The sequence below is a fragment of the Streptomyces sp. NPDC043812 genome (genome assembly GCF_056436245.1).
On the sequence record NZ_JBWKCY010000017.1, the window covers coordinates 109,685 to 164,847 of the forward strand.

The window sequence follows — 55,163 nt, forward strand, 5'->3', positions numbered from 1 at the left end:
GAAGCCATGACAGATGTGACTTCTGCGAAGACTGCCCGCCGACCGCACCACTGGCGACGGGACCTTGTCGAACTGGCCGCCCTGTTCACGGCAGTCGCGGTCGCCGACGCCCTCGCCAATCTGATCGGTCACGGCCCCGACGGCCCGTTCCTGCTCGTCTTCTCGGCCGTGGCACTGATCGCCACCGCCGCGTTCCACACATGGTGGGCACGACGCCACAGTCATGCGCCGCCGCCGACCACTGCGGCAGGGCCGGAACCCGGTACGAGCGCCGGGGAAAGCCCCGGCCTTCCCGCCGCGACCGGTGCGGAGATCCCCGGCAGCGCCGCCCCGCGGGAGACGGTCCTGTGGCGGATGCGGACGACGGTCAAGGACGCGCCGGGCAGTCTGGCCGCCCTCTGCGCCACGCTCGCCCGGCTGGACGTGGACATCCTGACCCTGCAGACGCACCCGCTGGGCGACGGCACGGTGGACGAGTTCCTGCTCCGCGCCCCCGCCTCGCTCCAGGCGACCCAGCTCGCCCGGGAGATCGCCGCCGCGGGCGGCACGGACACCTGGACCGAGCGCGCCGACGCGCACGATCTGGTGGACACCCCGACCCGGGTGCTCGGCCTCGCCACCCGTACCGCTCTCGACGCCGCAGAACTTCCCCTCGCACTGCGTCAGTTGCTCGGCCGCTGCACCATCCGTTCCCGTCCCGCCCTCTCCCTGAACGGCCGGCCGACCGGCCAGTTGCCGCCCGTGGAGGGTGCGCTGGAGGAGACGGTGATGCATCTGCGCGACCCGAACGGCGGTGCCATCACGATCGAGCGGCCCTACCTGCCGTTCACCCCCACCGAGTTCGCCCGGGCCCGCGCCCTCGTCGAACTCGATGCCCGGCTCGGACCGCGCGTCCCGCGGAGCCAGGACGTGCTCACGCTCCCCGAGGGCAACGAGATCACCGTCCGCCGCGCGGACCAGAGCGATGTCGAGGCCGCGCTCGCCATGCACGAGCGGTGCTCGCAGCGCACGCTCGGCCTGCGCTACCACGGGCCGGTCGGCGACGCGGACCGCTACCTCAACCACCTGCTCAGCCCCCGGTTCGGGCGCACCCTCGCCGTACAGACGGCGTCCGGCCGACTGGTCGCCCTCGGCCATCTGCTGTGGGACGGGGACGAGACAGAGGTCGCCCTGCTGGTCGAGGACGACTGGCAGCGCCGCGGTATCGGCTCCGAGCTGCTCGGACGCCTGGTGGCCATGGCCGTCGAGGCCGGCTGCGACAGCGTGTACGCCGTCACCCAGGCGTCCAACACCGCGATGGTCGCCGCGATGCGCGCGCTCGGCATGCCGCTGGACTACCAGATCGAGGAGGGAACGCTGGTGATCACCGCACGACTCGATAGTGCTCCCGTGCTTCCGACGACGACCCGTTACGAGCAGGCCGAGCGCTGAGGGCATCGGATGGACCCGCGCTGAGCGCCTCGGTCAGGTCACGCCACAGGTCCTCGACGTCCTCAAGACCGACGGACATCCGCAGCAGCCGGTCGCTGACCCCGGCCGAGCGCCGGTCTCCCTCGGCCACGATCCGGTGGCTGATGGAGGCCGGATGCTGGATGAGGGTGTCCACGCTGCCGAGGCTCACCGCCGGGGTGATCAGCCGGACGCCGGCGATCACCCTGTGCGGGTCCCCGTACACCTCGAAGGAGACCATCGCACCGCCGATGCTCGGGTAGTGGACCCGGGCGACCCGGGGGTCCGCGGCGAGCCTGCGGGCCAGGTCGGCGGCGGTCGTCGAGGCGGCACGGACCCGCACGGGGAGGGTCGACAGTCCTCGCAGCAGCAGATAGCCCGCGAGCGGGTGCAGCACGCCCCCGGTCGCGAACCGCACCTGGCGCAGCTTGCGGGCGAACTCCTCGTCGCAGGCGACGACGCCGCCCATCACATCCCCGTGACCGCCCAGGTACTTGGTCGCACTGTGCAGCACGAGCCGGGCGCCGTCCTCGGCGGGGCGCTGGAGAACCGGGGTGGCGAAGGTGTTGTCGACGAGCAGCGGCACCGAGCCGCAGGCGTGCCGCACGGCGCGCAGGTCGACCTCGGCGAGGGTCGGGTTGGCGGGGGTCTCCACCATCACCAGACCGGTGTCCGGGCGCAGTGCGTCGGCGATACCCGCCGGGTCGGTCCAGGTGACCTCGGTGCCCAGAAGGCCGGCGTTCAGCAGATGGTCGCTGCAGCCGTACAACGGCCGGACGGCGACGACGTGCTTCAGCCCGGCGCCGGCCCGTACCAGCAGCACGGCGGTGAGTGCCGCCATGCCGCTGGCGAAGGCGACCGCGGCCTCTGTTCCCTCGAGAGTGGCGAGGGCGGTCTCGAACCGGGCTGTGGTGGGGTTGTCCAGCCTGGCGTAGACGGGCGGGCCGTCCAGCCGCGCCCCGGTCTGCGCGAACGCGTCGATGCGTGCGGCCTCGGCGGCGGCGTCGTACGAGGGGTAGGTGGTGGAAAGATCGAGCGGCGGGGCGTGCAGGCCCAGGCCGGCGAGATCCTCGCGTCCGGCGTGCACGGCGTCGGTGGCCAGGGCCCGGGGTGCGGGCGCGGCCGAGGCTGCGTTCTCCATGGCGGCACTGTGAACAGCTACCGGGAAGTAGCGTTTCTGCTCCGTGTTACGTTCGACAAATGGCTGAATCCGTCGCACTGGACCCGGTGGACCTCCAGATACTCCGCCTGCTGCAGAACGACGCCCGGACCACTTACCGCGATCTCGCGGCGGAGGTCGGCGTGGCTCCCTCGACCTGTCTGGACCGGGTCACGAGGCTGCGCCGCTCGGGCGTGATCCTCGGCCACCGGCTGGCCCTGGACCCCGCCCGGCTGGGACGTGGCCTGCAGGCTCTGCTCTCCGTCCAGGTGCGCCCGCACCGGCGCGAACTGATCGGTCCCTTCGTGGAGCGCATCCGGGCCCTGCCCGAGTCGCTCGCCCTGTTCCATCTCACCGGCCCGGACGACTACCTGGTGCACGTGGCCGTTACCGACATGGCCGATCTGCAGCGTCTTGTCCTGGACGAATTCACCTCGCAGCGCGAAGTCGCGCGGGTGGAGACCCGGTTGATCTTCCAGCAGTGGGACTGCGGACCACTGCTGCCTCCGCCTACGGGACGTCAGGCGCCCGACGTCGGATGATGGTGACGCGGAGGGGCCTCGCGTACGAGGATGTCCGCATGCCAGACACTTCCAGCAGTGCGCTGCCCCGCCAGGTCGCCGACGCCTTCGTCGACGCCGTCGTCGAACTCGATCCGGTCACCGGAACCTACCTGGGAATCAAGAAGAGTTCCGGACTGCTCCCCGACTACTCACCGGCGGGGCGGGAAGAGCTCGCCGTACTCGCCCGAGAGACCCTTGTCCGGCTGGACGAGGCCGAGAAACTGCCCGGCGCCGACACCGACGCGGAACGGCGCTGCGCCCGGCTGCTGCGCGAACGCCTGACGGCCGAACTGGCCGTGCACGAGGCGGACGAGGCGCTGCGGACGGTGAGCAATCTGCACTCCCCCGCGCACGAGGTCCGTGAGGTGTTCACGCTCACGCCGACGGAGACCACGGAGGACTGGGCCGCGGTCGCCGAACGGCTGCGCGCCGTGCCGCAGGCGCTGGAGGGCTACCGGGCCTCGCTCGCAGTCGGCCTCGACCGGAAGTTGTTCGGAGGCCCCCGGGCGACCCGGACGTTCGTCGCGCAGATGACGGAGTGGATCGGCAAGGGCCGCAGCTGGTTCGAGGACTTCGTGTCGGACGGTCCGGCATCGTTGCGCGTCGAACTGGACGTGGCCGCCGGCACCGCGACGGAGTCGCTGGTGGCGCTGCGCGACTGGGTGCGCGACGTGTACGCCCCGGCTGTCGCCGACGCACCGGACACCGTCGGCCGCGAGCGCTACGCCCGCTGGTCGCGATACTTCAACGGTACCGACCTGGACCTGGACGAGGCGTATGCGTACGGCTGGTCCGAGTACCACCGGCTGCTGGCCGAGATGAGGACCGAGGCGGACAAGATCCTGCCCGGGGCGGGCCCTTGGGAGGCGCTGGCCCACCTCGACGTGCACGGTGAGCACATCGAGGGCGAGGAGGAGGTCCGCGTCTGGCTGCAGCGGCTGATGGACGACGCGATCGAGGCGCTGGACGGCACCCACTTCGAACTCGCCGAGCGGGTACGGAAGGTGGAGTCCCGCATCGCCCCGCCGGGCGGGGCAGCCGCGCCGTACTACACAAGTCCCTCCGAGGACTTCTCGCGTCCCGGCCGGACCTGGTTGCCGACGATGGGCGAGACCCGGTTCCCGGTGTACGACCTGGTGTCCACCTGGTACCACGAAGGCGTGCCCGGCCACCATCTGCAGCTCGCGCAGTGGGTGCATGTCGCGGACCGGCTCTCCCGCTACCAGGCGACGATCGGCATGGTCAGCGCCAATGCCGAGGGCTGGGCGCTCTACGCGGAGCGGCTGATGGACGAGCTGGGCTTCCTTCCGGACCCGGAGCGCCGGCTGGGGTATCTGGACGCGCAGATGATGCGGGCCTGCCGCGTGATCGTCGACATCGGCATGCATCTGGAGCTGGAGATCCCGGCGGATTCGCCGTTCCATCCGGGCGAGCGGTGGACGCCGGAGCTGGCACAGGAGTTCTTCGGGGCGCACAGCGGCCGGCCGGCGGACTTCGTGGAGAGCGAGCTGACGCGCTATCTGTCGATGCCCGCCCAGGCGATCGGCTACAAGCTGGGCGAGCGGGCGTGGCTGCTGGGCCGCGAGAACGCCCGTCGTGCGCACGGGGACGCGTTCGACGCGAAGGCGTGGCACATGACGGCGCTGTCGCAGGGGCCGCTGGGACTCGACGACCTGGTCGAGGAGTTGTCGAAGCTGTGACTGCGCGGGCGGTGCCGGGCGTCGTTCCGGCACCGCCCCGTTCGGTGCCCAGGCACCGTGTGCGGGGAATTCGTTTCCGCAGGAGCCGCATGTGACGCATGCTGTCGTCCCATGCGCACGCTTCATCTCTCCCCCAGGCTCACCGCGACCGGCACCGCCCTCGCCGCCGCCGCCGTGCGGCGCGGCATGAGCGCGAAGACGCTGCACGACTGGCGTGTTCCCGAGGAGTCGAGGGGGCAGCGGGCGCCTCGCTGTACGCGGGACCCCTGTTCGCGGACGCGGTCGCGGGCGATCTGGGGCTCGGTCTGCTGGAGGCTCCCGAGAGCTGGCTCGCCTCTCTTCCCTACGAACTGACCGGCCGCGACATCCGTTTCATGGAGATGGCGGCGGCCCGCTCCCTGCGGACACCGGCGTTCATGAAGCCGCCGAACGACAAGAGCTTTCCGGCGCGGATCTACCGGGACGGCAGTGGTCTGCCCGGTCCGGACGCCGTCGACGACGACGCCCCGGTGCTGGTGAGCGACATCGTGACGTTCACGGCGGAGTACCGGCTGTTCCTGCTCGACGCAGAAGTGGTGACCGGCAGCCGTTACGCGGTACGGGGCGACCTCGATGTCGCCCCGCTCGACGACGACCCGTACGGCGTGGAGGTGCTGAACTTCGCCGCCTACCTCGCCGGCACCGGCCTGCCCAGCGCCGTCGTGGTCGATGTCGGGGCGGTCGAGGGCGGCGGCCCGGTGGTCGTCGAGGCCAACGCCGCATGGGCGAGCGGCCATTACGCGTGCGACGACGACACCGTCCTCGACGTGGTGCTGCGGGCGGCGCGTCCTCGGGACGAGGTGCTGGCGTCGGACGCGAGCTTCCTGCGGCCCACTCCGTCGGTCGTGCGCTGAGCCGTGCGGCCGGGCCGCGCCGCCGGTTCAGCAGCCGCAGTCGTCGCCGTCCACAGGTGCGGTGAGCGGGTCGGCGGCGCTTTGCGCCGGACCTTCCCATGTCTCGTACGCGAAGCCCTCCCGCGCCCAGTACTCGAAGCCGCCGAGCATCTCCTTGACCTGGAAGCCGAGTTCGGCGAAGGCGAGCGCCGCACGCGTGGCGCCGTTGCAGCCCGGCCCCCAGCAGTAGGTGACGACGGGGACGGACTTGTCGAGCAGCGTCTCGGCCTGGGCGGGGATCAGCGCGGTGGGCAGATGGACGGCCCCCGGCACGTGGCCCTGGTCCCAGGATTCGGTGGAACGGGAGTCGATGACGACGAATCCGGGGTCGCGGCCCGCCGCGAGCGCGGCGGCGACGTCGGAGACGTCCGCGTGGAAGGCGAGGCTCGCGCGGAAGTACGCGGCTGCGGCGACAGGGGCGGCAGGCGGAACGCGGAGCATGGGATTGACGGATGTCTGCGCGGCGGCGGTCTGCGTCGTGGTCATGTCCCGAAATCTATGCTCGGTGATCATTTCCCTGAAGGGGCGATCCTCGGCACATCTCTTGATCGGCCGGGGATTTCCCTGTTTCCTCTCGGGCATGACGGGATATTCACCGGACGCCACCGACTGGCGCATACTGCAGGCCCTCCAGACCAGGGGCAGGGCGAGCTTCACGGAGCTGGCCAGGGCCGTGTCCATGTCCGCGAGCGCCGTCACCGAGCGGGTCCGCAGGCTGGAGGAGGCCGGTGTCATCAAGGGCTATGCGGCCGTGGTCGACCAGGAACGGCTGGGGCTGCCGATCCTCGCGTTCGTCCGGCTGCGGTATCCCAACGGCAACTACAAGCCGTTCCACGACCTGCTCGACACGACGCCCGAGATCCTCGAGGCGCACCATGTCACGGGGGACGACTGCTTCGTGCTGAAGGTCGCCGCCCGCTCCATGCGGCACCTCGAGGAGGTCTCCGGCAAGGTCGGCGCCCTGGGCTCGGTGACGACGAGCGTGGTGTACTCGTCGCCGTTGCCGAGCCGCGCGATCAGCCGCTGAGCGTCGGGGCCGTCAGTCGGCGATGTCGCCGGCCGTGCGCAGCCGTACCGTCGAGCCGTCGCGTTCCTTGACGACCTCCAGCTGCGCGGGGATGCGCCTGCGCAGATCGCCGACATGGCTCACGATCCCGACACTGCGGTCCCGCTCGCGCAGCGAGTCGAGCACGTCGAGCACCTCGTCCAGGGTCTGCTCGTCGAGGCTCCCGAAGCCCTCGTCGATGAAGAGCGTGTCGAGCCGCATCCCGCCGGCCTCGTCGGTCACCACGTCGGCGAGGCCCAGGGCAAGGGCGAGGGAGGCGAAGAACGTCTCGCCGCCCGACAGGGTGGCCGTGTCGCGCTCCCGGCCCGTCCAGGCGTCGACGACATGCAGCCCGAGGCCCGCGCGCTTGCCACCGTTGCGGGCGTCGGAGTGCACAAGGGTGTAGCGCCCGGAGGACATCCGCTGCAGCCGTACGGTGGCGGCCGCCGCCACCTGTTCCAGCCGGGCCGCGAGGACGTACGACTCCAGGCGCATCTTGCGTTCGTTGTCCGCGGAGGTTCCGGCGGTCAGACCGGCGAGCCGCGCCACGCGGTCGTACCGCTCGCGCAGCGGGCCGAGGCGGCGGACCTCCTGCTCGGCCTGGCGGGAGAGCCGGTCCAGCTCCGTGCACCTCTCCTCGGCCGAGGCCAGCCGGGACGCGGCGTCGCGCAGGTGCCGTTCGGCGGCGGTGGCGGCGGCACGGGCCTCTTCGGGCCGCGCCGCGGGCTGCTGCGCCGCACGACGGGCGTCCTCCTCGGCCAGCCGGTCGGCGACGGCGGCGGCCTCGGTCCGCCAGGCGTCGATCCGCCGCTGCATGTCGCGCTGTGCGTCTTCGGCGACGACGGCTTCCGCGGCGGATCGCGGGGTGTCGAACCCGGCCCGGAACGCGGCGTCCGCCAGCAGGTCATCCGCCTCCTTCAGCCGCTGCTCGGCGCTGTCCAGGGCGCGTACGGCGTCCGCGGCCGCGGCGAGCAGTCCGACGCGCCGCTCCAGCATCGCGGCGCGATCGGCGACGCTCGCCGCGTCGCCGCGTGCACGCGCCAACTCGGCGTCCAGGGCCGCCAGTTCCTGATCGAGGGTCTCGCGCCGCGACGTCCGGGCGGCGACACGGCGCTCGGCCTGCTGTCCGGCGTCGACACGGTCCTGGTGCTCGCGCTCGATCCGTTCGAGCGCCTCCTGCGCGGCATGCATCCCGGACGCGGAGCGGTGCGCCACGGCGTGGTCGTGCTCCAGCGCCTCGACGGCGTTGCGGAGTTCGTCGACCGTGGGGTCGCCCTCCGCGTCACGTGGCGCGGGCACGCCGGCTGTCACGGGGCGCCGTCCGGTCCCGCCGGCGCGCGCGTCCCCGCCCTCGACCGGATCCGCGGCCGGCCGCCCGGTGGCGCCTGTGCCCGCCGACCCGCCCGGCTCTTCGGGGACGATCGCCTCGTCGACACCCGGGAGGCCCAGCTGTCCGTCGGCGGCATCGCGCGAGGCGACGGTCGACAACCGCGCCCCGCCGTCGCGCGGCACGCCGGGCTGCCCGGCCACGTCCGCCGCGCCGCGCGGCTCGCCCGCGAGGAGCAACCCGCCGGCCGGCACACGGCCCGCCGCGCCCGCAACCGGCGTCGCGCGTGCGCGAGCCGCGGCCGACACGCGGGACTCGCGGAGCACCGCCAGGTCACGCTCGGCCGCCGCCTTCGCCTCTTCGGCCCGTGCACTCGCGGCGTACGCGTCGTCCTCCGCCTCGCGGTCCACATGCCCGGCTCCCGCCTCGGCGGGCGCGGGATGCTCCGCCGAGCCGCACACGGCGCACGGTGCGCCCGCCACCAGCGCAGTCGCCAGTTCCGCAGCGATGCCGCGCAGCATGCGCTCCTTGAGGTCGAGCCAGGCGGCCTTGGCCCGGTTCGCCGCGTCGGCAAGTGTGCGCAGCCGGTCCTCGGTGCGCTCGGCGCGGGCTGCGAGTTCGTCGCGTTCGCAGGCGGCGCGCAGGCGTTCGCGGGCCGTTTCGAGGCGTCCCGCGAGGTGTTCGGCACGGGTCGCCGCCTCCTGCGCGGTCGTGACCCGGTCGCGGTGCTCGCGCCGCAGGCGCTCCCATCCCGCCAGCCAGGAGGCCGTCTCCTGCAGGACCTCGTCGTCCGCGCGCGCCTGCCGGTCGAGGCCGGTGCGCTCGCGCGTGATCTCGGCGCTGCGCGCCTCGGCACGGCGGGCCGAGTCCAGACCCCCCAGCTCCTCGCGCATCGCGTGCTCGCGGCCGACGAGTTGATCGGCACCGGCTTCGGCGAGGTCGGCCGGGAGGAGGGCCTTCGTCCGCCGACGCTCCGTGTGCGCCGCGCGGTGCTCCCGCTCTGCCTCTTCCCGCAGTCGCAGCGCGGGCCGGACCAGGTCCGCACGACGGGCCCGCTCCAGCGCGGCCTGCAGCGCCTCGCATTGCGGCCGTGCCGTCTCCCACGCCTGTGAGCGGCGCAGGGTCTCGGCGTATCGCTGCTGCAGCCGGTCCAGTTCCCGTGCGGAGTCCAGCGCGAGGCGCGCCGCGGTCTGCCTGCTGTCCGCCGCAGCCACGCCGTGCTCGGCGATGTCCTTGCGTTCGCGGGCGCCCGCGCGTGCGACCGCCGCCCACTGGACGACGGCCGACGCGAGTCCCGGGTCCCCGGGCTGCTGGTCGGGCAGGGGCAGGTCGTCGGCCGCCGCTGCCGCCGCCTGTTCCATGCGGTGGGCGAGTCCGAGCAGCCGGTCGTCCCCGGCGCGGACGTCCTGTTCGACGCCGCGCCGCAGTTCGGCGAGGCGTTCCTCGACGGCGGCGAACCGCCGGGTGTCGAAGAGCCGGCCGAGGAGTCTGCCCCGGGCCTCGGCGTCGGCGCGCAGGAAACGGGCGAAGTCGCCTTGCGGTAGCAGGACGACCTGACAGAACTGCTCGCGGCTCATCCCCAGCAGCTGGGTGATCTCCTCGCCGATCTCCTGATGGGACTTGCTGAGCGCTCGCCACTCGCCGGTGCCGGGGTCGTGCTCGCGCAGCAGGCTCTGCGCCCGTTCGGTGACGAAGCCCGTGCCGCGCGCCTTGGGACGCGGCTGGGCGGGCCTGCGGGTGACCTCCAGCCGTCGGCCGCCGGCGGTCAGTTCGAGGCGGACCTCCGTGGGTGTGCCGCTCGCCGCGTGGTCGCTGCGCAGGGTCGCGCCGGGGCTCTGGCGGGCGCCGGGCACGGCGCCGTACAGCGCGAAGCAGACGGCGTCGAGCACGGAGGTCTTGCCGGCGCCCGTCGGTCCGTGGAGGAGGAAGAGGCCCGCGGCGGACAGTTCGTCGAAGTCGATCTCCTGCGTGGATCCGAACGGCCCGAAGGCGGTGACCGTCAGCGTGTGCAGCCTCACCCGGCCACCTCGCGCACACCCGCGTCGACCCGCACGTCGTCGAACGCCCCGAACAGCACGGTGCGTTCGTCGTCGTCGGGGGCGCTGCCGCCGCGCACATGGGCCACGAAGTCCTCCGCGATCTGCTGGTCGGTGCGGCCGCTGAGCCGCTGCGCGTAGGAGGCGGTGGCGTCCTGTTCGGCGCGCACGGGTGCGAAGACGAGGCTGAGGGTGTGCGGGAACCGCTCGGTCAGGCGGGCCATCGGGTCGGCCGGACGGACGGCGTCGGTGAGGGTCGCCTCGACGAACGACTCCTCATGGCGGCCGAGGGCGGGGTCGTCGAGCAGTTCGTCGAGTGTGCCGCACAGCCGCGCGAGGGGCCGGGGCACGGGGCAGTCGACGCGCTCGGCCCTCACGCCGCCCGACGCGTCGAGATCGACGAGCCACATGGTCTTGCGGTGCGCGGCCTCGGAGAAGGAGTAGGCGAGCGGGGAGCCCGAGTAGCGCACGCGCTCGCCGATGGTCTGGCAGCCGTGCAGATGGCCGAGGGCGACGTAGTCGACGCCGTGGAAGACGGCGGCGGGGACGGCGGCGACACCGCCGACGGTGATGTCCCGTTCGCTGTCGCTCTCCTCGCCGCCGGCGACGAAGGCGTGCGCGAGGACGACGGAACGGGTGCCCGCCTCCCGAGTGGCGAGATCGTCCCGCACCCGCTGCATCGCAGCGGCGAGCACCGGTTCGTGGGCGGCCTTGTCGGCCGCGAAGTGGTCCTTGACGAGGGCCGGTTCGAGGTACGGGAGGCCGTAGCACGCGACCGGTCCGTGCTCGTCCGCGAGCAGCACGGGTGTGCCCGCACCGGCCGGGTCGGTGCGCAGATGGATACCGGCCCGCTCGATCAGCCCGGCGCCGACGCCGAGGCGGCGGGCCGAGTCGTGGTTGCCGGAGATCATCACCGTCGGCACTCCGGCAGCGGCGAGGCGGTGCAGGGCGTCGTCGAACAGCGCGACGGCGGCGAGCGGAGGCACCGCCCGGTCGTACACGTCCCCCGCGACCAGCACCGCGTCCACCTCGCGCTCGCGCGCGGTCGCGACCAGGTGGTCGAGGAACGCGGCCTGGGCCCCGAGCATGCTCACCCGGTGCAGCGACCGGCCCAGGTGCCAGTCGGACGTGTGCAGGAGTCTCATGATCCGTGAGCGTATCGGCGGGTTCGGACAATGCGGGCGGCTTCACGCATCTCCGTACGCCTCGCCCCCGAGTTCGAGTACGGCGGCACCGGCGGTGGCGTCCGCGAGCCAGGCGCGGAAGGAGTCGATGTCGGAGTCCGGCAGACCGATCTCCATGGTGACCGCCTCCGCGTAGGTGACCTCGCGCACTTCGCGGCCGGTGGCCCGCAGATCGTTCTCCAGTTTGCCCGCGCGCTGGTGGTCCACGGTGACGGTGGCGAGCCGGAACCGTTTGCGCGTGAGGGTGCCGAGCGCGTCGAGGGCTTCGCCCACGACTCCCCCGTACGCCCTGATCAGCCCGCCCGCGCCGAGTTTCACACCGCCGTAGTAGCGGGTGACGACGGCGACGACGTACCGGACCTCGCGGCGCATCAGCATCTGCAGCATGGGCACCCCCGCGGTGCCGCCCGGCTCGCCGTCGTCGCTGGCCTTCTGCACGGCGGCGTCGGCGCCGATGACGTAGGCGTAGCAGTTGTGCGTGGCGGTCGGGTGCTCCTTGCGGATGCGTGCGACGAACGCCTGTGCCTCCTCCTCGGTGGCGGCGGGTGCGAGCGCGCAGAGGAAGCGCGAGCGGTTGATCTCGCTCTCGTGGACGCCCTCGCGGGCGACCGTCCGGTACTGGTCCTGCATCCGGCCACCCTATGCGGCGCCGGCGGGGGAATTCGCCGCGAGGCCGGCCCGTTGCCTCTGGCATGTACGCAGACGCTGAGACGATCCGCAGAATCCTGACCTCGACGGGCGACACCTGGGCGGTGGTGGGTCTGTCGCACAACGAGTCGCGCGCGGCCTACGGTGTGGCGCGTGTGCTGCAGCGCTACGGCAAGCGGGTCGTGCCGGTACACCCGAAGGCCGAGACGGTGCACGGCGAACAGGGTTACGCCTCGCTGGCCGACATCCCCTTCGACGTCGACGTGGTCGACGTCTTCGTGAATTCCGGCCTCGCCGGCCGGGTCGCCGACGAGGCGGTGGAGATCGGTGCGAAGGCGGTGTGGTTCCAGCTGGGCGTGATCGACACGGAGGCGTACGCCCGCACCCGCGAGGCGGGTCTGGACATGGTGATGGACCGCTGCCCCGCGATCGAGATCCCGCTGCTGGACTGAGGCGGGTCCGAGGTCAGACGCCGAGCCCGTCGACGACCGTCGCCCCCGACAGGCCCGCGAACGCCTTGCCGGGCACGATCAGCTTGCCGCGCCTGCGGCCGCTGCCGATGAGGACCCATGCGGTGTCCACGACCGCGGAGTCGACCAGCAGCGGCCAGTCGGCGGGCAGTCCGATCGGGGTGATCCCGCCGTACTCCATGCCGCTGACCCCGGTCGCGGTGTCCATGGGCGCGAACGAGACCTTGCGAGCGCCCAGTTGCCTGCGTACGGCGCCGTTGACGTCGACACGGGTGTGGGAGAGGACGACACAGGCGGCGAGGGTGGTCTCGCCCGCCCGCTTCCCGGCGACGACGACGCAGTTCGCCGACTGCTCCAGCAGCTCGCGGCCGTAGTGCTCGACGAAGACGGCCGTGTCGGCGATCTCGGGGTCGGTGTCGACGTGAAACAGCTGGTCCGCGGGGACGGTCCCCTGCCAGTCGCGCACCGCCGCCGCGACGGGGGCGATGAGCCGGTCGATGCAGTCGGGGGCGGGGGTGGCGTCGTCGAACTTTCCGATGGGTGCGCGCATGTCCCGCACGCTAACAGCGTCGTGCGCCGCGGTGGCCGGACGTGTCAGCGGACGGGCGGCACGGAGACGGCCATGGTGAGTTCGACGGTCTTGGTGCCGTCGTTGCGGTAGGCGTGCGGGACGTTGGCCTCGAAGGCGGCCGAGGTACCGGTGGGGACGGTGTGCGGTTGCCCGTCGACGACGAGGGTCAGTTCGCCCGCGGTGACGTGCAGCAGCTCGGTGGTGCCCTCGGGGTGCGGGTCGGAGGCGCTCTCGTCGCCGGGCATGAGCTTCCAGGCCCACAGCTCCAGGGGCCCGCCCCGCTCGCTGCCGACGAGGAGGGTGGTGGAGCTGCCGGTGGAGGTGGACCACATACGGACGGCCTGCTCGGGGGGTACGAGGCGGACCTGTGAGCCCTGCTCGTAGTCGAGGAGTGTGGTGATGCTGACGCCCAGGGCGTCGGCGAGTTTGACGGTGGTGCCGACACTCGGGTTGGTGCGCGCCTGCTCGATCTGGATGATCATGCCGCGGCTCACGCCGGAGCGGGCGGCGAGCGCGTCCAGCGTCAGGCCGCGCTCGCCGCGCCAGTGCTTGAGGTTGCGGGCGAGCGACTGCGTGAGCTGGTCGAGGTCCGACACGTTCCGTCCAATATTCTGGATGACAGAGTTCAACAGACTGCACTACCGTGTGGTGCACCCCATCGTTCACTGCACTGTACTGCGAGGATCGCGATGACCGCACTGTTCGCCCTGGCCACCAGCCTGCTCTGGGGCCTGGCCGACTTCGGCGGCGGGCTGCTCACCCGCCGGACGCCGGCGTTGACCGTCGTCGTGGTCTCGCAGTCGATCGCTGTCGTCGTACTGGGCGCGATCGTGCTCGCGACCGGTGGCTTCGCCGAGGCGGAAGGCCGGCTCTGGTACGCGGTCGCTGCGGGCGTGGTCGGCCCCGTGGCGATGCTCTCGTTCTACAAGGCGCTCGCCCTCGGACCGATGGGCGTGGTCTCGCCGCTGGGCTCGCTGGGCGTCGCCGTTCCGGTGGCCGTGGGTCTCGTACTGGGCGAGCGGCCGGGGCTGCTGCAGTTCGCCGGCATCGCGGTGGCCGTCGCCGGCATCGTCCTCGCGGGCGGTCCCCAGCTGCGCGGTGCCCCGGTGCAGCGGCAGGCGATCCTGCTGACCCTTCTCGCGGCCTTCGGCTTCGGTGCCGTGATGGCACTCATCGCCGAGGCTTCGAGCACGCTCACCGGGCTCTTCCTGGCACTGTTCGTGCAGCGCGTGACGAACGTGGCGGTGGGCGGCGCCGCGCTGTACGTCTCGGTGAAGCGCGGCGGGCGGGCCCTGCCGGAGGACGGCGGGATGCGCGTCGTCCGTTCCTCGCTCCCGGCGCTCGCCTTCGTGGGCCTCGCCGATGTAGCGGCGAACGGCACGTACTCCATCGCCGCACAGACCGGCCCCGTCACCGTCGCGGCGGTCCTGGCGAACCTCTACCCCGTGGTCACGGTGCTGGCCGCCCTGATTCTGCTCAGGGAACGGATGCGGGTGGTGCAGGCGACGGGCGCGGGTCTCGCTCTGGTGGGCACGGTGCTGCTGGCCACCGGCTGACGGCGCGCACGGTCCCGCCGGCCACCGCTGACGGCAGTGCCCTCAGCCGTCCTCGAGCTCGGCCAGCGCCAACAACTGCTCCGGCGTGACCCCTTCGGGGATCGGCACCGGCGCCGGCGTCCGCAGCGGCGGGAGCCAGCCCTCGGCCGGGTCCCACCGGCGCACCACGCGCGCGGGAGCTCCCGCCACCACGGCATGGTCCGGCACCTCTCCCCGTACGACCGCCCCCGCGGCCACCACCACATTGCGGCCGAGCCGGGCGCCGGGCAGGATCACGGCGCCCGTGCCCAGCCAGCAGCCCGGCCCGATCTCGACCGGTTCGGTGCGCGGCCACTGCTTGCCGACAGGCAGGCCGGGGTCGTCGTAGCTGTGATTGGTGGAGGTGATGTAGACGTACGGGCCGCAGTACGTGTCCGAGCCGATGGTCACCCGGGTGTCGGCGATGACGTGGCTGCCGCGCCCGAGCACGACCCCGTCGCCGAGGGTGAGGATCGGATCGGTACCGAGGTCCAGATCCGGCATCATCCCGGCCGTGAGGGTCACCTGTTCGGCGATGATGCAGTGGTCGCCGAGTTCGATCCAGCGCTCGCCGAACACGGTCCCCTGCGGGAAGGCCAGCCGTGTGCCGTGGCCCAGTCGCCGGAAGCGCAGCCGGCCGGGGTGCTCGGCGGTGACCGAGCCCGTCTCCTGCACCCACTGCCAGCCCCGGTGGACGGCGCGCGCGAGAACGCGCCGACGCCAGGCGCTCAGCGACGAGAACGTGTTTCTGTTCTTGGGCACCCGCACACGGTAGTCGGAGGCACGTCACATGATCGGCGCACGGGGCTGTGACGTTCGCCCCAACGAGCGCCGGCTGCGCGCCCGCTTACCATGAGAACGCGCCCCCGCAGGCGACTTCGGGCGCAACTCCACCGTTCTGTGGACACTGCGCGTGCTCCGGCCGTTGCCGCCGCACCCGCGGCTAGCATGAGCACCGCATGCACACGCAAGATCACCGTATGTGATCCCGTCAACCCGGCGCCGCGGGCCGACGGCAGGGCACGACACCATGCCCGACGCCGCGTCCACGCCGGGATTCGACACCGGGCACGCGGACGGCGGCTGCGAGCCGCTCGGTCGGCCCCTTCCTTCATCACGTCCCGCACTCGAGCAGCGAGGGATCGCGGAATGTCAGCACCTGTCGCTCCCCCACCCCACAGGGCCCGTCCGTCACAGCCCTTGCCGCTGGTGGTGCCCGCGGCCTCGCTCGTGGCCGCCGCCGTCGTCGGCGCAGGGGTGAGCGCCGCCGCCCCGGACGCGGCAGGCGCCTGGGTCCTGTCCACCGTCTGCGCCGCCTGGCTGTGCCTTGCCGGCGTCGTCACCGCCGCGACCATGGCACTGCACAGCCGACAGAGCGCGGCGGGGGCGGCGAGGAACGAACTGCGGGCGCTGGAAACGCGATCGGCGCGGTTCGCGGCGGAGGCGGCTCACCTGGTGAACGTCACCCTCCCCGCCGCTCTCGCGCGCCTGCGCGCGGGCGAGAGCGCCGACGACGTCCTCACTGGCACACCGCCGCCGAACGACGCGCAGCTGCGCCGCGTGCTCCAGCTGCTCACGGCGGAAGTCGGTGCGGCAGAGCAGCGGGCGCGGTCCGCCGCCGTCAACGGTGCCCGGGCCGTGCGGCAGTTGGCACTCGCCGCCGACGGTCTCGACCGGCTGACCTCGCTGACGCTGCCCGCCGCTGTCGCGCAGTTGCGCCGCGGCGCTTCTGCGGAAACGGTTCTGGGCGAGCTCGAACTGCCCGCCGACGCACGGCTGCGCGCCCTCGCCGACACCTGGGTACGCGAACTGGCCGTCAGCGAACGCCGCGCGACCGCCGCGCAGGGCGCGAGCGCCAAGGCCCTCGGTCGGGTGCAGGCCATGGCCGTCAGCATGCTCGCCGACCTGCGCGAGATGCAGGACCGGCACGGCGAGGAGGTCTTCGGTGATCTGCTCCGGCTCGACCACAACACCTCCCAACTGGGCCTGATGACGGACCGTCTGGCGCTGCTGATGGGGGGCCGGCCCAGCCGGGCCTGGAACAGACCGATCGCCATCGAGAGCGTCCTTCGGGGCGCGGTCGGCCGTATCGCCGCCTACCGGCGGGTGCGGCTGCACTCCGCCGGCAGCGCGGCCGTGGCGGGTTTCGCCGCCGAGGGAGTGATGCATCTGCTGGCCGAACTGATGGACAACGCGGCCAACTTCTCGCCGCCCGTCGACGAGGTCCACGTCTATGTGGAGGAACGTACCGCCGGCCTGGTCGTCACGATCGAGGACAGCGGCCTGAAGATGCCGGACGCAGCGATGCGGCGGGCGGAGGAGGCAGTGTCCGGTCGCGCGACCGACCTCGCCGTGCTGCAGGGCACGCGGCTCGGTCTGGCCGTGGTCGGCCGGCTCGCTGCCAAGTACGGCATGAGCGTGAGTTTCCGGCCGTCCTCTCGCGGCGGCACCGGAGTCGTGGTGCTGTTCCCGCCCCACCTGCTGGACCGGCCGCACGGCGACACCACGCAGCGACGCGCGCGGCACACCCCGGCCACGGCCATGCCCGCGGAGCCGACGACCTCGGGATCGGGCGCTTCGCTGCCGGGCATCGTCCTTCCGCCGCTCGAACCGGACGCGACCCACGGAGTTCGCCCCGCCGCACCGCCCGTGAACGGCGGAGCACCCACGCCGCCGCGCGCCTCGCTGCCGGCGCAGGGCGTCCACCGGGTTGCCACCCCCGGCGGGCTGCCGGTGCGCCCGGTCGGCCGCACCATGGCCGCGGCCGACCGGGGGCGCCCCGATCCGCGACCGGAGCCGGAGCACGAGCCGTCGGGCCGGGACGCAGGTACGCGGTTCGGCGCGTTCCACCGGACCCGCGGGACGCAGGAGGACGCGACGGGCGAGGCGCAGACGCACGACGAGCTCCCCGATCCCCTGCCTCCGGTGTCCGCCGTGCACCCGACGGACCCGGCAGCCGGGCACCACGGCGGCCTGCGGGAGCTCGGACAGGACCGGGACGAACGGCCGGGTGCGCCAGCCGCGCCGTAGCCGCGCACGAAAGCTGCGGCACCGCAGAGACACCCCTGCGCCACGGACACCGCGAGACGGGAGGCACGGGCCGGCGCCCGGAGCACCGGGCAGCCCCGCCCCACGCACACCATGCAGACCACTGACAACAGCCTCAACTGGCTTCTGGAAAGCCTGCTGGAACGCACGCCCGGCACCCGGCATGCCCTGGTGCTCTCGCGCGACGGGCTGAAACTGTGCAGGAGCCGCCACCTGACGCTCGATCAGGCCGATCAGCTGGCCGCGATCTGCTCAGGAATCCAGGCCCTCGCGCAGGGCGCCTCGACGGAGTTCGGCAACGGCAGCGGCGGCGTACGGCACTCGATGACCGAGTTCCACGGCGGGCAGCTGTTCATCGTCGCGGCCGGGAACGGCGCCCATCTCGCCGTCGTGGCGGACGACGGCGCCGACCCGGGGGTCGTCGGCCACCTGATGACCGATCTCGTCGAGCAGATCGGTGACCATCTGCGGGCCGAACCACGCGTGCCGTCGCACGACACCCCGCTCGACACCCCGCTGTCATGACCCGCCGCCCTGTCGAAGTGGGTGATCCGGAGCGGCTCTACACCGTCACCGGCGGCCGCAGCCGCGCCCCGGACGATTCGCTCGACCTCGTCACGCTGGTCGTGGCCGAGTGCGCGCCCGCCGCCGGTATGCAGAAGGAGCACCTGGCGATCCTCGAGATGTGCCGCAGCCCCACAGCCGTGGTGGAGATCTCCGCCGAGCTGAGAATGCCGGTGACGGTCGTCCGCATCCTGCTCGGCGACCTGCTCGCGACCGGACGGATCACCGCGCGTCAACCGCGGGCAGCCGGCGAGGACGACACCTTCCAGCCCCGCTCCGACTTCCTGATGGAGGTGCTCCATGGGCTCCGCAACCTCTGAACTGCCCGCCCGTACGCCCCTGAACCAGGCCGCCGAGACCGGCCTGAAGATCGTCGTGGTGGGCGGGTTCGGGGTCGGCAAGACCACGCTCGTCCGGTCCGTGAGCGAGATCCGCCCGCTGAACACGGAAGAGGTGATGACGCAGGCCGGGGTCGGCGTCGACGACACCAGCGACGTCGCGGCCACCAAGGCGACCACCACCGTGGCGTTCGACTTCGGCCGCATCAGCCTCAACGAGCGCATCGTCCTGTATCTGTTCGGAGCACCCGGGCAGGAACGGTTCTGGTTCCTGTGGGACCGGCTGTTCTCGGGCACGCTCGGTGCGGTCGTGCTCGTCGACACCCGGCGGATGAGCGACTCCTGGTACGCGATCGACCGTCTGGAGCACCACCGGACACCGTTCGTGGTCGCGGTCAACCGCTTCGACGGTGATCTGGCGGCCTTCTCCCTCGCCGAGATCCGCCAGGCGCTGTCGCTCGCCGAGCACGTCCCCCTCATCGACTGCGACGCCCGGGTCCGTTCGTCCGGCAAGCACGTGCTGATCAGCCTCGTCGACCACCTCCATGAACTGGCCACGGCCCGGGAGAAGACACCATGAACGACCCCACCGCCCCACCGCATCTGCCGCCCCCGGCCGGCTGTCCCGCCCACGCGGGCGCGGTCCGGCTCAGCGGCCCCGAGTACCAGCAGGCACCGGCGGAGTGGTACCGCTCGCTGCGCGGCCGCCATGGATCCGTCGCCCCGATCCTGCTGGAGGGCGACATTCCGGCATGGCTGGTGCTGGGCTACGCCGAGGTCGGCTATGTCACCGCCCACGACGAGCTGTTCGCGCGGGACTCCCGGCGCTGGAACCAGTGGGAATCCGTCCCTGCCGACTGGCCGCTGCTGCCGTTCGTCGGCCACCAGCCGTCGGTCCTGTTCACCGAGGGCGCCGCGCACCAGCTGCGTGCGGGCGTCATCACCGAGGCGTTGGAGGTGGTGGACCAGTTCGAACTCGCCCACGGGTGCCACCGGATCGCCGATCTTCTGATCAACGCCTTCGCCGGCAGCGGACAGGCCGAGCTGATGGCCGCCTATGCACACGCACTGCCGATGCGCGCCACGGTCCAGATGTGCGGGATGCCTGCCCGCGGCGCGGACACCGAGGAGCTGGTCCGCGATCTGCGGATCTCCCTGGAAGCGGCCGACGGCGAGGATCCGGTGGCCGCGTTCGTACGGGTCCAGGAGCGGATCCAGCGCCTGGTCAAGGACAAGCGGGCACTGCCAGGACCGGATGTCACCTCCCGGATGCTGGCCCATCCGGCACGGCTCGCCGACGAGGAGGTCGTCCAGGACCTGATCGCGGTCATCGTGGGCGCACAGCAGCCCACGGCGCACTGGATCGGCAACACGCTGCGTCTGCTGCTCACCGACGACCGTTTCGCACTGAACGTCTCGGGCGGACGGCTCAGCGTGGGCCAGGCGCTCAACGAGGTGCTCTGGCTGGACACACCGAACCAGAACTTCATCGGACGCTGGGCGGTGCGCGACACCACGCTGGGCGGGCAGCAGATCCGGGCGGGCGACTGTCTCGTGCTGGGTCTCGCGGCGGCGAACACCGATCCCCAGATCTGGCCGGACGGGCACGTCGGCACCGAGAATTCCGCGCATCTGTCGTTCAGCAGCGGCGAGCACCGGTGCCCGTATCCGGCTCCGCTGCTCGCCGAAGTGATGGCCCGTACGGCCGTGGAGGCGCTCCTGGAGCGGCTGCCGGACGTGGTGCTCGCCGTGGAGCCGCCGGAGCTGACCTGGCGGCCGTCGGTCTGGATGCGGGGGCTCACCGCGCTGCCGGTGCGGTTCACGCCTGTCGTGCAGTAGGGGTGGCAGCGCGCCCCCTGACGGACGTGGCCGCCGAAGGGTCATTTACGGTTCGGGGAGACGCGAGAGCTGATCACCGAGGAGACACGGCATGGCGGAACGAGCACTGGTCGCGGGTGTGGGCGGCAAGGACCCGAAGGTCGATCCGGATGCCTTCACCGCGCCGACGTCCGTGGTGATGGGCGAGGTGACGCTCGCCGCGGGGTCGAGTGTCTGGTACCAGAGCGTGCTGCGCGCCGACGGCGGCCCGATCGTCATCGGCGCCGGGAGCAACATCCAGGACAACTGCACGGTCCACGTCGACCCCGGTTTCCCCGTCACCGTGGGTGAGCGGGTATCGGTGGGTCACAACGCGGTCCTCCACGGCTGCACGGTGGAGGACGACGTGCTGGTGGGCATGGGGGCCACGGTTCTCAACGGCGCGCACATCGGCGCGGGGTCGCTGGTCGCCGCTCAGGCTCTGGTTCCGCAGGGCATGCGTGTACCCCCGGGTTCGCTGGTCGCGGGTGTTCCGGCGAAGGTCCGCCGGGAACTGACCGACGAGGAGCGTGAGGGGATCAGGCTGAACGCGTCGGTGTACGTGGACCTGGCCAAGGAGCACCGCGCGGCGCACGGGTCCTGACGTGGCGCGGGCGCCGGGCTCTGCACCCGGCGCCCCTGGCGCACGTCCGCCGGCCCGGCGCCTCAGTCGCCGACGGGCACGGGCTCGGGCTCGGGTTCGGCCGCCGCCGACGCCTGTGCCGGGGCCTCGGCCGCCGCCTTCTTCGCCCGGTTCTTCAGGATCAGCATCGACGTCACACCGATGAGGACGGCGAGGACCAGGCCCAGCCACGAGAAGCGCTTGAGCCATGCCTCCGCCACGACGCCGACCGAGTAGATGACGGCCGTCGTGCCGCCCGCCCACAGGATTCCGCCGAAGACGTTGGCGATCAGGAACTTCCAGTACGGCATCCGCAGCACACCGGCGAGCGGCCCTGCGAAGATCCTCAGCAGGGCGACGAAGCGGCCGAAGAAGACCGCCCACATGCCCCACTTCTCGAACGACCGCTCCGCCATGGCGATCTGCGCGTCGCCGAAGTGTTTGGGGAACTTGCGGCCGAGCCAGGCCAGCAGCGGCCTGCCGCCCTTGCGGCCGATGGCGTAGCCGATCGAGTCGCCGATGATCGCCCCGGCCGTGGCGCAGGCGCCGAGGATGTACGGGTTGATGTCGCCGTGCTGCGAGGCGAGGAGCGCCGAGCTGACGAGGACGATCTCGCCCGGCAGCGGGATGCCGAGGCTTTCGAGTCCGATGACCACACCCACCAGCAGGTAGATGCTCAACGGGGGGATGGTCTCGAGCCACTCCTGGACGTGCAACGCCGGTTCCTTCCGTACCCACCGGGCCCTCGCCCGCCGTACGCCCCCGTCGGCGCACGCCGGGGCAGCCTACCTGCTCCGCGGATTCGCTCCGGGTACGCGAAAGGGCCGCCCCGTCACCTCGGGGGTGTCGGGGCGGGCCAGCTTCGTGCGCGGCCGGGGGTCAGCTGTTGGGGCGCAGCGTCCAGATGATGTCCATCTCGCCGGTCACGGCCTCGTCCTCGCGCTGGATCGCGACCTTCACGGAGAACTCGGGGCGCTCGCCGGCGTCGAGCTCCTTGACGATGTCGGCGATGGGGCGGCCGAGCGTCGCCGTCGCGACGAGGTCGCCGCGGGCGATCTTCTTGAAGGAGATCTCGGCCTTGGTGGGCAGCGGCACCGCGCGCGAGAGCTGGTCACCGAACGCGGCGAGGACGATGGCGCCGCTCGCGGACTCGGCTAGCGTGAACATGGCTCCGGCGTGCGGCCCGCCGACGTGGTTCTGGTAATCGGCCTGGTCCCGCAGGCGGAGCACCGCGCGCTCGGGGGTGGTCTCGAGGTACTCCAGACCGAGGGTGCGGACCATGGGCACCGTGGCGGCGAGCAGCTCGCCGATGTTCATCTCTTCTGCGCTCATGGCCTGGATGTTACCCACGAGTAGCCGGTGTTGGCCATCCCCTGGGGGGCAGACGTGGAACTGCTGCCGCCGCACCTCTATGGTTACTGGCCATGTGGCCAGGACAGCAGCCGCCCGGGGGCGAGCAGAACCCGCAGGACCAGAACCCGTACCAGCAGCCGGGGTACCAGCAGCCGAATCCGTATCAGCAGCCGGGCTACCAGCAGCCCAATCCGTACCAGCAGCCCACCGTGCCGCAGTACGCGATGCCGGGCCAGATGCCGGGTGCGCCCCAGCCGCCGCAGGACGACAAGAAGAAGACCACCATCGTCGCGATCGTCGCGGCGACGGCCGTGGTCGTGGCCGCGGCGGTCACCGGATACATCGTGCTGAACGACGACGACAAGGGCACGTCCGACAAGGGCGGCGGCACCACCGCGTCGAAGACGAGCAAACCGGACGCCTCGAAGGACCCGGCCACCTCGTCGCCGCCGGCGGACAACCCCCGCGGCGGTTCGAACGCCAAGCCCACGATCGAGGGCTGGAAGGTCGTCACCAACCCCAAGCACGGCACCCAGTTCGACGTCCCGGCCGAGTGGGAGGTGGCCGGGTCGAGCGTCAGCACGTTCTTCGAGGACGAGAAGAAGGGCGACGGCTCGCCGGCCGCGGTGATGGGCGCCCCCGCCAGCTACAAGAGCAAGTGGTGCACCTTCGACACCGACAAGGACGGCGACCTGGAGGAGTGGGGCCTGGCCACCACCGGCTCCAAGGGCGCCTCCGGGGCGAAGGACACCGCGGAAGCGGCCCGTGGCACCGCGTGGCAGTGGGCCTGGGCGGGCTATGCGCAGACCGAGCCCGACAAGGCGGTCAAGGTCTCGCCGGCCAAGGACTTCACGACCGCGTCCGGTCTCAAGGGCAGTGTCGCCACGGCCAGGACCTCGGGTGTGAAGAAGGAGAACAAATGCGAGACCGACGGCAAGTCGATCGCGTTCTCCTTCAAGAACTCCAAGGGTGACTTCAAGAGTTGGGTCCTCTACGCCAACACCGGCGTCAAGGAGGAGGTCGACGACGCGACCATCCAGAAGATCCTCGGCACGGTCCGGCTGGTCGAGCCCACGGAGTCGGGCTCCTGATCCACGGTCCCGGCCGCGGCGGTCCCCCGCCGCGGCCGGGTGCACCACCCGGGTGCCGGTCAGCCGATACTGAACGCGCCGTCGGGCGGCGGGGGCGAGGCCACGGCGTCCTCGTCGCGCACAGGTCGCGCGTCACCGATGAAACGGGTCAGTGACCTGCCGTGCTCCACACGCGCCGGGAAGGCGTCGGCCGCGACGAGACGGGTGAGACCGGGCACGTCGATCGGCGTCTGGGAAGCGACCAAAACCGCGTTGCCGAAGCGGCGCCCGCGCAGCACCGCGGGCTCGGCGATGAGCGCCAGCTCGGCGAACACCGCCGCGAACGTCGCCAGCTGCGAGCGCAGGAAGGCGAACGGCGCACCGTCCGCCAGGTTCGCCGCATACGTGCCTCCCACCCGCAGCACCCGCTCCGCCGCCCGTGCGTAGTCGAGCGACGTCAGGTGCGCGGGCACCCGCGCCCCGCCGAAGACATCGGCGATCACTACGTCCGCACTGCGCTCGGGTGCGGTCTCCAGCCAGGCACGGGCATCCCCGCCGTGCACGGCGATCGAACTGTCCGGCGGCAGCGGCAGATGCTCGGCGACAAGCGCGACAAGGCCCCGGTCCGCCTCCACCACGTCCTGGCGGGAGCCCGGCGCGACCGCCTCGATACGGCGGGGCAGGCTGAGCGCGCCACCACCGAGGTGCAGTACGTCGAGCGTCTCTCCCCGGCCGGCCACGTTGTCGAGGACATGGGCCAGCCTGCGGGTGTACTCGAACTCCAGGTGCGCGGGATCGTCGAGGTCGACGTACGACTGGGGTGCGCCGTCGACGGTCAGCAGCCAGGCCCGGTCCCGGTCGACGTCGGGCATGAGTTTGGCGGTGCCGCCGTCGACGTCACGGACGACGGGTATCTGCGCGTTCACCGTCCCATTGTGCCGGTCGCCGGGCACCATGAAGGGCGGCCCTCCGCCTCCGCGGAGGACCGCCCCCGTGCCGGTCAGACCACCTCGGTGACCGTTCCGGCGCCGACGGTGCGGCCGCCCTCACGGATCGCGAAGCCCAGGCCCGGCTCCAGCGGTACGGCGCGGCCGAGTTCCACGGTCATGGTGACCGTGTCGCCCGGCCTGGCCACGGCGGCTGCACCGAGGTCGATGTCACCGACGACGTCCGCCGTCCGGATGTAGAACTGCGGCCGGTAGCCCGTGGAGAGTGGTGTGGTCCGTCCCCCCTCGCGCCCCGACAGGACGTAGACCTGTGCCGTGAAGCGTCGGCTGGGCACCACACTCCCCGGGGCGGCGACCACATGACCCCGGCGGACGGCGTCCCGGGGCAGCCCGCGCAGCAGCAGCGCCACGTTGTCACCGGCCTCCGCGGACTCCATCGGCTTGCCGAACGTCTCCAGCCCGGTCACGACCGTCTCGGCGTCCGCGCCGAGCACCTGCACCCGGTCGCCGACGCGTACGGTGCCGCGCTCCACGGCTCCCGTGACGACGGTGCCACGTCCGGTGATGGTGAGCACGTTCTCCACCGGCAGCAGGAACGGCGCGTCCGTGTACCTGACGGGCATCGGCACATAGGTGTCGACGGCGTCCAGCAGTGCCTCGACAGCGGCCGTCCACCGCGGGTCGCCCTCGAGCGCCTTCAGCCCCGACACCCGCACGACGGGCGCCGCGTCGCCGCCGTACCCGTGGGCGGTGAGCAGTTCACGGATCTCCAGCTCGACGAGGTCGGTGAGCTCGTCGTCGCCCGCGTCCGCCTTGTTGATCGCGACCACGATGTGGTCGACACCCACCTGGCGGGCGAGCAGGACGTGCTCCGCCGTCTGCGGCATGACGCCGTCGAGTGCCGAGACGACGAGGATCGCGCCGTCCAGCTGGGCGGCGCCGGTGACCATGTTCTTGACGTAGTCGGCATGGCCCGGCATGTCCACATGGGCGTAGTGCCGGGTGTCGGTCTCGTACTCGACATGCGCGATGTTGATGGTGATGCCGCGCCTGGCCTCCTCCGGCGCCCGGTCGATCCGGTCGAAGGAGACGAAGGACGTGCCGCTGCCGGTGCGCTCGCTGAGCACCTTGGTGATCGCGGCGGTCAGTGTGGTCTTGCCGTGGTCGACGTGGCCCATGGTGCCGATGTTGAGGTGCGGCTTGGTCCGCACGTATGCCGTCTTGGGCATGGCTGGATGTGTTCCTTCCCGGAACGTGAAGCGTGAGGTGGACCCCTGGGCCTTGCCGACCCTCCCCCTGCGGGGTCCGCCGGACGTTCCGGGAAGGGTCAGCTTCGGGCGCCGTCGAGGACGGCTGCGGCAGCGGCCGCCGGGAATGCGGCAGCCTTCGGCGCGTCCGCGACTGCGGACGGCGCTGCGAAGAAGGCGTGCCGGAACATGCCGTTGATGATCGCGCACCCCGGAGGGGGCGTCGAACGGTTTTCGGTGCAGGGGCGGTTCAGCCCGTCACAGGTGTTTCGCCGCCTCACGTACGGACAGCGGCGAGAGCCGGTCGCGGGCGCCGTCGAGGAAGTCGCGTACCGCGCCGGGGTCGGTCCTGGCGTACTCGCGCAGCGCCCAGCCGATCGCCTTGCGGATGAAGAAGTCCGGATGGTCCGCGCGGCGCAGGCAGTAGGCGAACAGTCTCTCGGTGTCGGTCGCGTCCTTGTATCGGAGCTGGTGCAGCAGCGCCGCACGCGCGACCCAGAGGTCCTCGTCGTCGATCCATGCGTCCATGTCCGCGGTGAGCGCCGGGGCGGCGGCGACAAGCGGACCCACGAGGTGGACGGCGAGCACGTCCACCGTGTCCCACCAGGGCACGGTGGTGACCAGCCGACGGGCCACGGGCAGGAAGCGGGGACCGCAGCGGCCGGCATACCGGCGCAGGTAGTCGGCGGCGAAGTACTGGTACTCGCGTTCCGGAAGTGCCCAGCAGCGCAGGGCGATCGCGGTGCAGTCGCTCTCGTCGGGGCGCGCCGTTCCGGCGAGCACCTCCCGGGACAGAGTGCGGCGCAACGGGGCCGGGATGCCGAGGAAGGGGGCGACGCCCTTCATGTACGCGGCGGCATGCGCCGCCCGCTCCGGGTCCGCCGCCGTGGGGTAGACGGCGGTGAGCCGCGCGACGACCGTGTCCGCGAGATCGCTGCGCGGGGCGGCGTGCGTCATGAGCCACACCTTACGGCGGATGGACACCTTCGTCGGTTAGTCTCCCCGGATGCTCGACCCCGTCCCCAGGCCGGCATCCGGTCTCGCCTTCCGTTGCTCCAGGGCGCTGTTCTCGCCGTGGTCGCGGTTGTCACTGCTCGTGGTCCTGCTGGCGTCGGCCGCGGTGACGGTGCTCCTGTACGAGCCGCAGCGGCTGCTGTCGGCAGGCTGGCCACCGCAGTTGAGCGGCGCCGCGGCCGTGGTGCTGTTCGGTGTCGGGTACGGCGTGTGCACGGCGGCGTTCGTGCCCCGGCCGATCCTCAATCTCGCTGCGGGGGCTCTGTTCGGTTCGCAGGCCGGACTGCTCTCGGCGCTGGGTGGCACGGTGCTCGGTGCCGGCATCGCGTTCACCCTGGGCCGGCTGCTGGGGCAGGACGCGCTGCGTCCACTGCTGAAGGGGCGGTGGCTGAAAGCCGCCGACGGCCAGCTCAGCCGGCACGGCTTCCGCTCGATGCTCGCGATCCGGCTCTTCCCCGGCGTGCCGTTCGCCGCGGCCAACTACTGCGCCGCCGTCTCGCGCATGGGTCATGTGCCGTTTCTCGTGGCGACCGGGCTGGGCTCGATCCCCAACACGGCGGCGTACGTGGTGGCGGGCAGCCGCGCGGGATCGCCGACGTCTCCCGCGTTCCTGATCGCGATGGGCTTCATCGTGGTGACCGGAGTGGCGGCGGCAGTCGTTGCCTGGACGAAACGGCACCGGCTGCGCGCGCCCTGACGGGCACGCGCCACGAACTCGTCCCCGAATTCGGTCCGCGGCACGCCCACTTCGCGGCGCGGGCCGCCGATCGTCGGCCCGGGCGCGGACGAACCCGCCCGATGGCCGGTCACCTCCTGCCGCTACGCTGCCATGCGACGGACGCATGATCGCGGCCCGCGCACCGTACTTTCCCTCCTGACCAGTACTTGGACGGCTTAGCTTTCATGTCGTGGTTCGAATCATTCATCCTCGGGCTCGTCCAGGGGCTGACGGAGTTCCTGCCGATCTCCTCCAGTGCGCATCTTCGGCTCACCGCCGCGTTCGCCGGCTGGCAGGACCCGGGTGCGGCGTTCACCGCGATCACCCAGATCGGCACGGAGACGGCCGTCCTCATCTACTTCCGCAAGGACATCGCGCGGATCGTCTCCGCGTGGTTCCGGTCGCTCACCGACAAGGCGATGCGCCGCGACCACGACGCGCAGATGGGCTGGCTCGTGATCATCGGTTCGATCCCGATCGGTGTGCTCGGCGTCACCCTCAAGGACCAGATCGAGGGCCCGTTCCGTGATCTGCGGCTCATCGCCACGACCTTGATCGTCATGGGCATCGTGCTCGGTGTCGCGGACCGGCTGGCCGCCCGCGACGAGATCGGCGGACGTCACCGCGTGGTCCGGGAGCGCAAGACGCTCCAGGACCTGAGCGTCAGGGACGGCCTCATCTACGGCGTGTGCCAGGCGATGGCCCTGATCCCGGGCGTCTCGCGCTCGGGCGCGACCATCAGCGGCGGTCTGCTGATGGGCTACACCCGCGAGGCGGCAGCCCGTTACTCCTTCCTGCTCGCGATTCCGGCGGTGCTGGCATCCGGTCTGTTCGAGCTCAAGGACGCCGGTGAGGGACACGTCTCCTGGGGACCGACCATCTTCGCGACGGTCATCGCCTTCGGCGTGGGATACGCGGTGATCGCCTGGTTCATGAAATTCATCACTACGAAGAGCTTCATGCCGTTCGTGATCTACCGAATCATCCTGGGAATCGTGCTGTTCATCCTGGTCGGCACGGACACGCTCAGCCCGCACGCGGGTGAGTCGGGCGACTGACGGCTGATTCGGGCCGATTCGAGGTCAATCGAGATGATCGTCTCCCACATTTCTCCCACTCTCCCATCGGGAGAGAACGCCAGAGCGGGACGGCCACTGCAACTCCCCTCTCCCCCCGCCGTTCGGCCGGCTGCTGCGGCGAACCCCGAGATTCGCGCGCTGTGGGCGCGCGGCGGGAGCCCGTCCGAGTCGAGCAAGAGCGGTATCACAGGCTGCTGCAGGAGTGGGCTGCGGCAATCCGCAGTGAGGGAGTCGAGGCCGCCTGACTGGCCTCGCCCGCGACGCGCGCGAGGCAGGGTTCGCGGGGCCGCGTACCCCGCGGCATAGCATCCGCCCGCGGCGAACGAGAAAAGAGTCCCGGTCCCGGACGATTTGCTGGCGCTGCAGCGGCGCGCGGCGAATGCCGCTCAGCTGGAGGCGACCGCAGTGCAGAAGGCGATTTGCGAACATGCGGCAGCGGCCGGGCTCAACCGGTACGAGGTGGAGCAGTCGGTCAAGCAGGCGGCCCGGGAGGGCTGACAGCAGCAAGCCCCGCCCGGTGCATCACGGCCGGACGGGGCCAGAAGCTCTCCCCTGTCTTGGGGATAGTGCATCCACGGTAGCGACCGCCACTGACAACGACGGGGCGGCTACGGCCAGGCGGCCGGCTCCTCGCCGTTTGCCTCTTCGGTCAGGGTGATGCGGGCCCCGGGCATGCTGCCGCGCTCGCCGATCCAGCTGAGAAACTTCCGGTCCACTGTTGTCCGGTCCGCCCACTAGCCGTGCATCGCGGGCCATCCGTCGATGGCGAGCATGAGGTGGTAGCGGGCGGGTGCCATGAGAGGATTCATGCAAGCCAGATCCCCCGCGGACGTCGCGGCTCGCACACCCTTCGCCTGCAGCTCCCGCAACTGGTAGTGCACCGACGACGGCCGCATGCCGGCGGCGGCGAGCTCGGCGACGGTCGGGGCGTCGCCCTGATCAGTGATGGCCGCGCGGATATGGCGGAGGATCCGCTCCTGGGTGGTCGTGAGGTGCTCGACCTTGTGATTGGCCATGCCCCAAGTAGAACCCCTGTTTGAATTTAGGGGCAAGCTAGACACGTGACCGACCTTCCGCCTGTCTACCCCGGCTTCGCACCCTGGAGACGCGGCTCGCCCTGAGCCTTGACCAGGTGCGAGACCGGATCCGGCAGGTCGAGCAGCGGGAGAAGGAACGCACGGAGGGCGAGGCCCGGCGCCCGCCCGTCCCCAGACTGGATGATCGAGACCGGCATCGGCGACGGGCGACGCCCGCTCTCCGTTCACGTCGGCGGCTGCCACATGGCTGGCAAGCGCATCCACGTCGTCAGCCGGGAGGCGGCGATGCACGCGGCGTCGAGGCTTGCTCGCACTGCCGAGCCGACATCGAGCTGGGGATGCTGTGACCGACGTCCGGAGCAGCATGGATAGATGACCGCGCCTATCGTCGTTCACCGGTTGTCCCCGACCGGCGGTCGGCGTGTCACTGTACGCAGGAACCAGCGCGACGAGATCCTCGGCCTCGCCCACAGCGACCACGACGTGATCGTGTTCCTCGAGGCATCGGGCATCCTCGACCCCGAGCCACTCCTTGACGATCCCGCGTGGATCGAATGGTTCGGCGGCCCCGCCCACCAATGGGACGCGGCCTGACGTCCTGGGGGCCGACCTCATCGGGCGGCCTCCCGAGGACTAGAGTCCCGCCCAGACTTCGGGGAAGGGTGGGATGCGAGACCTGGATGGCTATGTCGGCCCACGAGGCGTGCGGCATACGCAATGGTCGCCTTCGCGCGTTGCAGCGTGGTCGAAACCGTCTCTCGGAAACTGCGAGTGTCCCTGCAATCTCGCGCACCCCGGGGCGTTCCAACCCGATTGCGACGGGACCATCCCTATTGCTGCTCGGGCGATCACGCACGAGCTAAGCAACTCGTTCTTCCCTGTATCGCTCTGCGCTCTGTGCGCCACAGCGCAGTTGTCTCCGATGAACACGGGGCGTCGTGAGCGCGTCGTCTCCCCGTCAGAGGTGAGACGAGGCGAGCTGTTCGAACTCGCGGTCATGATTCTAGGGGTCGCTCTCACCTGGTGGTTCACCACGGTCGAGACCGCCTTGGCGCTAGGTGTCGGGCTGGGCTTCGGGCGGATGCTTGGCACGCAACACCGGCGGTAGCCGCCGCGGATCGCAGCGCGTAGGGATGGGCCCAGTGGGACGCGGGCGGGACGGGTAAGCACCAAAGATGTCGCGCATCCACAGGCCCCCAGTCCCTCACGTCATCGATGGTGAAGACAAGACGCTGGGCGGCAGCTCGCTGTACGTCGATCTGATCCAACAACCTGCTGGGCAAGGCCGGACGCACCCTCCTCGCCAGACAGTATGAGTGGGTGCGCATCCGCAACATGGTCTACGAACGCGCTGGCAACGCCTGCGAGGTGTGCGGGAACACCCGCGAGGATCTGATCACGCTGGACTACGCGCCGCGCCTGCACGCGCACGAGAGGTACGTGTACCTCGACGACGCAGACACCCGGACGCAGCGCCTGGCTCGGCTGGTGTGCCAGTGCCTCGCGTGCGACGAGGTGACCCCCATGGGCCGCACCAGCATCGCAGGGCCGACGTATCTGGCCCGTGCTCGCACGCAGGCCCTGTACATCAACGGATGGTCAGGGCAAGAACTCGACGCGCACCTCGTGGAGGCGAAGCACGTCTGGGAGGAGCGCAGCCGGTGGGAGTGGACTCTGACGCCACGTTGCTACGAAACGCGGGCGCCCGGCTGCTACCAATACTCGGGATCCTCGACTAGCGGACTGGGTATGACCCCCCTCGGTCTCGCAAGGAGGTCCGATGATGGCTGGCAACTGCCAGAAGTGCGGTGCGCCGCTCACAGCGGGGGGGGCAGCTGCTCCCAGTTATGCGGCGGGGTCAAAGCGCCCGCGCCCCCGACGACGATAGGTTCCGAGGATGGACGAACAGGTACCGCCGGCCGAGCGGGCGCCGGAGATCACACGCACTGAGTGCAAGCGCTGCGGCACGCTGATCCGCGGCGTCAACGGCCGCTATGCCTGCTCGCAATGCGGCTGGGTCAACCACTGGTCCGAAGGCCACAACCAGCTGCCCACCGCACAAGACGACGCCGACTACCCAGGGAAGCAGCACGGCGCCTCATCCTGACCTTCGGCAGCGATGTCCGATGGGGGGCGCCCGATGGCGCTCCTCCACAGTCCGGCGTCATGGAGATCGCAGCATTCATCGTGGCCGTGCTGGCCGTTCCCATCAGCTGCGCGGCGCGGTGGTCAGCTCATCGCTCGGCTAGAGCGGCGGAGAAGTCCCTCGTCGAAGCGAGGCGGTCCGCTGATGCCGCCGATCGATCGGCCGACGTCGCGGCGCAGCAACTTGCGCTACAGCAGGAGCAAGCCCAGCCGAAAGTCAAGCTCGCGATCGGGCTCTCAGGCGCGGACGACGCGGACGGGGTCGGTGTCTGGGTGGTCAGCGGCGGCATGGCTGAACAGGCGCTGAATCTCGTTGCAGGACAGCGGGACCAGGTCAGTCGGCCCGGGACGGCGGGTGTGTTCGTCGGCACAAACGACGACGAGGTAGGCGTGGGCGAGCATCGCGAGGCTGACCGATCGGCTCCAGGAGGGGTAACGACGGACCTGGTGCTCATCGCGTCCCGCGAGCCCCTTCTCGGTCTGGGAAGGTCTCTTCCACCCGCCATCTGGATCCGGCGACCCGCACCAGCAATGTCAGCGGCACCGGCTGGTGTGAGAAGCAGCGGTAGTAGGCGAGTTCGCCAGTGGCGCGGTTGCGGCCGATCAGCCTCTGGTGGCGGACCGGGCGGGGGCCGGCCAGGTTGATGACCGCCCAACCGTAGAAGCGGTGCCCCTCGGCGCCGACCCTTGCCGACCGCTTCCCGCTTCGGCACCTTCGCGGCCAGGGCATCCGCGCGGAACTTCCCCGCACCGGTGGTGACTTCATGGGAGCAGGCGACGGCGAGCACGTAACCCCGCACTCTTCCAGCGCGGACCGCAGTGTCGAGTTGCCGCCGTAGACCTCATCACCCGTAACCCAGTCGACGCGGTGTCCGGTGTTAAGGGACCGTTCGATCATCGTGCGGGCCAGTTCCGGCTTGGTCGCGAAGACGGTGTCCTCACCGAGCCCTGCCGCCTGGCAGCGGTCCGGGTCGCACGTTCAAGAGCGCGGGATGTACAACTCCCGGTCCACCGCCGCGTGTCCCCGCTCGCCCGCGTAGACGAGGTAGACGGCGACCTGGATGTTCTCAATCCTGCCGGCGGTGCCGGTGTACTGGCGCTGGACAACGCCAGTGTGTGTGCCGTTCTTCACGCCCCCGGTCAAGAAGTGGCGGTGTGGGGCCGGTCCCATGAGTCGTCGGGTACAGCTGTCCGGCAGCCGGACATCGCCTGACGCGGGCGCTTCGGGCTCGGGACTGGACCGGTGGCCTGCATATCCCGTCGCGCTCCATTCCCGATGGGGCAGGAGCAGACAGACAGGCGTCACCTGCGCGTGATGCGTGGGTGCGCCACGCCGTCGGGCCACGTCCAGTTGACCGCATGTTCACGCCTTCGCCTCACGACCAGGCTGGAAAAGCCGTACAGAATGGTCGGATCGATATGCACCACAATAGCCTGATTGATCTTCATGTGCTTCGCCGACCCCTCTGTCTCCTCACGACAAGATGCAAATAAAGCTCTACACAGCAATGATCAACGTTGTTACGCTCGTGCAGTCACGTGACGGGTTCCTCGAATTGACACGCATCAGTCCCCCACTCGCCAAGCCTCTACGCACCTAGACGCACCTGCGCGCGCCATGCACTACGAGCTACAACCCCGCGCGGGCCTCGCGTACGGCTTCAAGTAATCCTTTGTGGACGATTCGAGCGAATCGTTCTTCCAGGCCGGGCTGCTCCTCATCCACAACCCGGCCACCGTCACGACTAGGAGACATAGTTGTTCTTATACCCCCCTGTGCAAGTTACCGGTAAACGACGACTCGAGGGAAAGATTGGTCTGCAGGGCGCGAAGGGATGCGCCGTGCTGCTCGCAGCAGCCGTCTTCGTCGCAGATGACCCGGTGACCCTGACCAATATGCCGTCAATCCTGGACGTCGACGTGGTCGCAAACATAGCGCACGAGCTTGGACACAACGTCCGGATCAATGATCGTCAATTCCATTTAAGCCCGGGCTCACCCACACGGCATGCACGAATTCCACCGGATCTCGGCCATCGGCTCCGCATAACGCCCTCCCTCGCGGCTGCCGTTCTCGCCAAAGAGGGAAAGGTGCAGTTCCCCCTCCCGGGTGGTGACGCCTTCTGCCCGCGCCCTATCGACCAGCACCTCGCGGTGATGGAGGCTGCTGGCGCCACCATTGAGAAGGATGGCTCTACGCTCACCGCCCGACTCACGGGCGGCCGGCCGATCGCATTCAAGTTCTCGGCAGGGACCAAGAACGGGCCGAGTCTCGGCGCAACGGTCACAGCGCTACTATTGGCGTCCCGCGCTCGGGGAGCGTCGTTGATCACCGAGCCGAGCCCCGAGCCGGAAGTCGAGCACGTGATCGCCTTTCTGCGCGGGTGCGGTATCGCGGCACAGCGCCGCTTTGACGGTGCCATCGAAGTCATCGGCGGTTCGGAAGTTCTGGGCACACACCAGGTGCTGCCCCCCGACCGGCTCGAAGCAGGCACCCTAGCCATCGCAGCCGCGCTCACTGGTGGCTCAGTAACTCTCCTCGGCTTCCCCCAGGGGGACTTACCTGAGACATTCTGGTCGCTGCTGCATGAAGCAGGCGCCGAGATTGAAGCTAGCCCCACCGGCTGTGCGGTCAGCATGACTTCGCACCCACGCGACAACACGCGAACCCGCCGTGTCACGACTGCGCCTCACCCCGGTTTTCCAACTGACCTCCAGCCACAAGCCACAGTGCTGGCGACACAAATGTCCGGGACCACCCATATCCACGAAGGGGTGCACGAACTCAGGTCGAGTCATGTGGAGGGGCTACGTCGATTCGGCGCGCAAGTGAGTAAAAGTGGCCGCACGATGACGGTAACCGGGTCCACACCTCTTGAAGCAGCAGAGGTGGTCGGCGAGGACATCCGATGCGTCGTCGCCTACATACTTGCCGCTCTCGCAGCGGACGGATGCTCAACCATCCATGGTGGCTACCACCTGCAAAGGGGCCACGGCGACCTCATTGGGACTCTGCGTGCCCTGGGCGCTGATGTACAGCAGCAACAACAGGAGGTGCCATCTCGTGGATGACAAGCGCTGGAAAGTGCCGGAGCAAGGCGCCCTCATCGCGCTCTGCGGCCTGGATGGATCCGGCAAGACCACTCAGTCGGAACTGCTAGAGAAGCATCTGGCCGCCAAGCGGACGGTGTACCGGACTCGACCGGTCACCGCGCATTTCCGAGACGATCCGACACTCAATGCCTTCCTCAATCAGGAGCTGTCCGACGCTGACATGGTGGATGTGGTGCCGGAACTTGTGCTGTTCAGCGCAATGGACCGATTGCGCCACATGCGCACGGCGATGCTTCCCTGGATGCGTGAGGGTGCGGTCGTCATATCCGATCGCTATGTCTACAGCTCGTACGCGTGGATGGTTGCCCGGGGTATCCCTGACCTGGAGTGGGTGGTCCAACTCAACCGGTATCTGCCGGAACCCCAGCTGACCGTGTACTTGGACATCCCCGCCGAAGTCGCTGTCGACAGAATCCGAAACCGGGGTGACAAGCCTCGCTGGGAGGAAGCGGACCACGAGCGGATGTCGAGGGTCCGGGACATCTTTCTCAGCCAGGAGTGGGGAGTGGACGCCAACTACCACATCCTGGACGGGCAGCAACCAGTGCACGTGCTCGCGGAGCACATCAGCCGTCTCGCCGACGAGGCACTACACAAGAAGGATTCCGAATTCGCTGCCAGAGGGAAAAGCGGATCAAGCAGGACCCCCTGACCAAGGGAAGGTAGCATCGCATGGCCAATCCCGTTCAGATGAGGACTGCTTCGGTGCTGCTGGTGGACGGGAAGGGACGTCTGCTCCTGCAGCTCCGTGACGGCAACGCACCAATAGGCCGGAACAAGTGGGCAATTCCTGGCGGGTACCTCAAACCCGGGGAACGTCCGGATGTGGCAGCCAGGCGTGAGCTGCATGAAGAGACCGGCGTGCGCGTCGGTGACGCCCTCGAACTGTTCTGGCACGGCTTCCGTAGCTTCAGCGGCCGGCATGGCGAGTGGAACGTCTACTGCGCGCCCACGCGGGCTAAACCCTGGGACATAATCCTTGGTGAGGGAGCAGCAATGGAATTCCTCACACCGGAGGAAATCGGAGCGCTCCCTTTGGTACAGAATGCACGCTACTTCATTCGCAAGTTTCTGGAATCGGCACAATATCAACGACTTCAACGGTCGCTGAACAGCCCGTGAGAGCGCTGGCGACTCAGATGAATGCGAGGTGACATGGAAAGATTGTTTGGGACGGACGGGGTCCGTGGAATTGCCAATGTGGTTCTGACACCTGAGCTGATGCTTGACCTCGGACGGGCCCTCGGCACGAGCCTTTCCGAGGCCAGCGGGAAGCGTACACGCGTAGTAGTCGGCCGAGACCCCCGCCCAAGCAGCGGCCTGCTAGAGGCAGCCTTCGTCGCAGGGCTCTGCAGCACGGGCGCCGATGCAGTCACTGTTGGAGTCATCCCTACAGCCGGAGTCGCATTCCTCACTCCATACTTCCGTGCTCACGCAGGAGCTGTAGTAACGGCATCACACAATCCCTTGGAGGACAACGGGCTCAAGCTGTTCGACGAGAATGGCTACAAGTACAGCGATGAAGCGGAGATTCTCCTGGAGAACCTGATCCGCGAGGGATCTCCCTCCCATCAAGTACGGGGGCGAGCCGTAGGCAGGATCGCCGACAAGAGTACTGAGGGAGGAGAAACCTACATCAAAAATCTACTGGCGGGCATTCCACCGCTCGACGGAATCTCCATCACGGTGGACTGCGCCAATGGTGCGTCGGCAGAAATTGCACCCCTAGCTTACCGATTGGCAGGGGCGGATGTCATTGAGGTGGCCAGCGACACCTCGGGGAACAAAATCAATTGTGGAGTGGGTGCCACGAATCCCGCCTTTCTACAGAAGGCACTGCGTAATGGGATTTCCAGTATCGGCCTCGCGCACGACGGGGACGCCGACCGGCTGATAGCTGTTGACGAAGCCGGCCAGATAGTAGACGGTGCCGATGTGATGGCGATCTTTGCCGTGGATGCGCACAAGCGCGATCGCCTGCCCGGGCGAGGCATAGTAACCACACCCATGACTAACAGTGGTCTGCGAACCTCCCTCAAGCGTCACGACATAGATGTAATTGAATCCCCCATTGGAGACCGGTCAGTACTACGCGAAATGATGCGCGGTGGTTACGTTATCGGTGGTGAACAATCAGGGCACGTCATCATGCTTGATCGCGCCACAACCGGGGACGGCATCGCGTCAGGGCTTCAGCTTCTTGCCACCGTGAGCCGATCAGAGAAACCCCTCCGAGAGCTCACCGAGGTATGGGAGCGTTCGCCACAGGCTTTGATTAATGTGCCGGTGCCACACAGGAAAGTCCTTGAGCAATCGGCGCATCTGGCTCGAATGATCAACAAGGAACGGCAGGCCATCACGTCTCGCGGCGGCCGAATGTCGGTTCGACTGTCCACCATTGAGAATGTTGTTCGGGTCGTCTGCGAAGCAGGCAGCCAAGCCGAATCGGATGAAGTAGCAGGCAGAATAGCGGAGTACGTGAAGGAATCCGTAAGCTTCGACTAGTGGAGTACTGTACGTGGGCAGTCTACAACCGGCCGATCTCGGCATTGAAGAGATGCTGACGCGCGGATCATGGCGGGCCTTGACCGCAGTGGAGCAGAAGTTTCAAACCTTCAGCAGTGAGTCCTACTTCCGGGAGAGCTGGAGCTCCTTCGTGAACACTTTCAAGGGAGATGCGCTTCCTTCGATACAACGTACTGCCGCACTTGCTTTGAAGCCGGAAAGCGTTCGGGGAAGAAAAGCGCTCCAGGCAATCGAGTACATGCGAATGAACGGCTTCGAACCGGTTGCCGCAGAACCGTTCCGCTACGACAGGCACAAGGCACGGGAAATCTGGCGGTTTCAATGGAACATTGCAACTCTTGACCGACTACGGCTCGGTGATCTTCTGCATGGATCGTCCGATTCGCTCTTGGTCCTCTTTGCCGACACCCGCCCTGAGTTGAATCTGCCTGCCTCCGTCCGCCTCGCCGGGCTGAAGGGCTCGTCACTGCCATGGGAGAGAGAAGAGCACCATCTGAGAACCCATCTCGGTGCACTCAACCGGATGATTGTGTTCGTGCATTGCTCGGACGAGCCGATAGACATCATTCGGGAATTGGGGATCCTTATCGATCCCCAAAGTCTTGATAAACTGTACCAAGGGCTCAAGGCGGCAACCCAATGTCGCGACGACATCCATATTGAGAAGCAAATACGCGCTCTGTACGCGAAGTTCCCTGCCTACTCTTTGGACATCGATTCCGCCCGGCAAAGAATACAGGAAAGAGTATCCGCCACCCAGGCATCCAAACGGATCGAGAAACACTTCGCACGCGTGTCGGACGGGCAATTCCTCGTCTGGCGGGACTGGGAAGCCGACCTGACTGACGCTGGCTTCGATCCGTTCCACTGGGACTCAATCCTGTTCGGTACTCATTACATACAGCATGACCACCCCGGCGTTAAATGCATCATCAGCGAGTCCGGCCGTGAACGGTGGCTGTCTGGCGAAGGTTTTCCGGTCGGTGTCTAGCTCGATCCGTATTCGCGGTGTTCTGCTGGATCGTGACGGCGTCCTCAACGATCCTCCCCCAAGCGGATACGTAACCGACACAGAAGAGTTCAACTGGATCCCCGGTGCGCGAGAAGCCTGCAAACGCTTGGCTTCTCGGGGTCTGCCGGTGGCGATAGTGACCAATCAATCCGCAGTCGGCAGAGGGTTGCTATCTGAGCATGAGCTGTCTCGCATTCACTCTGCCATGTGGCAGCAGATCCACGGCGGCTCAGAACAGCCCTGGCCGGTGTTCCATTGTCCTCATGTTCCGGAAGATCGGTGCCACTGCCGAAAACCGAAACCGGACCTGCTGGTACGTGCGGGCAAGTGCATGCGCTTACCTTTGTCAGAGCTTGTCTTCATCGGAGATCACAGAACCGACCTCGAAGCCTCCTTGCGGGCCGGCACTCATTTCATGCATGTGCAAACCGGTAGGGACCTTCACCTGCCCGGAGGGTATTCCGGACTCGGAAGTTTCCCGGGCCTACCCGAAGCCATCGAGTATCTGACCGGTTAGCCGACAAGCAGTGCACCCGTGACACGAGGTGCAATCTGATGCTCGGAGAGGCGCACGGCCGAGAGGAGTGCATCGTGTCGCGATGGTCGCCGCTCGCCAGTCGTGATTCCACAGACCGGATCGATATACGGCTGTTGTCCCGGGCGCGAGAGCGCCCTTCACATCCCCAACTGCTTCAGCAGAGCCAGACCGTTTTGATCAAGCTGGTAGAAGACCCGTCCGCCGAGCCTCTGCTTCCAGACCAGACCAGCGTCGGTCAGCACCGTTAAGTGTTGGGAGACAGTGCTCTTCGCCAACCCCAGCGTGTTGGCCACTGTGGTGGTCGTCTTGGGGCGTTCGAGCGTGCGCACGACCTGTGCCCGTCCCTTTCCCAGGAGCAGCGCAAGTCGGTCATCTACCTTCGGTTTCTCTGCCCGTGCAGTCAGAACCTCGAAGTAGCCCGTGGCCCGTGCCTGGTAGGTCATCGCAATCTTGCCGCGCTTCTCGACGAACAGACGCAGACCTCCCGCGAACACCGTGGGCACCAAAAGCAGCTGCGAGTCTGTGACCTCACGCTTCAGGTCCCGCACATAGGGTGCCGTGAGAGAGGGTTTGGACCACAGCACCCGTCCACCGAGCTCGCCGAGCATCGCATCTGGCCCCTCGAGCGCCAACGTGCGGCCCCGAAACATTATTTCCTCTTCCAGTGACTGACGCACCGTTGTCCAGTACGGAGCGATGGCCCATTCCCAGTACCGTGTGAGCAGCGAGTAGATCCGCTCCGCGACGATTCTGTCCTCCATGGACCTACGCAGGTGGTCCAGCTCGGCCGCGATGGTGTTGCGCGACGGGTCAGGTATCGGGATGCTTCCCGGGGGGAAGAGGCTGGATGGGTCATGGCGCATCGCCTCGACCAGTTCGTGAGTCAGGTCGGTCGGCATGCCGTTGCGCACCGTCCTGGCCCATCTCGCATACGGAGAGGGGGCCTCACCGCGGTATCGGGCGAGGAGGCCAATACTTCCGACAGCCTCCCAGAGCGGGCTGAACGCCAGGCGAACTGTATGGAGCGTCTCCTCATCGACGTCGAGTCTGATCACGACGCCGATACCGAGTTGACGGTCTGTGCTACCACTCGACGATCCCCCTCTGGGTCAGGTCGTCGAGGAAGTCTCGAACATCCTGAAGAGCCTCGTCCTCGTCGATGCCGTACTCCTTGGCGACTAGGCCGACGACATCCTCGACGCTTCGATTGCCGTCGAGGGAGACGAAGATGAAGTCGGCGGGGCCCGAGAGAGCCAGGGCATCTTCCTCAACAGCCAGCAAGAGTTCACCCTTGACGCGGCGGATCCGAGTACCGAGTTTCCGACGCGGAATCTCCTGCGGGCTGTGGTGGCGGTCAGCGGTCACGAGACCACCACACGTATGGCGATGTCCTGGCAGCGGGTGAGCACGTCCTTGATCCACGGACGTGGGTCAGTGGGATTGTACGTCCGCATCGTTTCTATCTCCCAGTACTCATCAAAGGTGAGGACAGTGGGAGTTGCTGCCTTGAACCTGTTGGCCCGCCACTTCGGATGATGGCTGCCGAACTCGTCCGCACTCTCCAGCAGCGCATCGATGGCGTAGCCGAAAGCGAGGCGAGCGGAGATCGCGGCGCTCTCCAAATTGCCGGCCTCCATCGAACCGAGAGCATCCTCGACAGCCCCGTCTGCGCTTCCCAGTGAGCGAGCGATCACGAACGAGCGGAACGCTGAGTTCCTCAATCGACGCTGCACATCCTGCACCCACTTGGCACCGATGAGGGGCAGACAGTGCCCCAAGCGAGACAGGGTGACTTCTTCGACATAGGCAATCCCTGACGAACCCTCGCGCTCGTACGCTTCCCAGGAGGCCTTGGAAAGCATCTGGTCGAATTGGGTGTCGAGCCAGTACTTGATCTCCCACCGTTTCCCCCCTGAGTAGAAGATCTCGAAGGGGACGATCGAGGGTTCCAGCGGGACACTGATGAAGTCCGTCTTCACCGCAGTATCCTCATGGGACTTCGTCACAATATAGATGTCGAAGTCACTCCGCGGGTTGTCCCAGCCGCGGGCAGCGGACCCGACAAGGAAGGCGGCAATCGTACCTTCCGGAAGTAGTTCCCGCTCGCGTAGCGGAGCAAGCCAGTCCTCAGTGGTCATTCCCTGCATGACGCATTCCCTCTACTGGAGTCGTACCCGACTGGTGCGCTCGTACCTTGCGTGTTCAGACAACACACGTCGACCAACCTAGCGACATTTCATACCAGTTGTACATCCGCCAGATTTCGTCGACGTCCCACGCCGCTAAGGAGGAGGAACAGCGGAGCCACGAGGGTGCCCGCACAGACCACGCACAGCGCAAAGCGCAGATCCAGAGCCAAAGCGAGCAGACCGCTTAGGCCGGCGCCTATTGGCATGGCCCCCCAAGAAACAAATCGGACCGTCGCCATGACCCGCGACAGCAGCTCGGGGGGAGACTCCGTCTGCCGGTGGGTTCTTGCCATGATGCTCCCAATGACCACTCCGAAGGCGAAGCCGGCATTGCCGAGTGCGAAGAAGTACATGCTGCCAAGGGAGGTGGTGAGCGGCATGAGGACTGCAAGGGTGCCGCCTGCAAGCCCGGCTGCCCACATGGCGCGTGCCGTGCCGATGCGTTGCGCCAACTTCGTTGCCACAGCAGCCCCCAGCAGGGATCCGACCCCGTCCATGGCGACGACAAGGCCCACCACTGCGGCGGACACCTCCGCCTCGCGTACGAGATACAACGGGGTCAGGGCGACCAGTGCCGAGTTGACCAGGTTGACCAACGTGGCCCATATAAGGCACGGCCGCATGACGGGATGGGCGACAACGAAACCCCAGCCTTCTCTGATGAGCCGGAGCATCCCACCTTTTCCCCGGTCTGCCGGTCGCTCTGGAAGAGTTCTCAAGGCCAGACCAGAAACAAGGTAACTGCAGGCGTCGAGGGCGAGAACCCCAACGGGACCCGCGAACTGCACCAGCAGTCCACTCACCGACGGTCCACCAGTCTGTGTCACCGCATGGGTGCCCGACATGAGGCTGTTGCGGGCGTTCAATTCCTTCTTATCCACGATGGCCGGCAGGAACGTCGAGTTGCCGATGTCGAAGAGCACAGTCGCCGCCCCCGTGGCGAGCGCAACACAAAGCAGGTGTGCGTAGGTCAGCCCATCCATCAGCCATGCAAAGGGTATCGAACCCATGGCTACCATGCGTAGGAGGTCCAGCGTCACTTGAAGACGGCGAAGCGGGTATCTCTGCACGATGACCCCGGCGGGCAAGCCGAGGAGAAGCCAGGACACCCTGCTGGCTGCGGCAAGGAGAGTGACCTGTAGAACACTCGCGTCGATCACGGTAAGTGCCACCAGAGGCAGGGCCACCGCGGTCATGGCAGAGCCGGTGTTGCTCACTGCAGTGGCGGCCCAATACCGCCAGAACACGCTGGCGGTACTCATGTGAGGCTTTCCTGGTGCCCGAGTCTGTATGGTCATCTGGTGCGTTCCTCTGCGGCAGATTAACGGACTGCCAAGTCGGGCACAGTGCTGATCATTCCCACCCTGTGGAATGCTTCTGCGGTGTGGGCGTCATCGAGGGCTCCGGCTTCCTGGAGATACCGGATCAGTGGTGCGGCGGCATGGGCGATCTCTCGTTGAACGGCGCTTCGCGGCCAGGACTCCACAACCACCTGCTCGATCTCGGACGCAGACATGCCCAGGGCGCTCAGGCGTTGTGCGGCTTGGGAGTAGTCAGGCTCCAGAAAGGCATACACGATCGACGGGATGAGGGGGCCGATCGTGCGGCGTTCCTCCGTGGTCAACGCTGGCCACAGCTGGCGGAAGACGGCCCGGAAGTAGACGTGATGACGCCCCTCGTCCTCGGCATGGTCACGAACCACTCCGCGTACTGACGTTGGCATGCGCTCGTCCCGCGGAATATCTGAGAGAATCCCAGAGATCAGAGTTTCGCTCACGATTGCGAAGAGCAGCGTTTCCATGCCTCTGATGTAGTGCGGAAGCTGGTCTCTGAGCCGGTCGAGTCTGGATACGAACGCCGGGGTCCGATCGTCACCCAGGCGCAGCGGCGGGCAGTTGGTCTCGCTCGCAATCTGTCGAGAGAAATCGTCCGAGAACTGAGCGTGCCATGCCTCGTCCGTGACTATCTTGAGCGCGTCGGCCCTCATGCGGTCGGGAAGGACGAGTCCTGAATTACCTCGGCTGATCTTCATCGCGACTGGGATAACCGCAATGATCTCCAGATCAGTGGTGAAATCAAGGTAATCATAGAGTCGTTGAAGTAGCAGCATTCGGACAGTCGCTTCGCCCATGGCAACGACGAGCGGATGTAGTGCTATCGGATAGAGCTCGGGCGGGAAGAAGAGGGGCGACTCATCGAGCTCACCAGAGGTGAGTTCGCGCCAGGGCCTGCGACGGACACTGGCGAGAGTGCTCCAGCGCTCGAAGGAGCTTATGTACTCGGTAGCAAAGGCTCTCCCAGTACCGTCTCCCGGCAGGAAACCTTCGTCATAGAAAGCTCGGAGATGCATGCACGCCCCTACCGCGTCATCGGCTGAAGGAGATCAGCCGCTCGTCCAAGAGCTCGTCCAGATCGGGCTTGACATCCGGCAGACTGGTTCCGGCTTCGCTCAAGACCTTCGCGAGGTTGGCGGAGCCATCTGCACACTGAATTACCCGCAGGATGGGGGACTCCGAGTCGAGCTCGTATCTGATCTCCCCGTCGGCGACGAGGTACCAGTTCGCAGCCAGGTCGGTCAACAATTTCAGACTGTCACTCAGCACAGGCACGTGCTCCAGAGAGTAGTCGTGCAGGGAGGCGATGAACTCCTCGGCTAGCCCTGTCAAACTCTTCCCGAGAGGCAGCGACGTTCGCTCGGCGCCAGCACTCATGTCCGAAAGCCGCGGCGGCTGTGCCGCCATCTCCGCCAGAACGCCCATGTTCACCACACGCATGAGCATCTCCACAGATGCAGAATCCGTGTTTCCGTCGCCGAACTCTTCCAGAGTGGCAGTGATGACGTCTGCGTCCAGGTATTCCTGGGCTTGAGGCGCAGCAAGAGCACGGTCGATCAGTTCCCGGTTGCGGGAGTTCATCAGCCGGACCAGCATCCGGTATGCGTGCCCTGTGCCACGTCCGTGGAAGAAGGGTACCTTCTCACGCTCCGCGATCCGTTTCGGGAGGCGCGACTTGACTGCTTGCCGCAGGATGCGCTTGTCCCACAGCAACTGCGGGCGCAGTCTTTCCGGGATCGACGTGGTCAGTTCTACCAGCCTGTGATCCAGGAAGGGAACTCGAGCTTCAACACCGCTTCCGGCAGCCGTACGGTCTTCGTGCCAGACGTTGTACTGCTGGATCTTGTGATACTCGGAGAGCGCGTAGTCCCGATAGGCGTCGTTGACGCTGTGTTCCCAGCTCCGTGCTACACGATCCGTGAGGAAGTACGGCTCCGCTGTCCACCAGTGTCGGTACTCAGGGCGCTGATCGTGCCAAGTATTCCGTCGCATCTCCCGGAGCCTGTAGTGGAATGACGCCCAGTCATCAGCGACTCCGCGAGAGTACCCGCCATTGAACTCATCGCTGGCTGCACCGAGCAACATGCCACGAAGCTCCGGCCTTTGTAGACGTGCGAATCGATAGAGCTCGTGCTTGTAGTAGATTTCCGGACCGGTCATGGGGGTCTCGGACAACCACAGCAGCCGCGCCCACTCCTCCGGCGTTGGCACATCGTCGGGGCCGAAGATCACCTGATGGTTCTGCACGCCGAGTTCGCTCGCAAACCATGCGGCATGCTCCGCGTCTCCATTTTCCCATGTGCCGCCGGTGAACGCCGTGAACGTATGCACGTCACCCAGTTGGTGCTGCGCCAGCGCGAGCACCGTCGCCGAGTCGATGCCTCCGGAGAGAAAGATCCCGAGCTCAGTGTCAGCCGTGGCGCATTCCTTGATCGAAGCCTCAAGCAGATCACCGTAGCGTTCGATGAAGTAGGCGGCGTCGCCCTCCTCCGCTTCGTACGGCATCTCCCAGTACTTGTACTGGGAGGCTGATCCATCTCGTAGATTCGTGCGGATCACGGTGGCAGCCGGCACGCTCTGCACACCTTCGAACCAGGTGCATACCTCGCGCGCGTGGAAGCGGGGAGCGGCGGCAAGCGACGGCACGGCGAGCGCTCGTTCCCAGTCGAAACGACGTGGCGTCGACGGATCAGCGAAGAGTCCCTTTACCTCGGACGAGAGGACGATGCGTTCGTCATTCTGGTGAAAATATAGGGGCTTGATACCGAAGCGGTCCCGGGCAAGTATGAGCTCCTGCCTTGCGCGGTCCCACAGGATGATGGCGAACATGCCGCGTACGTTGCGCAGGAAGTCGAGTCCATGCTGACGATAGAGATAGAGAAGGACTTCACAGTCAGAGCCGGTCTTGAGCTCAATGCCCGAGGGCAGTGTGGCTTCAAGCTCCTTGTGGTTGTACACCTCTCCGTTGGCGATCAGGACAAGATTGCCGTCGTCACTGATCAGTGGCTGAGTGCCGTTCTCGGGGTCAGTCAGGGAGAGTCTGGTGAATGCCAGACCGACGGGGCCACTACGAAGCATCTCCCGCTCGTCTGGCCCCCTGTGGTGGAGGATGTCCGCCAGATGGTTCAGGAGAACATCTTCCTCCGGGCCCAGTGCGCGCCCGCCGAGTCGAGCTATGCCTGCCAGACCACACATGTACTTCCCCCTACTACGGCATGCCCTTGCTTCCTCTGACATCCGGATGTGCGCGCCGCCAGAGGCGGCGCGCACATCCGGTCAAGTGGGCCTAAAATTAGGCGTCCCCACGCAGAACAGTCTGCTGCGAGACCTTCTTGACAGTCGGCTTGGTGTACTTACGCATTGCGAAATCACCTCGTTTCTTGTCGGTTCGGGATGCAGTTTTCAGGGCCCTCGCTCCCGTGATCGGAGTCAAGCATCCACAGATGCCGCTCGGCCAGACATTCGCTCCAGACCGAACACTGCCTCTGAGTCACCGCCGGAAAGCCTGATGTCCCGACGCTGTTCCCGCTGCCTACGACGGCGTTTCCGCCGGCGCCCGGGCACTGACGGGTCGCCCCTTGCCCGCACCTCGGGCTCTCCAGCCCTTCTCGTTTCGGAGACGACTATCAGAGATCTGGACGCGCTCATGACGGCACTGGCCCAGGCACACTGACGCAAGAACGGTGGGCTTGCCCTGGAACTCGTCCCGCTCGGCGCATAAGCCGTCGCGCTAGTCGAGTCGTTCCACGGCCGCCAGCAACTCGTTGACGCGTGCGGTCAGTTCCCCTTGCTGCCAGCGTGGTCCAGTTGGGCGCCCAGAGCGCTGGACCGCTTCCTTGAGACGGCGCGCTTCTTGCGCAGGCTCTTGTTCTCCGCGGGGACCAGGGGCGAGGTCGGTGGCCAGGCTCGCCGCGACGCAGTCGCCCCGGCCCTTCATCGCGGCCTCGATGTGCTCGCTCACCCCTCAGCGAAGATGCGCGCCAGTTGGAGACGTCGGCGGCACGGGCGACGGGGACGGAGTTGATGCGCTCCCCTCCTTCCGTTGGGAGTGTTCCCCGCGCACGCCGAGGCCCGCCCCCGAACAGGGGCGGGCCTCGATCAGTGATGCCGGTGGCGCTATTGGCGTGTGAGCGGTTCGCAGCCGCTGATGGTGACGACGCCGTCGGCCTTGGTGAGCGTGATGATGATCCGCTCGTCCGCGTTCGCGGACTTGAGCTGCGGGAACTTGGCGTCGTCGGTGGGGTCGGTCGAGACCATGCAGACCTCGAAGATGCCCTTCTCGGCGCCGGGCGTCTGGTACGTGCCAGCGGGAATGTCTTCGCCGACCACGTAGTCGCCGTCCGGGTACTCGGCGGGCTTCTTCGCGTCGGGCTTCTTCGCGCTGGGCTTCGGCGACGGCTTGCTGCCAGGACAGTCCTCGCCCCCCTTGACCGCGCCGAAGTGAACCTTGGTGTCGGTGGGGTGGTTGCCCGCCTTCGGTGACTGGCTGCACACCTTCCAGTTCCGGTCGAGAACCTGCATCCGTTCCTTCCCGAGCGCGTCGTGCGACGTGAGGCTGTAGAACCCGGCGGCCTGCGCCTGGTCTTGTGCGACCTGCAGGCCCTTGCCCACCAGGTTGGGCAGCGCGCGAGGCTTGCTGTCGTCCTTCTTTGCCGCCTTGGTCGCTTCCTTGGTAGCGGTACTGGCCGGCGCGGCGACCGTCTTGCCCTCCGTCTTGCGGCCTTCCTCCTCACCCCCGACGACCGCGCCGAGAACAATGAGGAAGGCGAAGACGCCGCCGACAGCGATGCCGGTGATGGCCCATCCGGACAGGGGCTTCTTCGGCGGCTGTTGGGGCTGCCACGGGGCGGGGCCGCCCGGGTACGTCGGCTGGGGCTGCTGCGGGTATCCGTAGCCTGGCTGTTGAGGTTGCTGGCCGTAGGGCGGGGTGGGCTACGACATTTGCGACTCCGGAAGGTGTGTGCGGGACCGTGGCGGTGCGGGCCCTCTGGGGCCGTCAGCCGAGGGTGGACGCGAAGTCGCCCGCTTCAGCCTTCTCGGCGGTCAGTTGGATCTTCCCTCGGTGGCTGATCTCCACCTGGTAGAACTTGTGGCCCTTCGGCACGTCAGGCACGGCCACGTCGAAGGTGCACCATCCCGCGTCGTCGCGCTCCGGTGATTCGATCGTGCCGGTTGCCACGGTTGTGCCTTTAGCGTCGTACACAGTGACCGACGTTCCAGATCGGATGTCGTCGTATCCGCCGTCCCCTGCGCAGGGTTCGCTCCCGCTGTTGACGGTCGTGATCCCTTCGTAGTCGGTGAGGGCGAACTTCCCTGTGAGGGTGAAGGTGTCGGGCTCGCCGAGGCTGGTGTTGGCGGTGATGGCCCAGATGCTGCTGACGAGGGCTGCTCCTGCTATCGCACCGGCGGCCGCCGCCCTCCATGTGCGGGAGTGCTGGTTCGGGGCGCTGGTCGGCAGTGGGGGCATGGCGGGGGCGGGCGGAACCTGCGGGCCCTCGGGGCTGGGGGGCGGCGGAGGCTGGTCTTGGGCCATGGGCGACCTCGTGCGCGCGAAGTGACGGAGATGTGTTCAAACTGTGTCCACACAGTGGATGAGATGCGTGACACCCGGTAGGCGCGAATGGTTGCCCGTTCACCAGAACGAGCGACAAACGGCGCCTGGGCGGACAACGGTCAGATGGCCTGGGCTTCACCTTCGGTGTCGTGCGTGTCGAGGTAGTCGATGGTGCGGCTGAGATTGGCGGCGAGGCAGGGAGATCACGACTCCTCCTTGATGGCCGGCTCGGTGCCTTCGGCGGCCTGGATCCACTGCTGGGCGATGCCTCCGGAGACGGCGCGGTAGACGGCGCGCCCTGTATCCCAGTCGACGACGCCGTGGGTTAGCGGCGGACAGGGCAGGGAGTCGCGAGTGGTGTAGTACCGATCCCGGTCGCCATCGACGCGGACGCGGAGGATGTCGGCGACGATGCCGTGCTCGCCCCGGAAGCCGGTGCGCCGATACCAGCCGCGGATCCCATGGGCGTCGACCCACGCGACGAGCCGCGCGCGGCGCCAGAGGCGAGTGGTCTCAGGTGCCGCGACTTCGGCCGAGGCGAGCGAGCGGAGGCCCGCCGAGCTGTACGCGCTCCGCAAGGAGTTCTGTCACCCGGCCTGGCCGGTCGAGGACCCGGACGAGGAGCGGCGCGAGGAGAGCCTCGCCCGGTACCGCGACGGCGAGGAGCCGATGCCGGCGATCCGGGTGCAGTACCAGCACCAGTGGAAGGACTCGGTTCTCACTCTGCTGCCACCGAAGTACGAGTCGTACCGGACGCTGGTGATCCCGCCGTTCTTGGCGGAGCTTGCTCGAGGCGCTGTGCGCGTCGCACGATTCCGAGTGGGTGTTCCCTTCAATCAATGGCGGGCCGCTGGCCAAGGCGAACTTCACTCACCACTACTGGAGGAAGATCGCCGACGGGCAGGATGAGCGCGAGCAGCGCCGCGGCGGATGGCGTCCGCTGCCCGGCTGGCCGGCCGTGAAGGCGTATGCGGGGAAGCGGCTGTACCTGCTCCGTCACGGGCACAAGGAGTGGTGCGACGAGGGCGGAGCGCGACGTGTGGCGGTGGAGGGCCGGATGGGTCACGAGCTGCCGGGTGTCGAGGGTGTCTACAGCAACGTGACAACGGCCATGGAGCGGGAGATCATGGAGTTGCTGCAGCTGAAGTGGCAGCGGTTCGTCGTGAGCTTGAGCACAGACTGGGCCCCAACTTCTCCCAATCCTCTCCCAGTTGATCTATCGGTCTGGATGAAGACGCAGATCACAGAGGCGGAGAAGGTGCTCCGGCGTACTGGTTCATGAAATTCATCACTACGAAGAGCTTCATGCCGTTCGTGATCTACCGAATCATCCTGGGAATCGTGCTGTTCATCCTGGTCGGCACGGACACGCTGAGCCCGCACGCGGGTGAGTCGGGCGACTGACGGTCACTGTCGGGTGGGGGACGGTCACCCGAGTGAAGCCGTAGCCTGAGTGCATGTCCCCCATTCGCAACGATTCCAAGACCGCCATGTCCGCCTCCGAGCTGAACGCCCGGATCCGTGAGCTGTGGGCCGACGGGGAGCTCCCCGACGCCCGGCGCCCGGAGTACGAGGCACTGGTCGTCGAGTGGGCTGCTGCGGCACGCGAGGACGTCGGGCGCGCCGCCTGAACGCGCGGCGACTGTCCGGGCCCGGTGGAGCCGCACGGCGAGAACGCTTTCCGCGCTCGGCTAGCCTGAGGGCACGATGAACCGTCTGACCACGTCATGGGGCGCCTTCGAGCTCACCCGCTTCCCCGAGGACTCCCGCGACGAACTGAGAGCCTGGGACGCCGCCGACGAGTATCTGCTGCGGCATCTGCACGGCATCGACGACGCCCCGCCCGTGTCACTGACCGGCACCGTGGCCGTCGTCGGCGACCGGTGGGGTGCGCTGGCGGCCTCGCTCGCCGGTCACCATCCGGTGGTGCACATCACCGACTCGTACCTCGGCCGGCAGGCGACCCTGGCCAATCTGACGCGCAACGGCATCGGGTCCGACGCCGCACAGCTGCTCTCCGTCCGGGACACCCCGCCGGAACGCATCGACGTGCTGCTCGTGCGCGTCCCCAAGAGCCTGGCTCTGCTGGAGGACCAGCTGCACCGCCTCGCGCCCGCGGTCCACGCGGACACCGTGATCGTCGGCACCGGAATGGTCAGCGAGATCCACACCTCCACGCTGAAGCTGTTCGAGCGCATTCTGGGGCCGACACGGACCTCGCTCGCGGCGAAGAAGGCGCGGCTGATCTTCTGCTCTCCCGACATGGGTCTGTCGCGGATACCGAGTCCCTGGCCGCTGCGGTACGCGCTGCCGGCCGACACCGGAGCCCTCGCCGGCCGGACCGTCACCAACCACGCGGGCATCTTCTGCGCCGAGCGCCTCGACATCGGCACCCGGTTCTTCCTGCGCCATCTGCCGCGAGGCGGTGGTCACGAGCACATCGTCGACCTCGGCTGCGGCAACGGCGTGGTGGGTACGGCGGCGGCACTCGCCGACCCGGACGCACGGGTGACGTTCACCGACGAGTCGTACGCGGCCGTCGCCTCCGCCGAGGCGACCTACCGGGACAACGTTGCGGACGGGAAGGCCGACTTCCTGGTCGGTGACGGCCTCTCGGAACTGGCCGACGCCTCGGCCGATCTGGTGCTGAACAACCCGCCGTTCCACTCGCACCGGGCGACGACCGACACGACGGCGCGCCGGATGTTCGCCGACGCACGCCGCGTGCTGCGGCCCGGCGGCGAACTGTGGGTCGTCGGCAATCGCCATCTGGGCTACCACGTGCGTCTGCGACGGCTGTTCGGCACCTGCGAAGTGGTCGCGAGCGACCCGAAGTTCGTGGTCCTGCGTGCGGTGAAACGCTGACGGTCAGTGCTGGGTGCGCTGCCAACGGTCGTACGGCACACGGGCGATCTCGCGTACCTCGCCGAGCGTGCCCCACTCGTTCCTGCCGAGCCTGGCCAACGGCGCGAGCCTCGTCACCTCCGGGTGCTCCCCGTCCATGACCTCCTCGCTGACAGCCGCGTGCACGACGCGGCCGAGGACGACTGTCGAATCGCCGAGCCGCAGGGTGCTGTGGAGCTCGCACTCGAGCGCCACCGGGGCGGCGGCCACCCGCGGCGGCACGACCCGCAGACTCGGCTCCCTCGCGATGCCCACCGCGTCGAACTCGCTGATGCCGCGCGGGAAATCGGTCGCGGTCGCGTTGATCTGCTCGAACAGCGGCTCGGGCGCGAAGTTGACCACGAAGGCGCCGGTGTCCTCGATGTTGCGCAGCGAGTCCTTGCGGCCCACCGAGGTGAACTGGACGACCGGCGGGGCGACACACGAGATGGTGAAGAACGAATGGGGTGCCAGGTTGTCGGTGCCGTCCGCGGATGTGGTGGACACCCAGGCGATCGGCCGGGGCACGACGGTGGCCGTCAGCAGCCGGTAGAAGGTGTCACGTCCGCACTGGGCAGGGTCGAGATCGATGCGCATGCGGGCAGTATCCCCGCCGCGGCGCGCGGTCACGTGCACGGCTCTTGGCTCCGTGCCCGCGCTGCCGGAGACTGACCCGATGACGCAGCGCGTGGATCTCGCGACCGTGATGGACCGCCTCGCCATCGACGAACTGGTCACCGGCTACGCCGTGGCCGTCGACGACGGCGACTGGGACGCCTACCGGGCCCTCTTCACCTCCGACGGACGTGCCGACTACCGCGGGTCGGGTGGCATCGAGGGGACGGCCGAGCAGGTCGCCGTGTGGCTGGCGGGGGCCATGCGCCTGTTCCCCGTACGGCAGCACCTGATCGTCAACCGGCGGGTGAGCTTCGAGGACCTGGACGGCTATCCGGGTGACAGCGCCGACGTGCTGGCCGACTACATCAACCCCATGCGGCTGGAGTCGGGCGACGACTTCGTCTCGGGCGGCCGCTACCGGTTCGCTCTCACGCGCGGGGAAGGCGGCTGGCGGCTGCGCTCCGTGGCCATCGAGGAGAAGTGGCGCCGCACGCCGGGCAACGCCTGAGGGAGGCGCACGCCGAGCAACGCCTGAGGAGGCCGGCGCCGGGCAACGCCCGGGGCGCCGTCCGAGCGCCGGGGCCCACGAGGCGCACTGTCCCCGCACACCCTCTTCCTCCACACTGGTCGTGAGGAGGCGCGGCATGCGGATTCCGTTCGGCCGGCCGGCGGGTCGCGGGGGCAGCGGGCTGTGGGGCCCGGGCCCGGGGACACCACGGTCGCCCCGTGCTCGCGCGCGCGGCGTGGCCGCGGTTGCCGCAGGCGCCCTGCCCGCGCTCGCCTTCCCCGAGCCTTCGCTGTGGTGGTTCGCCTACGCGGCTCTCGTGCCGTGGCTGCTGCTGGTGCGCAGCGCACCGACGGGCCGCCGGGCGGCCGTGGAGGGGTGGCTCGGCGGCGTTGGCTTCATGATCGCGGTGCATCACTGGCTGCTGCCCAGCCTGCATGTCTTCCTGGTGGTGATCGCGGCGCTGCTGGGCCTGCTGTGGGCGCCGTGGGGCTGGCTCGTACGCTTCATGATCGGCGGGACGCCGTCCGCCGGGCGTGCTCTTGCCGCGCTCGCCGTGATCCCCTCCGGCTGGCTCATGATCGAACTGGTCCGGTCCTGGGAGGGGCTGGGCGGACCGTGGGGCCTGCTCGGCGCGAGTCAGTGGGAGGTGTCCCCCGCGCTGCGGCTCGCGTCGGTCGGCGGTGTCTGGCTGGTGAGCCTGCTCGTCCTGGCCGTGAACACCTCGCTCGCCCTGCTCGTCGCCGTCGAGGGCGCCCGGGCGCCCGCCGTCGCGGGCACGATGGTGTGTGCGACGACGGTCGCCGCGGCCTGGGCATGGGCACCGCAGCCGCGGGAGTCGGGCCGGATACGGATCGTGGTGGTGCAGCCGGGGGTCGTGGGCGGTGCGGAGAGCGTGGAGCGCCGTTTCGACCGGGGCGAGGAGCTGACGCGGGAACTGGTGCGGTCCGGCAAGGACGTGGACCTGATCGTCTGGGGTGAGAGCAGCATCGGCGCGGACCTCGGGCAGCGGCCCGATCTCGCACGGCGCCTCGGCGCCCTGTCACATGCGGCCGGGGCACCGCTGCTGGTGAATGTGGACGCCCGGAGCGAGGGGGCGGGAGGCCCGGCCGGGATCTACAAGAGCTCGGTGCTCGTCGGGCCGGCCGGTCCGACAGGGGATCGTTACGACAAGATGCGGCTGGTGCCGTTCGGCGAGTACGTCCCGGCCCGGGCGCTGCTCGGCTGGGCGACCTCGGTCGGCAAGGCGGCGGGCGAGGACCGGCTGCGCGGCTCCGGGCCGGTTGTGATGACGCTGCCCGGCGGGCCGGAGGGGCCCGGGCTGAAGGCCGGCCCGCTCGTCTGCTTCGAGTCGGCGTTCCCGGACATGAGCCGACGGCTGGTACGGGACGGTGCACAGCTGCTGGTGGCGCAGTCGGCGACATCGTCGTTCCAGGACAGCTGGGCCCCGGAGCAGCATGCGTCGCTGGCGGCGCTGCGCGCGGCCGAGAGCGGCCGTCCGATGGTGCACGCGACACTCACGGGCACCAGCGCCGTCTTCGGCGCGCACGGGCAGCCGGTCGGCGCCCCGATGGGCACCGACACGAGCGCCGCTGCGGTGTACGAGTTCCCGACGGCGACCGGCACGACGCTGTACGTGCGCTACGGCGACTGGGCGGTCTACGGGGCGATGGCCGTGCTGGCCGCGCTGGTGGCGGCCGAGGGCACCCGGGTCATCCGGCGGCCTGCTCCAGGGCCCGCAGCACCACCTGCTCGCACAGCGCATGGCTCCGCAGCGCATCCTGCGCGCTGAGCTGCTTCCCGGCGCGCACCGCGAAGAGGAAGGTGTGCACGGCCTGCTCGATGCCGCGCTGGCGCGCGACCGGCACCCAGTCCCCGCGGCGGCGGACGCTGGGCTGGCCCTTGTGGTCCACGATCTCCGCGAGGTTGCGGACCTCGCGCTTGGAGTCCTGGCCGGAGACTTCGAGGACCTCTTCGGTGGAGCCGCTCATCCGGTTCATGACGCCGATCGCGGTGAATCCGTCGCCGGACAGCTGCAGCACTACGTGGTGCATCAGCCCATCGACGACACGGGCCCGCACATCGCTGTGCTCGACCGGTCCGGGCAGGAGGAACCGCAGGGTGTCGACGACGTGGATGAAGTCGTCGAGCACGAGAGTGCGCGGGTCCTCGGGGAGTCCCACCCGGTTCTTCTGCATGAGGATCAGTTCGCGCGGGTGCTCGAGGCATTGGGCGTAGCCGGGGGCGAACCTGCGGTTGAATCCGACGGCGAGGCTGGTGCCGCGTTCCTCGGCGAGTGCCACCAGCCGCTCGGAATCGGCGAGTTCGTAGGCGAGGGGCTTGTCGACGTACGTTGCCACGCCCGCTTCGAGCAGCCGCGTGACGATCTCGGCGTGCGCGGACGTCGGTGCGTGCACGAACGCGGCGTCGAGGTCCTGTGCGAGGAGGGCGTCGAGGTCGCTGTGACGGCGCCCTGCGGGGATGTGGTGGGTCTCGGCGACCCGGGCGAGCGTGGCGGGTGTACGGGTCTGCAGATGGAGTTCCACCCCGGGCAGGGTGGTGAGGACCGGCAGATAGGCCTTCTGCGCGATGTCGCCGAGCCCGATACAGCCGACCTTCACTGGGGTCTCCGTCCCATGCCGTACCGGCGTCAGTGCCGCGCCGGATGCTCTTCCTGCACGTCCTGTGCTCCGGCAGCATACGTGCGCTGCGGCGGCCGCCAGTCGGCGATGCCGTCGAAGGTGCGCAGCACGAGCCCGGGACCAAGTCGGCCGGCGGCGGACATGAGGGCGTCGCGGACGGCGACGGCGGGAGTGCTCGTCAGGGACATGAGCCGGGCGATGCGGGCGGACTTGCGGACGACGCCCATGGTGCGCGGCAGCCGTTCGGCGCTGTAGGCGGCGAGGCCCGCGCCGAGATCGCCGGTGGGCGGGGCGTGGTGGGCGAGGACGATCGCGTCCTCGATGGCCTGGTTGCCGCCCTGGCCGAGCGTGGGGGCCATGGCGTGGGCGGCATCGCCGAGCAGGGCGGTGCGGCCTCGGTGGAACGCGGGCAGGGGGTCGATGATGTGGTGGACGTCGTTGCGCAGCACCTGGCCGGGGACGGTGGCGGCGATGACGGCGGGGATCGGGTCGTGCCAGTCACCGAAGCGGCGCAGCAGTTCCGCCGTTTCGTCGTCGGCGGGCGTTCCTGC

Annotated in this window: 57 protein-coding genes and 2 pseudogenes (1 of these 59 cut by a window edge); 31 read left to right on the forward strand and 28 right to left on the reverse strand. The window is 68.6% G+C overall.

Features of this window, described 5'->3' with window-relative positions; genetic code table 11:
• The first annotated feature begins 6 nt into the window (after window positions 1–6).
• The gene (locus AC067Z_RS24595) at window positions 7–1,431 is read left to right on the forward strand and encodes a GNAT family N-acetyltransferase (RefSeq protein WP_478791747.1); all 1,425 of its coding nucleotides are present in this window, start codon (window positions 7–9) and stop codon (window positions 1,429–1,431) included.
• Here the strand turns inward: AC067Z_RS24595 and AC067Z_RS24600 are convergent.
• A complete protein-coding gene (locus AC067Z_RS24600; RefSeq protein ID WP_478791748.1) occupies window positions 1,364–2,590 on the reverse strand; it encodes a trans-sulfuration enzyme family protein in 1,227 nt (408 codons plus the stop codon). The two genes, AC067Z_RS24595 and AC067Z_RS24600, sit on opposite strands and share 68 nt — an antisense overlap.
• A 59-nt stretch (window positions 2,591–2,649) precedes the next feature.
• Here AC067Z_RS24600 and AC067Z_RS24605 point away from each other — a divergent pair, with 59 nt between their 5' ends.
• From AC067Z_RS24605 to AC067Z_RS24615, 3 genes are all read left to right on the forward strand, one after another.
• Complete coding sequence (locus AC067Z_RS24605; protein WP_478791749.1) at window positions 2,650–3,150, forward strand: Lrp/AsnC family transcriptional regulator; 501 nt, start codon at window positions 2,650–2,652, stop codon at window positions 3,148–3,150.
• A gap of 38 nt (window positions 3,151–3,188) precedes the next feature.
• Window positions 3,189–4,871: a DUF885 domain-containing protein gene (locus AC067Z_RS24610; RefSeq protein WP_478791750.1), complete on the forward strand. Its 1,683-nt coding sequence runs from the start codon at window positions 3,189–3,191 to the stop codon at window positions 4,869–4,871.
• A 98-nt stretch (window positions 4,872–4,969) separates the two neighbouring features.
• Window positions 4,970–5,764, forward strand: coding sequence for an ATP-grasp domain-containing protein (locus AC067Z_RS24615; RefSeq protein WP_478791751.1), 795 nt, complete (start codon window positions 4,970–4,972; stop codon window positions 5,762–5,764).
• A 27-nt stretch (window positions 5,765–5,791) separates the two neighbouring features.
• Here the strand turns inward: AC067Z_RS24615 and AC067Z_RS24620 are convergent, their stop codons facing one another.
• A complete protein-coding gene (locus tag AC067Z_RS24620; protein ID WP_478791752.1) occupies window positions 5,792–6,289 on the reverse strand; it encodes a rhodanese-like domain-containing protein in 498 nt (165 codons plus the stop codon).
• Window positions 6,290–6,383: 94 nt separating this feature from the next.
• Here AC067Z_RS24620 and AC067Z_RS24625 point away from each other — a divergent pair, with 94 nt between their 5' ends.
• On the forward strand, window positions 6,384–6,830 hold the full coding sequence (locus AC067Z_RS24625; protein ID WP_478791753.1) for an Lrp/AsnC family transcriptional regulator: 447 nt from the start codon (window positions 6,384–6,386) through the stop codon (window positions 6,828–6,830).
• Window positions 6,831–6,842: 12 nt separating this feature from the next.
• Here the strand turns inward: AC067Z_RS24625 and AC067Z_RS24630 are convergent, their stop codons facing one another.
• Genes AC067Z_RS24630 through AC067Z_RS24640 form a run of 3 tightly spaced genes read right to left on the reverse strand, consistent with a single transcriptional unit; the run spans window position 6,843 to window position 12,025 of the window.
• Complete coding sequence (locus AC067Z_RS24630) at window positions 6,843–10,193, reverse strand: AAA family ATPase (protein ID WP_478791754.1); 3,351 nt, start codon at window positions 10,191–10,193, stop codon at window positions 6,843–6,845.
• Window positions 10,190–11,356, reverse strand: coding sequence for an exonuclease SbcCD subunit D (locus AC067Z_RS24635; RefSeq protein ID WP_478791755.1), 1,167 nt, complete (start codon window positions 11,354–11,356; stop codon window positions 10,190–10,192). Before AC067Z_RS24635 ends, AC067Z_RS24630 begins: the two co-directional genes overlap by 4 nt.
• Window positions 11,357–11,398: 42 nt before the next feature.
• Entirely contained in the window at window positions 11,399–12,025 is a 627-nt protein-coding gene (locus AC067Z_RS24640) for a YigZ family protein (protein WP_478791756.1), read from the reverse strand.
• A 62-nt stretch (window positions 12,026–12,087) separates the two neighbouring features.
• Here AC067Z_RS24640 and AC067Z_RS24645 point away from each other — a divergent pair, with 62 nt between their 5' ends.
• Window positions 12,088–12,495: a CoA-binding protein gene (locus tag AC067Z_RS24645; RefSeq protein ID WP_478791757.1), complete on the forward strand. Its 408-nt coding sequence runs from the start codon at window positions 12,088–12,090 to the stop codon at window positions 12,493–12,495.
• Between the two features lie 13 nt (window positions 12,496–12,508).
• Here AC067Z_RS24645 and AC067Z_RS24650 read toward each other — a convergent pair whose 3' ends face one another.
• Window positions 12,509–13,063, reverse strand: coding sequence for a YbaK/EbsC family protein (locus tag AC067Z_RS24650; protein ID WP_478791758.1), 555 nt, complete (start codon window positions 13,061–13,063; stop codon window positions 12,509–12,511).
• 44 nt (window positions 13,064–13,107) lie between these two features.
• Window positions 13,108–13,680, reverse strand: coding sequence for a helix-turn-helix domain-containing protein (locus AC067Z_RS24655; protein WP_478791759.1), 573 nt, complete (start codon window positions 13,678–13,680; stop codon window positions 13,108–13,110).
• Between the two features lie 93 nt (window positions 13,681–13,773).
• Here AC067Z_RS24655 and AC067Z_RS24660 point away from each other — a divergent pair, with 93 nt between their 5' ends.
• Complete coding sequence (locus tag AC067Z_RS24660; protein ID WP_478791760.1) at window positions 13,774–14,640, forward strand: EamA family transporter; 867 nt, start codon at window positions 13,774–13,776, stop codon at window positions 14,638–14,640.
• A 42-nt stretch (window positions 14,641–14,682) separates the two neighbouring features.
• Here the strand turns inward: AC067Z_RS24660 and AC067Z_RS24665 are convergent, their stop codons facing one another.
• Window positions 14,683–15,420, reverse strand: coding sequence for an acyltransferase (locus AC067Z_RS24665; protein WP_478791761.1), 738 nt, complete (start codon window positions 15,418–15,420; stop codon window positions 14,683–14,685).
• A 387-nt stretch (window positions 15,421–15,807) separates the two neighbouring features.
• Between AC067Z_RS24665 and AC067Z_RS24670 the strand changes: the two genes are divergently transcribed.
• The 6 genes from AC067Z_RS24670 (at window position 15,808) to AC067Z_RS24695 (ending at window position 21,069) form a co-directional block, all read left to right on the forward strand.
• Window positions 15,808–17,688 (forward strand): sensor histidine kinase, encoded by a 1,881-nt coding sequence (locus AC067Z_RS24670; protein ID WP_478791762.1) that lies wholly within the window; start codon window positions 15,808–15,810, stop codon window positions 17,686–17,688.
• Between the two features lie 111 nt (window positions 17,689–17,799).
• Window positions 17,800–18,231: a roadblock/LC7 domain-containing protein gene (locus tag AC067Z_RS24675; RefSeq protein ID WP_478791763.1), complete on the forward strand. Its 432-nt coding sequence runs from the start codon at window positions 17,800–17,802 to the stop codon at window positions 18,229–18,231.
• Complete coding sequence (locus tag AC067Z_RS24680) at window positions 18,228–18,590, forward strand: DUF742 domain-containing protein (RefSeq protein WP_478791764.1); 363 nt, start codon at window positions 18,228–18,230, stop codon at window positions 18,588–18,590. Before AC067Z_RS24675 ends, AC067Z_RS24680 begins: the two co-directional genes overlap by 4 nt.
• The gene (locus AC067Z_RS24685) at window positions 18,571–19,188 is read left to right on the forward strand and encodes a GTP-binding protein (protein ID WP_478791765.1); all 618 of its coding nucleotides are present in this window, start codon (window positions 18,571–18,573) and stop codon (window positions 19,186–19,188) included. The genes AC067Z_RS24680 and AC067Z_RS24685 overlap by 20 nt, the downstream gene beginning before the upstream one ends.
• Window positions 19,185–20,447, forward strand: coding sequence for a cytochrome P450 (locus AC067Z_RS24690; RefSeq protein ID WP_478791766.1), 1,263 nt, complete (start codon window positions 19,185–19,187; stop codon window positions 20,445–20,447). Before AC067Z_RS24685 ends, AC067Z_RS24690 begins: the two co-directional genes overlap by 4 nt.
• Window positions 20,448–20,538: 91 nt before the next feature.
• Window positions 20,539–21,069 carry a gamma carbonic anhydrase family protein gene (locus AC067Z_RS24695; protein WP_478791767.1) on the forward strand — a complete coding sequence of 177 codons (531 nt, stop codon included), beginning with the start codon at window positions 20,539–20,541 and terminating at the stop codon, window positions 21,067–21,069.
• 62 nt (window positions 21,070–21,131) lie between these two features.
• On the opposite strand, the gene AC067Z_RS24700 is transcribed toward AC067Z_RS24695, so the two are convergent.
• Window positions 21,132–21,803 (reverse strand): DedA family protein, encoded by a 672-nt coding sequence (locus tag AC067Z_RS24700; protein ID WP_478791768.1) that lies wholly within the window; start codon window positions 21,801–21,803, stop codon window positions 21,132–21,134.
• 163 nt (window positions 21,804–21,966) lie between these two features.
• Window positions 21,967–22,404: a DUF4442 domain-containing protein gene (locus AC067Z_RS24705; RefSeq protein WP_478791840.1), complete on the reverse strand. Its 438-nt coding sequence runs from the start codon at window positions 22,402–22,404 to the stop codon at window positions 21,967–21,969.
• Window positions 22,405–22,511: 107 nt separating this feature from the next.
• Here AC067Z_RS24705 and AC067Z_RS24710 point away from each other — a divergent pair, with 107 nt between their 5' ends.
• Window positions 22,512–23,531, forward strand: coding sequence for a DUF8017 domain-containing protein (locus AC067Z_RS24710; RefSeq protein WP_478791769.1), 1,020 nt, complete (start codon window positions 22,512–22,514; stop codon window positions 23,529–23,531).
• A 59-nt stretch (window positions 23,532–23,590) separates the two neighbouring features.
• Here AC067Z_RS24710 and AC067Z_RS24715 read toward each other — a convergent pair whose 3' ends face one another.
• From AC067Z_RS24715 to AC067Z_RS24725, 3 genes are all read right to left on the reverse strand, one after another.
• Complete coding sequence (locus AC067Z_RS24715) at window positions 23,591–24,436, reverse strand: spermidine synthase (protein ID WP_478791770.1); 846 nt, start codon at window positions 24,434–24,436, stop codon at window positions 23,591–23,593.
• 74 nt (window positions 24,437–24,510) lie between these two features.
• Entirely contained in the window at window positions 24,511–25,686 is a 1,176-nt protein-coding gene (gene tuf / locus AC067Z_RS24720; RefSeq protein ID WP_478791771.1) for an elongation factor Tu, read from the reverse strand.
• A 276-nt stretch (window positions 25,687–25,962) separates the two neighbouring features.
• Window positions 25,963–26,661 (reverse strand): DNA alkylation repair protein, encoded by a 699-nt coding sequence (locus tag AC067Z_RS24725; RefSeq protein ID WP_478791772.1) that lies wholly within the window; start codon window positions 26,659–26,661, stop codon window positions 25,963–25,965.
• A 49-nt stretch (window positions 26,662–26,710) separates the two neighbouring features.
• Between AC067Z_RS24725 and AC067Z_RS24730 the strand changes: the two genes are divergently transcribed.
• Together AC067Z_RS24730 and AC067Z_RS24735 are read left to right on the forward strand one after the other, a co-directional pair.
• Window positions 26,711–27,415: a TVP38/TMEM64 family protein gene (locus AC067Z_RS24730; RefSeq protein ID WP_478791773.1), complete on the forward strand. Its 705-nt coding sequence runs from the start codon at window positions 26,711–26,713 to the stop codon at window positions 27,413–27,415.
• 206 nt (window positions 27,416–27,621) lie between these two features.
• Entirely contained in the window at window positions 27,622–28,494 is an 873-nt protein-coding gene (locus AC067Z_RS24735; protein ID WP_478791774.1) for an undecaprenyl-diphosphate phosphatase, read from the forward strand.
• A 755-nt stretch (window positions 28,495–29,249) separates the two neighbouring features.
• Here the strand turns inward: AC067Z_RS24735 and AC067Z_RS24740 are convergent.
• Window positions 29,250–29,531 (reverse strand): LexA family protein, encoded by a 282-nt coding sequence (locus AC067Z_RS24740; protein ID WP_478791775.1) that lies wholly within the window; start codon window positions 29,529–29,531, stop codon window positions 29,250–29,252.
• Between the two features lie 201 nt (window positions 29,532–29,732).
• On the opposite strand from AC067Z_RS24740, the gene AC067Z_RS24745 reads away from it, so the two are divergent.
• From AC067Z_RS24745 to AC067Z_RS24755, 3 genes are all read left to right on the forward strand, one after another.
• Complete coding sequence (locus AC067Z_RS24745) at window positions 29,733–29,924, forward strand: DUF6233 domain-containing protein (RefSeq protein ID WP_478791776.1); 192 nt, start codon at window positions 29,733–29,735, stop codon at window positions 29,922–29,924.
• Window positions 29,925–30,146 (forward strand): hypothetical protein, encoded by a 222-nt coding sequence (locus AC067Z_RS24750; RefSeq protein WP_478791777.1) that lies wholly within the window; start codon window positions 29,925–29,927, stop codon window positions 30,144–30,146.
• 1,303 nt (window positions 30,147–31,449) lie between these two features.
• Window positions 31,450–31,659 (forward strand): hypothetical protein, encoded by a 210-nt coding sequence (locus tag AC067Z_RS24755; RefSeq protein ID WP_478791778.1) that lies wholly within the window; start codon window positions 31,450–31,452, stop codon window positions 31,657–31,659.
• A gap of 275 nt (window positions 31,660–31,934) precedes the next feature.
• On the opposite strand, the pseudogene AC067Z_RS24760 reads toward AC067Z_RS24755, so the two are convergent.
• Window positions 31,935–32,838: pseudogene (locus AC067Z_RS24760) on the reverse strand (IS701 family transposase); the annotation flags it as partial.
• A 161-nt stretch (window positions 32,839–32,999) separates the two neighbouring features.
• On the reverse strand, window positions 33,000–33,146 hold the full coding sequence (locus AC067Z_RS24765) for a hypothetical protein (protein ID WP_478791779.1): 147 nt from the start codon (window positions 33,144–33,146) through the stop codon (window positions 33,000–33,002).
• A 327-nt stretch (window positions 33,147–33,473) separates the two neighbouring features.
• Here AC067Z_RS24765 and AC067Z_RS24770 point away from each other — a divergent pair, with 327 nt between their 5' ends.
• The 6 genes from AC067Z_RS24770 to AC067Z_RS24795 are packed head-to-tail and all read left to right on the forward strand — an operon-like array spanning window position 33,474 to window position 38,866.
• Complete coding sequence (locus tag AC067Z_RS24770; protein WP_478791841.1) at window positions 33,474–34,769, forward strand: UDP-N-acetylglucosamine 1-carboxyvinyltransferase; 1,296 nt, start codon at window positions 33,474–33,476, stop codon at window positions 34,767–34,769.
• The gene (tmk, locus tag AC067Z_RS24775) at window positions 34,762–35,463 is read left to right on the forward strand and encodes a dTMP kinase (RefSeq protein ID WP_478791780.1); all 702 of its coding nucleotides are present in this window, start codon (window positions 34,762–34,764) and stop codon (window positions 35,461–35,463) included. Before AC067Z_RS24770 ends, tmk begins: the two co-directional genes overlap by 8 nt.
• Before the next feature lie 20 nt (window positions 35,464–35,483).
• Window positions 35,484–35,933: an NUDIX domain-containing protein gene (locus AC067Z_RS24780; RefSeq protein ID WP_478791781.1), complete on the forward strand. Its 450-nt coding sequence runs from the start codon at window positions 35,484–35,486 to the stop codon at window positions 35,931–35,933.
• Window positions 35,934–35,966: 33 nt separating this feature from the next.
• On the forward strand, window positions 35,967–37,316 hold the full coding sequence (gene glmM, locus AC067Z_RS24785; RefSeq protein WP_478791782.1) for a phosphoglucosamine mutase: 1,350 nt from the start codon (window positions 35,967–35,969) through the stop codon (window positions 37,314–37,316).
• 13 nt (window positions 37,317–37,329) lie between these two features.
• Window positions 37,330–38,328 carry a hypothetical protein gene (locus AC067Z_RS24790; protein WP_478791783.1) on the forward strand — a complete coding sequence of 333 codons (999 nt, stop codon included), beginning with the start codon at window positions 37,330–37,332 and terminating at the stop codon, window positions 38,326–38,328.
• Complete coding sequence (locus AC067Z_RS24795) at window positions 38,243–38,866, forward strand: D-glycero-alpha-D-manno-heptose-1,7-bisphosphate 7-phosphatase (protein ID WP_478791784.1); 624 nt, start codon at window positions 38,243–38,245, stop codon at window positions 38,864–38,866. The genes AC067Z_RS24790 and AC067Z_RS24795 overlap by 86 nt, the downstream gene beginning before the upstream one ends.
• Before the next feature lie 158 nt (window positions 38,867–39,024).
• On the opposite strand, the gene AC067Z_RS24800 is transcribed toward AC067Z_RS24795, so the two are convergent.
• The 9 genes from AC067Z_RS24800 to AC067Z_RS24840 all read right to left on the reverse strand — a co-directional run bounded on the left by AC067Z_RS24800 (window position 39,025) and on the right by AC067Z_RS24840 (window position 48,542).
• Window positions 39,025–39,786 carry an ArsR/SmtB family transcription factor gene (locus AC067Z_RS24800; RefSeq protein WP_478791785.1) on the reverse strand — a complete coding sequence of 254 codons (762 nt, stop codon included), beginning with the start codon at window positions 39,784–39,786 and terminating at the stop codon, window positions 39,025–39,027.
• Between the two features lie 184 nt (window positions 39,787–39,970).
• The gene (locus tag AC067Z_RS24805) at window positions 39,971–40,252 is read right to left on the reverse strand and encodes a PqqD family protein (protein ID WP_478791786.1); all 282 of its coding nucleotides are present in this window, start codon (window positions 40,250–40,252) and stop codon (window positions 39,971–39,973) included.
• Window positions 40,249–41,034 carry a nucleotidyltransferase domain-containing protein gene (locus AC067Z_RS24810; RefSeq protein ID WP_478791787.1) on the reverse strand — a complete coding sequence of 262 codons (786 nt, stop codon included), beginning with the start codon at window positions 41,032–41,034 and terminating at the stop codon, window positions 40,249–40,251. Before AC067Z_RS24810 ends, AC067Z_RS24805 begins: the two co-directional genes overlap by 4 nt.
• A gap of 89 nt (window positions 41,035–41,123) precedes the next feature.
• The gene (locus AC067Z_RS24815) at window positions 41,124–42,338 is read right to left on the reverse strand and encodes an MFS transporter (protein ID WP_478791788.1); all 1,215 of its coding nucleotides are present in this window, start codon (window positions 42,336–42,338) and stop codon (window positions 41,124–41,126) included.
• Window positions 42,339–42,397: 59 nt separating this feature from the next.
• Window positions 42,398–43,426 (reverse strand): diiron oxygenase, encoded by a 1,029-nt coding sequence (locus tag AC067Z_RS24820; RefSeq protein WP_478791789.1) that lies wholly within the window; start codon window positions 43,424–43,426, stop codon window positions 42,398–42,400.
• Window positions 43,427–43,442: 16 nt separating this feature from the next.
• Entirely contained in the window at window positions 43,443–45,605 is a 2,163-nt protein-coding gene (gene asnB / locus AC067Z_RS24825) for an asparagine synthase (glutamine-hydrolyzing) (RefSeq protein WP_478791790.1), read from the reverse strand.
• A 921-nt stretch (window positions 45,606–46,526) separates the two neighbouring features.
• Complete coding sequence (locus AC067Z_RS24830; protein WP_478791791.1) at window positions 46,527–47,021, reverse strand: hypothetical protein; 495 nt, start codon at window positions 47,019–47,021, stop codon at window positions 46,527–46,529.
• A gap of 385 nt (window positions 47,022–47,406) precedes the next feature.
• Window positions 47,407–47,943, reverse strand: a complete 537-nt coding sequence (locus AC067Z_RS24835; protein WP_478791792.1) for a hypothetical protein — start codon at window positions 47,941–47,943, stop codon at window positions 47,407–47,409.
• A gap of 224 nt (window positions 47,944–48,167) precedes the next feature.
• Window positions 48,168–48,542: a hypothetical protein gene (locus AC067Z_RS24840; protein ID WP_478791793.1), complete on the reverse strand. Its 375-nt coding sequence runs from the start codon at window positions 48,540–48,542 to the stop codon at window positions 48,168–48,170.
• Window positions 48,543–48,748: 206 nt separating this feature from the next.
• On the opposite strand from AC067Z_RS24840, the gene AC067Z_RS24845 reads away from it, so the two are divergent.
• From AC067Z_RS24845 to AC067Z_RS24860, 4 genes and pseudogenes are all read left to right on the forward strand, one after another.
• Window positions 48,749–49,246 carry a hypothetical protein gene (locus tag AC067Z_RS24845; protein WP_478791794.1) on the forward strand — a complete coding sequence of 166 codons (498 nt, stop codon included), beginning with the start codon at window positions 48,749–48,751 and terminating at the stop codon, window positions 49,244–49,246.
• Window positions 49,237–49,368, forward strand: a pseudogene (locus AC067Z_RS24850) (undecaprenyl-diphosphatase); the annotation flags it as partial. The gene AC067Z_RS24845 and the pseudogene AC067Z_RS24850, both read left to right, overlap by 10 nt.
• Before the next feature lie 53 nt (window positions 49,369–49,421).
• Window positions 49,422–49,595, forward strand: a complete 174-nt coding sequence (locus tag AC067Z_RS24855; protein ID WP_478791795.1) for a hypothetical protein — start codon at window positions 49,422–49,424, stop codon at window positions 49,593–49,595.
• A 76-nt stretch (window positions 49,596–49,671) separates the two neighbouring features.
• On the forward strand, window positions 49,672–50,829 hold the full coding sequence (locus AC067Z_RS24860) for a methyltransferase (RefSeq protein WP_478791796.1): 1,158 nt from the start codon (window positions 49,672–49,674) through the stop codon (window positions 50,827–50,829).
• Between the two features lie 3 nt (window positions 50,830–50,832).
• On the opposite strand, the gene AC067Z_RS24865 is transcribed toward AC067Z_RS24860, so the two are convergent.
• Window positions 50,833–51,444, reverse strand: a complete 612-nt coding sequence (locus tag AC067Z_RS24865; protein ID WP_478791797.1) for a flavin reductase family protein — start codon at window positions 51,442–51,444, stop codon at window positions 50,833–50,835.
• Between the two features lie 79 nt (window positions 51,445–51,523).
• On the opposite strand from AC067Z_RS24865, the gene AC067Z_RS24870 reads away from it, so the two are divergent.
• Together AC067Z_RS24870 and lnt are read left to right on the forward strand one after the other, a co-directional pair.
• Window positions 51,524–51,973: a nuclear transport factor 2 family protein gene (locus AC067Z_RS24870; RefSeq protein WP_478791798.1), complete on the forward strand. Its 450-nt coding sequence runs from the start codon at window positions 51,524–51,526 to the stop codon at window positions 51,971–51,973.
• A gap of 136 nt (window positions 51,974–52,109) precedes the next feature.
• A complete protein-coding gene (gene lnt / locus AC067Z_RS24875) occupies window positions 52,110–53,762 on the forward strand; it encodes an apolipoprotein N-acyltransferase (protein WP_478791799.1) in 1,653 nt (550 codons plus the stop codon).
• On the opposite strand, the gene AC067Z_RS24880 is transcribed toward lnt, so the two are convergent.
• Together AC067Z_RS24880 and AC067Z_RS24885 are read right to left on the reverse strand one after the other, a co-directional pair.
• Window positions 53,683–54,591, reverse strand: coding sequence for a Gfo/Idh/MocA family protein (locus AC067Z_RS24880; protein ID WP_478791800.1), 909 nt, complete (start codon window positions 54,589–54,591; stop codon window positions 53,683–53,685). The genes lnt and AC067Z_RS24880 overlap by 80 nt on opposite strands.
• 29 nt (window positions 54,592–54,620) lie before the next feature.
• On the reverse strand, window positions 54,621–55,163 hold the final stretch of the coding sequence (locus tag AC067Z_RS24885) for an FAD-dependent monooxygenase (RefSeq protein WP_478791801.1). 687 nt of this gene lie beyond the right edge of the window; only the last 543 of its 1,230 coding nucleotides appear in the window; its start codon lies off the right edge, out of view; the stop codon is at window positions 54,621–54,623.

Coding starts and splice junctions, on each gene's coding strand:
- AC067Z_RS24780 (WP_478791781.1), top strand. CDS start 35,484: ATGGCCAATCCCGTTCAGATGAGGACTGCTTCGGTGCTGCTGGTGGAC.
- AC067Z_RS24610 (WP_478791750.1), top strand. CDS start 3,189: ATGCCAGACACTTCCAGCAGTGCGCTGCCCCGCCAGGTCGCCGACGCC.
- AC067Z_RS24600 (WP_478791748.1), bottom strand. CDS start 2,590: ATGGAGAACGCAGCCTCGGCCGCGCCCGCACCCCGGGCCCTGGCCACC.
- AC067Z_RS24730 (WP_478791773.1), top strand. CDS start 26,711: ATGCTCGACCCCGTCCCCAGGCCGGCATCCGGTCTCGCCTTCCGTTGC.
- AC067Z_RS24740 (WP_478791775.1), bottom strand. CDS start 29,531: ATGGCCAATCACAAGGTCGAGCACCTCACGACCACCCAGGAGCGGATC.
- AC067Z_RS24745 (WP_478791776.1), top strand. CDS start 29,733: ATGATCGAGACCGGCATCGGCGACGGGCGACGCCCGCTCTCCGTTCAC.
- AC067Z_RS24795 (WP_478791784.1), top strand. CDS start 38,243: ATGACCACCCCGGCGTTAAATGCATCATCAGCGAGTCCGGCCGTGAAC.
- AC067Z_RS24815 (WP_478791788.1), bottom strand. CDS start 42,338: ATGAGTACCGCCAGCGTGTTCTGGCGGTATTGGGCCGCCACTGCAGTG.
- AC067Z_RS24695 (WP_478791767.1), top strand. CDS start 20,539: ATGGCGGAACGAGCACTGGTCGCGGGTGTGGGCGGCAAGGACCCGAAG.
- tuf (WP_478791771.1), bottom strand. CDS start 25,686: ATGCCCAAGACGGCATACGTGCGGACCAAGCCGCACCTCAACATCGGC.
- AC067Z_RS24605 (WP_478791749.1), top strand. CDS start 2,650: ATGGCTGAATCCGTCGCACTGGACCCGGTGGACCTCCAGATACTCCGC.
- AC067Z_RS24725 (WP_478791772.1), bottom strand. CDS start 26,661: ATGACGCACGCCGCCCCGCGCAGCGATCTCGCGGACACGGTCGTCGCG.
- AC067Z_RS24640 (WP_478791756.1), bottom strand. CDS start 12,025: ATGCAGGACCAGTACCGGACGGTCGCCCGCGAGGGCGTCCACGAGAGC.
- AC067Z_RS24750 (WP_478791777.1), top strand. CDS start 29,925: ATGACCGCGCCTATCGTCGTTCACCGGTTGTCCCCGACCGGCGGTCGG.
- AC067Z_RS24710 (WP_478791769.1), top strand. CDS start 22,512: ATGTGGCCAGGACAGCAGCCGCCCGGGGGCGAGCAGAACCCGCAGGAC.
- AC067Z_RS24690 (WP_478791766.1), top strand. CDS start 19,185: ATGAACGACCCCACCGCCCCACCGCATCTGCCGCCCCCGGCCGGCTGT.
- AC067Z_RS24820 (WP_478791789.1), bottom strand. CDS start 43,426: ATGCATCTCCGAGCTTTCTATGACGAAGGTTTCCTGCCGGGAGACGGT.
- AC067Z_RS24660 (WP_478791760.1), top strand. CDS start 13,774: ATGACCGCACTGTTCGCCCTGGCCACCAGCCTGCTCTGGGGCCTGGCC.
- AC067Z_RS24645 (WP_478791757.1), top strand. CDS start 12,088: ATGTACGCAGACGCTGAGACGATCCGCAGAATCCTGACCTCGACGGGC.
- AC067Z_RS24705 (WP_478791840.1), bottom strand. CDS start 22,404: ATGAACATCGGCGAGCTGCTCGCCGCCACGGTGCCCATGGTCCGCACC.
- AC067Z_RS24835 (WP_478791792.1), bottom strand. CDS start 47,943: ATGGCCCAAGACCAGCCTCCGCCGCCCCCCAGCCCCGAGGGCCCGCAG.
- AC067Z_RS24595 (WP_478791747.1), top strand. CDS start 7: ATGACAGATGTGACTTCTGCGAAGACTGCCCGCCGACCGCACCACTGG.
- AC067Z_RS24620 (WP_478791752.1), bottom strand. CDS start 6,289: ATGACCACGACGCAGACCGCCGCCGCGCAGACATCCGTCAATCCCATG.
- AC067Z_RS24800 (WP_478791785.1), bottom strand. CDS start 39,786: ATGCCGACCGACCTGACTCACGAACTGGTCGAGGCGATGCGCCATGAC.
- asnB (WP_478791790.1), bottom strand. CDS start 45,605: ATGTGTGGTCTGGCAGGCATAGCTCGACTCGGCGGGCGCGCACTGGGC.
- AC067Z_RS24650 (WP_478791758.1), bottom strand. CDS start 13,063: ATGCGCGCACCCATCGGAAAGTTCGACGACGCCACCCCCGCCCCCGAC.
- AC067Z_RS24865 (WP_478791797.1), bottom strand. CDS start 51,444: ATGCGCATCGATCTCGACCCTGCCCAGTGCGGACGTGACACCTTCTAC.
- AC067Z_RS24870 (WP_478791798.1), top strand. CDS start 51,524: ATGACGCAGCGCGTGGATCTCGCGACCGTGATGGACCGCCTCGCCATC.
- AC067Z_RS24685 (WP_478791765.1), top strand. CDS start 18,571: ATGGGCTCCGCAACCTCTGAACTGCCCGCCCGTACGCCCCTGAACCAG.
- glmM (WP_478791782.1), top strand. CDS start 35,967: ATGGAAAGATTGTTTGGGACGGACGGGGTCCGTGGAATTGCCAATGTG.
- AC067Z_RS24615 (WP_478791751.1), top strand. CDS start 4,970: ATGCTGTCGTCCCATGCGCACGCTTCATCTCTCCCCCAGGCTCACCGC.
- AC067Z_RS24680 (WP_478791764.1), top strand. CDS start 18,228: ATGACCCGCCGCCCTGTCGAAGTGGGTGATCCGGAGCGGCTCTACACC.
- AC067Z_RS24625 (WP_478791753.1), top strand. CDS start 6,384: ATGACGGGATATTCACCGGACGCCACCGACTGGCGCATACTGCAGGCC.
- AC067Z_RS24635 (WP_478791755.1), bottom strand. CDS start 11,356: ATGAGACTCCTGCACACGTCCGACTGGCACCTGGGCCGGTCGCTGCAC.
- AC067Z_RS24755 (WP_478791778.1), top strand. CDS start 31,450: ATGGACGAACAGGTACCGCCGGCCGAGCGGGCGCCGGAGATCACACGC.
- lnt (WP_478791799.1), top strand. CDS start 52,110: ATGCGGATTCCGTTCGGCCGGCCGGCGGGTCGCGGGGGCAGCGGGCTG.
- AC067Z_RS24855 (WP_478791795.1), top strand. CDS start 49,422: ATGTCCCCCATTCGCAACGATTCCAAGACCGCCATGTCCGCCTCCGAG.
- AC067Z_RS24810 (WP_478791787.1), bottom strand. CDS start 41,034: ATGCAGGGAATGACCACTGAGGACTGGCTTGCTCCGCTACGCGAGCGG.
- AC067Z_RS24670 (WP_478791762.1), top strand. CDS start 15,808: ATGTCAGCACCTGTCGCTCCCCCACCCCACAGGGCCCGTCCGTCACAG.
- AC067Z_RS24735 (WP_478791774.1), top strand. CDS start 27,622: ATGTCGTGGTTCGAATCATTCATCCTCGGGCTCGTCCAGGGGCTGACG.
- AC067Z_RS24765 (WP_478791779.1), bottom strand. CDS start 33,146: ATGAAGATCAATCAGGCTATTGTGGTGCATATCGATCCGACCATTCTG.
- AC067Z_RS24860 (WP_478791796.1), top strand. CDS start 49,672: ATGAACCGTCTGACCACGTCATGGGGCGCCTTCGAGCTCACCCGCTTC.
- AC067Z_RS24675 (WP_478791763.1), top strand. CDS start 17,800: ATGCAGACCACTGACAACAGCCTCAACTGGCTTCTGGAAAGCCTGCTG.